58 protein-coding genes (2 of these 58 cut by a window edge) are annotated in these 57,476 nt (G+C 58.4%); 8 read left to right on the top strand and 50 right to left on the bottom strand.

The window, feature by feature from the left end:
• The 20 genes from GYN01_RS21190 to GYN01_RS21285 all read right to left on the bottom strand — a co-directional run.
• Positions 1 to 1,386 carry the 5' portion of a chemotaxis protein CheA gene (locus GYN01_RS21190; protein ID WP_203307744.1) on the bottom strand. Its footprint begins 774 nt before the window's first position, so only the first 1,386 of its 2,160 coding nucleotides appear in the window; the start codon lies at positions 1,384 to 1,386; the stop codon falls past the left edge of the window.
• An 11-nt stretch (positions 1,387 to 1,397) separates the two neighbouring features.
• Positions 1,398 to 2,186 (bottom strand): protein phosphatase CheZ, encoded by a 789-nt coding sequence (locus tag GYN01_RS21195; protein ID WP_048366260.1) that lies wholly within the window; start codon positions 2,184 to 2,186, stop codon positions 1,398 to 1,400.
• Between the two features lie 21 nt (positions 2,187 to 2,207).
• Positions 2,208 to 2,582, bottom strand: coding sequence for a chemotaxis response regulator CheY (locus GYN01_RS21200; protein ID WP_162207815.1), 375 nt, complete (start codon positions 2,580 to 2,582; stop codon positions 2,208 to 2,210).
• 204 nt (positions 2,583 to 2,786) lie between these two features.
• Positions 2,787 to 3,527, bottom strand: coding sequence for an RNA polymerase sigma factor FliA (gene fliA / locus GYN01_RS21205; protein ID WP_048366258.1), 741 nt, complete (start codon positions 3,525 to 3,527; stop codon positions 2,787 to 2,789).
• Positions 3,524 to 4,357, bottom strand: a complete 834-nt coding sequence (gene fleN / locus GYN01_RS21210; protein WP_048366257.1) for a flagellar synthesis regulator FleN — start codon at positions 4,355 to 4,357, stop codon at positions 3,524 to 3,526. The genes fliA and fleN overlap by 4 nt, the downstream gene beginning before the upstream one ends.
• 120 nt (positions 4,358 to 4,477) lie before the next feature.
• A complete protein-coding gene (gene flhF, locus GYN01_RS21215) occupies positions 4,478 to 5,791 on the bottom strand; it encodes a flagellar biosynthesis GTPase FlhF (RefSeq protein WP_203307745.1) in 1,314 nt (437 codons plus the stop codon).
• A 10-nt stretch (positions 5,792 to 5,801) separates the two neighbouring features.
• The gene (gene flhA, locus GYN01_RS21220) at positions 5,802 to 7,931 is read right to left on the bottom strand and encodes a flagellar biosynthesis protein FlhA (protein WP_048366317.1); all 2,130 of its coding nucleotides are present in this window, start codon (positions 7,929 to 7,931) and stop codon (positions 5,802 to 5,804) included.
• A gap of 162 nt (positions 7,932 to 8,093) precedes the next feature.
• Positions 8,094 to 8,663 carry a hypothetical protein gene (locus tag GYN01_RS21225; RefSeq protein ID WP_203307746.1) on the bottom strand — a complete coding sequence of 190 codons (570 nt, stop codon included), beginning with the start codon at positions 8,661 to 8,663 and terminating at the stop codon, positions 8,094 to 8,096.
• A 104-nt stretch (positions 8,664 to 8,767) separates the two neighbouring features.
• Positions 8,768 to 9,904, bottom strand: a complete 1,137-nt coding sequence (flhB, locus tag GYN01_RS21230) for a flagellar biosynthesis protein FlhB (protein ID WP_048366254.1) — start codon at positions 9,902 to 9,904, stop codon at positions 8,768 to 8,770.
• A gap of 2 nt (positions 9,905 to 9,906) precedes the next feature.
• On the bottom strand, positions 9,907 to 10,689 hold the full coding sequence (gene fliR / locus GYN01_RS21235) for a flagellar biosynthetic protein FliR (protein WP_048366253.1): 783 nt from the start codon (positions 10,687 to 10,689) through the stop codon (positions 9,907 to 9,909).
• On the bottom strand, positions 10,690 to 10,959 hold the full coding sequence (gene fliQ, locus GYN01_RS21240; RefSeq protein WP_047275932.1) for a flagellar biosynthesis protein FliQ: 270 nt from the start codon (positions 10,957 to 10,959) through the stop codon (positions 10,690 to 10,692).
• A 23-nt stretch (positions 10,960 to 10,982) separates the two neighbouring features.
• Entirely contained in the window at positions 10,983 to 11,726 is a 744-nt protein-coding gene (fliP, locus tag GYN01_RS21245; protein WP_048366252.1) for a flagellar type III secretion system pore protein FliP, read from the bottom strand.
• The gene (gene fliO, locus GYN01_RS21250; protein WP_203307747.1) at positions 11,726 to 12,166 is read right to left on the bottom strand and encodes a flagellar biosynthetic protein FliO; all 441 of its coding nucleotides are present in this window, start codon (positions 12,164 to 12,166) and stop codon (positions 11,726 to 11,728) included. Before fliO ends, fliP begins: the two co-directional genes overlap by 1 nt.
• Complete coding sequence (gene fliN / locus GYN01_RS21255) at positions 12,167 to 12,634, bottom strand: flagellar motor switch protein FliN (protein ID WP_048366250.1); 468 nt, start codon at positions 12,632 to 12,634, stop codon at positions 12,167 to 12,169.
• A 56-nt stretch (positions 12,635 to 12,690) separates the two neighbouring features.
• Entirely contained in the window at positions 12,691 to 13,659 is a 969-nt protein-coding gene (fliM, locus tag GYN01_RS21260) for a flagellar motor switch protein FliM (RefSeq protein ID WP_048366249.1), read from the bottom strand.
• A 9-nt stretch (positions 13,660 to 13,668) separates the two neighbouring features.
• Positions 13,669 to 14,160 (bottom strand): flagellar basal body-associated protein FliL, encoded by a 492-nt coding sequence (gene fliL, locus GYN01_RS21265; protein WP_048402406.1) that lies wholly within the window; start codon positions 14,158 to 14,160, stop codon positions 13,669 to 13,671.
• A gap of 247 nt (positions 14,161 to 14,407) precedes the next feature.
• Complete coding sequence (locus GYN01_RS21270; protein ID WP_203307748.1) at positions 14,408 to 15,742, bottom strand: flagellar hook-length control protein FliK; 1,335 nt, start codon at positions 15,740 to 15,742, stop codon at positions 14,408 to 14,410.
• 77 nt (positions 15,743 to 15,819) lie between these two features.
• Entirely contained in the window at positions 15,820 to 16,182 is a 363-nt protein-coding gene (locus GYN01_RS21275) for an Hpt domain-containing protein (RefSeq protein WP_048402403.1), read from the bottom strand.
• A gap of 31 nt (positions 16,183 to 16,213) precedes the next feature.
• Positions 16,214 to 17,929, bottom strand: a complete 1,716-nt coding sequence (locus GYN01_RS21280; RefSeq protein ID WP_420850459.1) for an ATP-binding SpoIIE family protein phosphatase — start codon at positions 17,927 to 17,929, stop codon at positions 16,214 to 16,216.
• Positions 17,926 to 18,231, bottom strand: a complete 306-nt coding sequence (locus GYN01_RS21285) for an STAS domain-containing protein (RefSeq protein ID WP_048366243.1) — start codon at positions 18,229 to 18,231, stop codon at positions 17,926 to 17,928. The genes GYN01_RS21280 and GYN01_RS21285 overlap by 4 nt, the downstream gene beginning before the upstream one ends.
• 334 nt (positions 18,232 to 18,565) lie before the next feature.
• Here GYN01_RS21285 and gntB point away from each other — a divergent pair, with 334 nt between their 5' ends.
• On the top strand, positions 18,566 to 19,525 hold the full coding sequence (gntB, locus tag GYN01_RS21290; protein WP_203307749.1) for a guanitoxin biosynthesis L-arginine gamma (S) hydroxylase: 960 nt from the start codon (positions 18,566 to 18,568) through the stop codon (positions 19,523 to 19,525).
• Between the two features lie 2 nt (positions 19,526 to 19,527).
• Positions 19,528 to 20,436 (top strand): DMT family transporter, encoded by a 909-nt coding sequence (locus tag GYN01_RS21295; RefSeq protein ID WP_203307750.1) that lies wholly within the window; start codon positions 19,528 to 19,530, stop codon positions 20,434 to 20,436.
• On the opposite strand, the gene fliJ is transcribed toward GYN01_RS21295, so the two are convergent.
• From fliJ to GYN01_RS21410, 23 genes are all read right to left on the bottom strand, one after another.
• Positions 20,430 to 20,879, bottom strand: coding sequence for a flagellar export protein FliJ (gene fliJ / locus GYN01_RS21300; protein ID WP_048366241.1), 450 nt, complete (start codon positions 20,877 to 20,879; stop codon positions 20,430 to 20,432). The two genes, GYN01_RS21295 and fliJ, sit on opposite strands and share 7 nt — an antisense overlap.
• 6 nt (positions 20,880 to 20,885) lie before the next feature.
• Complete coding sequence (gene fliI / locus GYN01_RS21305; RefSeq protein ID WP_203307751.1) at positions 20,886 to 22,244, bottom strand: flagellar protein export ATPase FliI; 1,359 nt, start codon at positions 22,242 to 22,244, stop codon at positions 20,886 to 20,888.
• Positions 22,234 to 23,007 carry a flagellar assembly protein FliH gene (fliH, locus tag GYN01_RS21310; protein ID WP_048366239.1) on the bottom strand — a complete coding sequence of 258 codons (774 nt, stop codon included), beginning with the start codon at positions 23,005 to 23,007 and terminating at the stop codon, positions 22,234 to 22,236. The genes fliI and fliH overlap by 11 nt, the downstream gene beginning before the upstream one ends.
• The gene (gene fliG, locus GYN01_RS21315) at positions 23,008 to 24,030 is read right to left on the bottom strand and encodes a flagellar motor switch protein FliG (protein ID WP_048366238.1); all 1,023 of its coding nucleotides are present in this window, start codon (positions 24,028 to 24,030) and stop codon (positions 23,008 to 23,010) included.
• Positions 24,023 to 25,807, bottom strand: a complete 1,785-nt coding sequence (fliF, locus tag GYN01_RS21320) for a flagellar basal-body MS-ring/collar protein FliF (protein ID WP_048366237.1) — start codon at positions 25,805 to 25,807, stop codon at positions 24,023 to 24,025. The genes fliG and fliF overlap by 8 nt, the downstream gene beginning before the upstream one ends.
• A gap of 15 nt (positions 25,808 to 25,822) precedes the next feature.
• Positions 25,823 to 26,152, bottom strand: coding sequence for a flagellar hook-basal body complex protein FliE (fliE, locus tag GYN01_RS21325; RefSeq protein WP_048366236.1), 330 nt, complete (start codon positions 26,150 to 26,152; stop codon positions 25,823 to 25,825).
• Between the two features lie 200 nt (positions 26,153 to 26,352).
• Complete coding sequence (locus tag GYN01_RS21330) at positions 26,353 to 27,756, bottom strand: sigma-54-dependent transcriptional regulator (RefSeq protein WP_048366316.1); 1,404 nt, start codon at positions 27,754 to 27,756, stop codon at positions 26,353 to 26,355.
• Between the two features lie 5 nt (positions 27,757 to 27,761).
• Positions 27,762 to 28,946 (bottom strand): sensor histidine kinase, encoded by a 1,185-nt coding sequence (locus GYN01_RS21335; protein WP_048366235.1) that lies wholly within the window; start codon positions 28,944 to 28,946, stop codon positions 27,762 to 27,764.
• Between the two features lie 160 nt (positions 28,947 to 29,106).
• Positions 29,107 to 30,582 (bottom strand): sigma-54 dependent transcriptional regulator, encoded by a 1,476-nt coding sequence (locus GYN01_RS21340; RefSeq protein ID WP_048402401.1) that lies wholly within the window; start codon positions 30,580 to 30,582, stop codon positions 29,107 to 29,109.
• A 178-nt stretch (positions 30,583 to 30,760) separates the two neighbouring features.
• Positions 30,761 to 31,054 (bottom strand): flagellar protein FliT, encoded by a 294-nt coding sequence (gene fliT, locus GYN01_RS21345; protein WP_048366233.1) that lies wholly within the window; start codon positions 31,052 to 31,054, stop codon positions 30,761 to 30,763.
• 27 nt (positions 31,055 to 31,081) lie between these two features.
• The gene (gene fliS, locus GYN01_RS21350; RefSeq protein WP_048402400.1) at positions 31,082 to 31,471 is read right to left on the bottom strand and encodes a flagellar export chaperone FliS; all 390 of its coding nucleotides are present in this window, start codon (positions 31,469 to 31,471) and stop codon (positions 31,082 to 31,084) included.
• Between the two features lie 138 nt (positions 31,472 to 31,609).
• On the bottom strand, positions 31,610 to 32,971 hold the full coding sequence (gene fliD / locus GYN01_RS21355; RefSeq protein ID WP_048402399.1) for a flagellar filament capping protein FliD: 1,362 nt from the start codon (positions 32,969 to 32,971) through the stop codon (positions 31,610 to 31,612).
• Positions 32,972 to 33,053: 82 nt separating this feature from the next.
• Positions 33,054 to 33,398: a flagellar protein FlaG gene (locus tag GYN01_RS21360; RefSeq protein ID WP_203307752.1), complete on the bottom strand. Its 345-nt coding sequence runs from the start codon at positions 33,396 to 33,398 to the stop codon at positions 33,054 to 33,056.
• Between the two features lie 71 nt (positions 33,399 to 33,469).
• A complete protein-coding gene (locus GYN01_RS21365) occupies positions 33,470 to 35,215 on the bottom strand; it encodes a flagellin N-terminal helical domain-containing protein (protein ID WP_203307753.1) in 1,746 nt (581 codons plus the stop codon).
• A 232-nt stretch (positions 35,216 to 35,447) separates the two neighbouring features.
• Positions 35,448 to 36,374 (bottom strand): ketoacyl-ACP synthase III, encoded by a 927-nt coding sequence (locus GYN01_RS21370; protein ID WP_048366228.1) that lies wholly within the window; start codon positions 36,372 to 36,374, stop codon positions 35,448 to 35,450.
• A 363-nt stretch (positions 36,375 to 36,737) separates the two neighbouring features.
• On the bottom strand, positions 36,738 to 38,315 hold the full coding sequence (locus GYN01_RS21375) for a flagellar hook-associated protein 3 (protein WP_048366227.1): 1,578 nt from the start codon (positions 38,313 to 38,315) through the stop codon (positions 36,738 to 36,740).
• A 14-nt stretch (positions 38,316 to 38,329) separates the two neighbouring features.
• Complete coding sequence (gene flgK, locus GYN01_RS21380) at positions 38,330 to 40,375, bottom strand: flagellar hook-associated protein FlgK (protein WP_048402396.1); 2,046 nt, start codon at positions 40,373 to 40,375, stop codon at positions 38,330 to 38,332.
• 10 nt (positions 40,376 to 40,385) lie between these two features.
• Positions 40,386 to 41,654, bottom strand: coding sequence for a flagellar assembly peptidoglycan hydrolase FlgJ (gene flgJ, locus GYN01_RS21385; protein ID WP_048366225.1), 1,269 nt, complete (start codon positions 41,652 to 41,654; stop codon positions 40,386 to 40,388).
• 10 nt (positions 41,655 to 41,664) lie between these two features.
• Positions 41,665 to 42,774, bottom strand: a complete 1,110-nt coding sequence (locus GYN01_RS21390; RefSeq protein WP_048366224.1) for a flagellar basal body P-ring protein FlgI — start codon at positions 42,772 to 42,774, stop codon at positions 41,665 to 41,667.
• 44 nt (positions 42,775 to 42,818) lie between these two features.
• Positions 42,819 to 43,514, bottom strand: coding sequence for a flagellar basal body L-ring protein FlgH (gene flgH, locus GYN01_RS21395; protein ID WP_048366223.1), 696 nt, complete (start codon positions 43,512 to 43,514; stop codon positions 42,819 to 42,821).
• A gap of 49 nt (positions 43,515 to 43,563) precedes the next feature.
• Positions 43,564 to 44,349: a flagellar basal-body rod protein FlgG gene (gene flgG, locus GYN01_RS21400; protein WP_048366222.1), complete on the bottom strand. Its 786-nt coding sequence runs from the start codon at positions 44,347 to 44,349 to the stop codon at positions 43,564 to 43,566.
• Between the two features lie 44 nt (positions 44,350 to 44,393).
• A complete protein-coding gene (locus GYN01_RS21405) occupies positions 44,394 to 45,134 on the bottom strand; it encodes a flagellar basal body rod protein FlgF (RefSeq protein WP_048366221.1) in 741 nt (246 codons plus the stop codon).
• A gap of 235 nt (positions 45,135 to 45,369) precedes the next feature.
• On the bottom strand, positions 45,370 to 46,929 hold the full coding sequence (locus tag GYN01_RS21410; RefSeq protein WP_203307754.1) for a sigma-54-dependent transcriptional regulator: 1,560 nt from the start codon (positions 46,927 to 46,929) through the stop codon (positions 45,370 to 45,372).
• A gap of 343 nt (positions 46,930 to 47,272) precedes the next feature.
• On the opposite strand from GYN01_RS21410, the gene phhA reads away from it, so the two are divergent.
• From phhA to GYN01_RS21435, 6 genes are all read left to right on the top strand, one after another.
• Positions 47,273 to 48,064: a phenylalanine 4-monooxygenase gene (gene phhA, locus GYN01_RS21415; protein ID WP_048366219.1), complete on the top strand. Its 792-nt coding sequence runs from the start codon at positions 47,273 to 47,275 to the stop codon at positions 48,062 to 48,064.
• 64 nt (positions 48,065 to 48,128) lie between these two features.
• Positions 48,129 to 48,485, top strand: coding sequence for a 4a-hydroxytetrahydrobiopterin dehydratase (locus tag GYN01_RS21420; protein ID WP_048366218.1), 357 nt, complete (start codon positions 48,129 to 48,131; stop codon positions 48,483 to 48,485).
• Entirely contained in the window at positions 48,482 to 49,681 is a 1,200-nt protein-coding gene (locus GYN01_RS21425) for an amino acid aminotransferase (RefSeq protein WP_165599925.1), read from the top strand. Before GYN01_RS21420 ends, GYN01_RS21425 begins: the two co-directional genes overlap by 4 nt.
• A 192-nt stretch (positions 49,682 to 49,873) precedes the next feature.
• On the top strand, positions 49,874 to 50,005 hold the full coding sequence (locus GYN01_RS22525) for a hypothetical protein (protein ID WP_255163946.1): 132 nt from the start codon (positions 49,874 to 49,876) through the stop codon (positions 50,003 to 50,005).
• Positions 50,006 to 50,093: 88 nt separating this feature from the next.
• Positions 50,094 to 50,270 (top strand): hypothetical protein, encoded by a 177-nt coding sequence (locus tag GYN01_RS21430; protein WP_087148781.1) that lies wholly within the window; start codon positions 50,094 to 50,096, stop codon positions 50,268 to 50,270.
• An 18-nt stretch (positions 50,271 to 50,288) separates the two neighbouring features.
• Positions 50,289 to 51,467, top strand: coding sequence for an MFS transporter (locus GYN01_RS21435; protein ID WP_203307755.1), 1,179 nt, complete (start codon positions 50,289 to 50,291; stop codon positions 51,465 to 51,467).
• A 28-nt stretch (positions 51,468 to 51,495) separates the two neighbouring features.
• On the opposite strand, the gene arfB is transcribed toward GYN01_RS21435, so the two are convergent.
• The 7 genes from arfB to GYN01_RS21470 all read right to left on the bottom strand — a co-directional run.
• Positions 51,496 to 51,909: an alternative ribosome rescue aminoacyl-tRNA hydrolase ArfB gene (arfB, locus tag GYN01_RS21440; RefSeq protein ID WP_048366216.1), complete on the bottom strand. Its 414-nt coding sequence runs from the start codon at positions 51,907 to 51,909 to the stop codon at positions 51,496 to 51,498.
• Positions 51,910 to 52,000: 91 nt separating this feature from the next.
• Positions 52,001 to 53,422, bottom strand: a complete 1,422-nt coding sequence (locus tag GYN01_RS21445; protein WP_048366215.1) for an amino acid permease — start codon at positions 53,420 to 53,422, stop codon at positions 52,001 to 52,003.
• Positions 53,423 to 54,095: 673 nt separating this feature from the next.
• On the bottom strand, positions 54,096 to 55,292 hold the full coding sequence (gene rluB / locus GYN01_RS21450) for a 23S rRNA pseudouridine(2605) synthase RluB (RefSeq protein ID WP_048366214.1): 1,197 nt from the start codon (positions 55,290 to 55,292) through the stop codon (positions 54,096 to 54,098).
• A 144-nt stretch (positions 55,293 to 55,436) separates the two neighbouring features.
• A complete protein-coding gene (locus GYN01_RS21455) occupies positions 55,437 to 55,628 on the bottom strand; it encodes a DUF1289 domain-containing protein (protein WP_048402393.1) in 192 nt (63 codons plus the stop codon).
• A 74-nt stretch (positions 55,629 to 55,702) separates the two neighbouring features.
• Entirely contained in the window at positions 55,703 to 56,596 is an 894-nt protein-coding gene (gene scpB, locus GYN01_RS21460) for an SMC-Scp complex subunit ScpB (protein ID WP_048402392.1), read from the bottom strand.
• 12 nt (positions 56,597 to 56,608) lie between these two features.
• Positions 56,609 to 57,307 carry a segregation and condensation protein A gene (locus GYN01_RS21465; RefSeq protein ID WP_165599927.1) on the bottom strand — a complete coding sequence of 233 codons (699 nt, stop codon included), beginning with the start codon at positions 57,305 to 57,307 and terminating at the stop codon, positions 56,609 to 56,611.
• Between the two features lie 128 nt (positions 57,308 to 57,435).
• Positions 57,436 to 57,476, bottom strand: partial view of an L-threonylcarbamoyladenylate synthase gene (locus tag GYN01_RS21470; RefSeq protein WP_048402391.1) — the end only. 589 nt of this gene lie beyond the right edge of the window; 41 of the gene's 630 nt are visible here — the last part of the coding sequence; its start codon lies off the right edge, out of view; it ends in the stop codon at positions 57,436 to 57,438.

The following is a 57,476-nucleotide window of genomic DNA, read 5'->3' on the forward strand; positions in this document are numbered from 1 at the left end:
CGCTTCGCGTTCTTCAGGGGTTTCGCAGCCATGATCGACCGCGTTACGCACCAAGTGGACCAGCGGATCGGCCAGGGCCTCGACCAGGTTTTTGTCCAGGTCGGTTTCTTCGCCCACCAGCTCCAGGTTGATTTCTTTTTTCAGCTGACGCGCCAAGTCACGTACCAGTCGCGGGAAGCGACCGAAGACTTTTTTGATCGGCTGCATCCGGGTCTTCATCACCGCGGTTTGCAGGTCAGCGGTCACCACATCAAGGTTGGACACAGCCTTGGACATGGCTTCGTCATTGCTGTTGAGGCCCAGGCGCACCAAACGGTTACGCACCAGCACCAACTCGCCGACCATGTTCATGATGTCGTCCAGGCGCGCGGTATCGACCCGCACCGTGGTTTCAGCTTCAGAGGCCGCCGGTTTGTCCGGGTGCGCAGCCTGGGCACGCGCAGGTGCCACAGGGCGTGCGGGTTCAGGCTTTTTGGCTACCGCAGCTGCCGGGGCCGGGGCCGGTTTAGCCGCAACGGCTGGCGTCGCCACTTCAGAGAACTGGCCCTTGCCGTGCAACTCATCGAGCAGTGATTCGAACTCGTGATCGGTGATGTGATCCGGGCTGGCGGGTTTGGCCGCAGCGTCAGGCTCGGCGGCAGGCGCCTCTAGTGCTTGGGCACTGAACGATCCCTTGCCGTGCAACTGATCGAGCAACGCTTCAAATTCGTCATCAGTGATTTCATTGCTGGCCGGCGCCGCAGCAGCAGGCTCTGCGGCGGGCGCAGACGCAACGGCGTCGGGCGCAAAGCTGCCTTTGCCATGCAACTGATCGAGCAACGATTCGAACTCGGCATCGCTGATGTCTTCGCTGGCGGCGGGTGCATCGGCCGCGGCCTTGCCCGCATTGAGCGAGTCCAGCAACAGCTCGAATTCGTTATCCGTGATATCACCACCGTCGGCGGTCACAGCGGCTTGCACCACCGGCTCAGGTTCAGGCGCGGCGACCACGGCAGCGGCAGGTTCAGCCAGACGGGCCAATGCCGCCAGCAACTCAGGCGTGGCGGCGGTGACCGGTGCACGTTCGCGCACTTCGCTGAACATGCCGTTGACCGCGTCGAGCGCTTCCAGGATCACGTCCATCAGCTCCGAGTCGACGTGACGTTCACCCTTACGCAGGATGTCGAACACATTCTCGGCGATGTGACAGCACTCCACCAGCTCGTTGAGCTGGAGGAAGCCGGCGCCCCCTTTTACAGTGTGAAAACCGCGAAAAATTGCATTGAGCAGGTCCGCATCATCCGGTCGGCTTTCCAGCTCAACCAATTGTTCGGATAACTGCTCTAGAATTTCGCCGGCTTCAACCAGGAAATCCTGAAGGATTTCTTCATCGGCGCCGAAGCTCATGTACGTGCTCCTTAAAATCCAAGACTTGAAAGCAAATCGTCTACATCGTCCTGACCGGACACGACGTCATCACGCTTATCGGCATGAATCTGCGGACCTTCACCCTGGGCCAGGTTTTTTTGCGGATTATTTTCTGCCCGCAGTGCTTCGCGGTCATGTTCGATCCCCGCAAAACGGTCAACCTGACTGGCCATCAGCACCAGTTTGAGCAGATTGCTTTCAACTTCTGTCACCAGCTGCGTGACCCGCTTGATCACCTGACCGGTGAGGTCCTGGTAATCCTGGGCCAGCAAAATGTCATTGAGGTTGGCGGCGACCCTATGGCTTTCTTCTTCGCTGCGCGTCAGAAAACCGTCAACCCGACGGGCCAGCTCACGAAACTCCTCAGCACCGATTTCGCGACGCATAAAGCGCCCCCAATCTGCGCTCAGGGCTTTGGCTTCTGCCCCCAGGCCATTGACCAGTGGCGTACTGTTTTCCACCAGGTCCATGGTGCGGTTGGCCGCAGCTTCCGTTAAGCGCACAACATACGACAAACGTTCGGTCGCATCCGTGATCTGCGACACTTCTTCGGCTTGTGGCATGTGCGGGTCGATATGGAAATTGACAATCGCACTGTGCAACTCACGCGTCAGCTTGCCGACTTCTCGATACAAGCCACGATCGCGGGTCTGGTTCAATTCGTGAATCAGTTGCACCGCATCGCCAAACTGACCTTTTTCAAGGCTGTCGACCAACTCGCGGGCATGTTTTTTCAGGGTCAATTCAAAATCGCCCTGTGTAGATTCTTTATGCTCCATAGCGCCCCCGTGACGACCCCATTAGTGGCCGATACGCTCAAAGATCTTTTCGATCTTCTCTTTGAGAGCCAACGCCGTGAACGGCTTAACGACGTAGCCGTTAACCCCCGCCTGGGCGGCTTCGATGATTTGCTCGCGCTTGGCTTCTGCGGTCACCATCAACACAGGCAGGCTTCTAAGCTTTTCGTCCGCGCGCACGTGGCGCAACAGGTCGATGCCAGTCATGCCCGGCATGTTCCAGTCAGTGACCAGAAAGTCGATGCTGCCGGTGTTCAGGATCGGAATCGCCGTGATGCCGTCATCGGCTTCCACGGTGTTAGTGAACCCTAAGTCACGCAGCAGGTTTTTAATGATCCGCCGCATCGTTGAAAAATCATCAACGATGAGGATTTTCATATTCTTGTCCAATTCGACCTCCAAGCAGTCTTAAAACGCGCTCAGCACCTGAACGCGCCATTCAATCAATTCGGTTTGTGTTACACGCCATGAACCTGTAGGAGCGAGCGTGCGCGCGATAAAAACGATGCGGTGTATCCCTCAACACCCATCGCCCGCATCACGCGCACGCTCGCTCCTACAGTAATTAAGCTGCTACAGAAATCAGCGCGCTCGCCACTCGGCCAGTCGCCCGCGTAACCGCGCGGCGCACTGGCTGTGCAACTGACTGACGCGCGACTCACTGACGCCCAGCACCTCACCGATTTCCTTGAGGTTGAGCTCTTCGTCGTAGTACAGCGCCAACACCAATCGCTCACGTTCGGGCAAGTTCGCAATCGCCTCGGCCAACGCGGCCTGAAAGCGCTCGTCTTCCAGGTCTCGCGATGGCTCAAGGTGCGCACTGGCGCCGTCCTCGTGCAGCCCTTCATGCTCGCCATCCTGTAACAGGTCGTCAAAGCTGAAGAGCCGGCTGCCCAAGGTGTCATTCAAAATGGCGTAATAATCATCCAGGCTTAAATTGAGTTCGGCCGCAACTTCGTGATCTTTAGCGTCACAACCGGTTTTTGCTTCAATTGCCCGAATGGCGTCGCTGACCATACGTGTGTTGCGGTGCACCGAGCGGGGAGCCCAGTCGCCTTTTCGCACTTCATCCAGCATCGCGCCACGGATACGAATACCCGCGTAGGTTTCGAAACTCGCCCCTTTGCTCGCATCGTATTTGGTCGAGACTTCAAGCAGGCCGATCATCCCGGCCTGGATCAAGTCTTCTACCTGCACGCTGGCGGGCAATCGCGCCAGCAGGTGATACGCGATGCGTTTAACCAAAGGCGCGTAACGTTCGATCAGCTCATATTGGCTGTCACGCGACGACTTGCTGTACATGCGATAGCCGCTGGCTGTCATTGGGCCGTTCCCGCACTGGTTTGCTGCACCAGGCGCTCAACAAAGAACTCCAGGTGCCCACGTGGATTAGCTGGCAAAGGCCAGGTGTCAACTTTTTGTGCAATGGCCTTGAACGCCAGTGCGCATTTTGAACGCGGGAAGGCTTCGTAAACGGCACGCTGTTTTTGCACCGCTTTGCGCACGCATTCGTCGTACGGCACAGCGCCTACGTATTGCAGGGCGACGTCCAAAAAGCGGTCCGTGACTTTGGTCAATTTGGCGAACAGGTTGCGCCCCTCTTGCGGGCTTTGGGCCATGTTGGCCAGCACCCGGAAACGGTTCATGCCGTAATCACGGTTCAGCAGTTTGATCAGCGCGTAGGCGTCGGTGATCGAGGTGGGTTCGTCGCACACCACCAGCAGCACTTCCTGGGCGGCGCGCACAAAACTCACCACCGATTCGCCGATACCCGCGGCCGTGTCGATCACCAGCACATCAAGGTTGTCGCCAATTTCGCTGAACGCCTGAATCAGGCCCGCGTGTTGCGCCGCGCTCAGGTGAACCATGCTTTGAGTGCCCGAGGCCGCTGGCACGATTCGAATCCCGCCAGGGCCTTGCAGCAATACTTCGCGCAGCTCACACCGCCCCTCGACCACATCGGCCAGGGTGTATTTGGGCGTCAGGCCCAACAGAACGTCGACGTTCGCCAACCCCAGGTCAGCGTCCAGCAACATCACGCGCCTGCCCAACTCGGCAAGCGCCAGCGACAAGTTGACTGAAACGTTAGTTTTACCGACGCCACCCTTGCCGCCGGTCACTGCGATCACCTGTACGGGATGCATGCTGCCCATGATCTTTCTTTACCTTGTCTTACTTAGACGCGGCTACATACGCTGGCTGCGGGTTCCTCAACGGGAACAGGACTGTGCAGACCATCAATGTAGGTACATTGCAACGTAATCGTCACTACCTCAGCCAACCCGTTTGGAGGGGCTGTGGTAGATATCAGCGAACATATCGGCCATGGCCTCTTCGCTGGGTTCTTCCTGCATTTGTACACTGACCGCACGGCTCACCAATTGGTGACGACGCGGCAGATGGAGGTCATCGGGAATACGCGGACCGTCCGTGAGATAGGCCACTGGCAGCTCGTGACTGATGGCCAGACTCAATACTTCGCCAAGGCTTGCGGTTTCATCCAGTTTGGTCAGGATGCAACCGGCAAGCCCGCAACGTTTATAGCTGTGGTAAGCCGCCGTCAGCACTTGTTTCTGACTGGTGGTGGCCAAGACCAGGTAATTTTTGGCTTTGATGCCGCGCCCAGCCAGGCTTTCAAGTTGCAGGCGCAGGGCCGGATCGCTGGCTTGCAGGCCCGCCGTGTCAACCAGTACTACGCGTTTGCGCAACAGTGGCTCAAGGGTTTGGCCCAATGACTGACCCGGCGCTACATGCGTGACCGGCACATTGAGGATGCGGCCCAGGGTTTTGAGTTGCTCCTGAGCACCAATGCGAAAGCTGTCCATGCTCACCAGCGCAATGTTCTGCGCGCCGTACTTGAGCACGTAACGCGCGGCCAACTTGGCCAGCGTGGTGGTTTTACCCATGCCCGCCGGGCCGACCATCGCAATCACGCCGCCCTCTTCGAGCGGCTCGATTTCCGGGGTTGCGATCATGCGGGCCAGGTACGCCAACAACATGCGCCACGCCTGGCGCGGCTCTTCGATCTCGGCGACTTGCTCCAGCAAATCGCGCGACAGCGGACCCGACAAGCCAATGCGCTGCAAACGACGCCACAGGTTGGCTTGCGCCGGTTTGCTGCCTTGCAGCTGGTTCCATGCCAACGAGCCCAACTGCACTTCCAGCAGTTCGCGCAAACCATTGAGCTCAAAGCGCATGGTGTCGAAGGCACGCTGGTCCATGCTCGGCGCGGCGGGCGCAGCCGGACGTGGCGGTTCATCAAAGGTTGGCTCGATCAACGGCTCGGCGGCGGTCAGCGGCAACCCGGCAAACAACTGCCGGCTCACGTCAGTCTCGCCTTCACCGCGCAGGCTCAGTTCAGCCTGGGCCGAAACGATCCGCGACTGGGTCTTGCGCAGCTCTTCTTCAAGCTCAACGTTAGGCACACGCGGTGCCAGCGCGGACAACTTGTAGTCCAGCGCGGCGGTCAACTCAACACCACCGGCAATGCGGCGGTTACCAATAATGGCGGCATCAGCCCCCAGCTCATCACGAACCAGTTTCATGGCCTGACGCATATCGGCGGCGAAAAAACGCTTCACTTGCATAAACCAAACCTCAGCCGTTCGGGCCTACTGTCGCAACGATGGTGACTTGCTTGTTGTCAGGGATTTCCTGGTACGCCAGCACATGCAGGTTGGGCACGGCCAGGCGGCCGAACCGCGAAAGCATCGCGCGTATCGGACCGGCGACCAACAGGATCACCGGGTTGCCTTGCATCTCTTGGCGTTGGGCGGCATCGATCAAGGAACGCTGCAACTTTTCAGCCATGCTTGGCTCCAGCAGAACGCCCTCTTCCTGACCTTGTCCTGCCTTTTGCAGACTATTGAGCAATATCTGTTCCAACCTTGGCTCCAGCGTGATAACTGGCAGCTCAGACTCAACGCCTACAATGCTTTGGACGATGGCGCGGGACAAACCAACCCGCACGGCGGCCACCAAAGCGGCGGTATCTTGACTCTTGTGCGCATTGTTCGCGACGGCTTCGGCAATACTACGAATGTCGCGTACGGGCACCTGTTCAGCCAGCAGGGCCTGCAAGACCTTGAGCAGTTGCGACAGGGTCAACACACCCGGCACCAACTCTTCAGCCAGTTTTGGCGAGGCCTTGGCCAGCAACTGCATCAACTGCTGCACTTCTTCATGCCCGATCAGCTCATGGGAGTGCTTGTACAAAATTTGGTTCAGGTGCGTGGCGACCACGGTGCTGGCGTCCACCACGGTGTAGCCCAATGATTGCGCCTGACTGCGCTGGCTGACCTCGATCCACACCGCTTCCAGGCCAAAGGCCGGGTCTTTGGCGGTAATCCCGTTGAGGGTGCCGAACACCTGCCCCGGGTTGATCGCCAGCTCGCGGTCCGGGTAAATCTCGGCCTCGGCCAGAATCACTCCCATCAGGGTCAGGCGATAGGCGCTGGGCGCCAGATCGAGGTTGTCGCGAATGTGCACGGTGGGCATCAAAAAGCCCAAGTCCTGAGACAGCTTTTTACGCACGCCCTTGATCCGCGCCAGCAATTGCCCGCCTTGATTGCGGTCCACCAGCGGGATCAAGCGATAGCCCACTTCCAGGCCGATCATGTCGATGGGGGTCACGTCATCCCAACCCAGCTCTTTGGTGTCTTGTGCGCGGGCCGGTGAAGGCAGCAGCTCCTGTTGGCGCTGCACTTCTTGCAGGGCCTGGGTCTTGACCACGTTTTGCTTCTTCCACATTAAGTAGGCAGCGCCGCCCGCGACGGCGGCCAAACTCAGGAAGGCGAAGTGCGGCATGCCCGGCACGGCGCCCATCACCCCCATCAAACCGGCCGAGACTGCCAGCGCCTTGGGCGATGCAAACATCTGGCGGCTGATTTGCTTGCCCATCTCTTCGGAGCCAGAGGCACGGGTCACCATGATCGCGGCCGCGGTGGACAGCAGCAGGGAAGGCAATTGCGCCACCAAACCGTCACCGATCGTCAGCAAGGCATACACCTTGCCCGCTTCGCCGAACGTCATGCCGTGCTGGAACATGCCCACGGCCATGCCACCGATCAGGTTGATAAACAGAATCAACAGACCGGCGATGGCATCACCGCGTACAAATTTGCTGGCACCGTCCATCGAACCGTAGAACTCAGCCTCTTGGGCGACTTCCTGACGGCGCGACTTGGCCTGGTTCTGGTCGATCAAACCGGCGTTAAGGTCGGCGTCGATCGCCATCTGCTTGCCGGGCATGGCATCGAGGGTGAAACGTGCGCTCACCTCGGAGATACGCCCGGCCCCCTTGGTCACCACCACGAAGTTGATGATCATCAAAATCGCGAACACCACGATACCGACCACGTAGTTGCCGCCGATCACCACCTCACCGAACGCCTGAATCACCTTACCGGCGGCGCCGTGACCTTCTTGACCGTGAAGCATCACCACCCGCGTCGAAGCCACGTTGAGCGCCAGACGCATTAGCGTGGCGACCAGCAAAATGGTCGGGAACACCGCGAAATCCAGTGGGCGCAAGGCGTACACACAGACCAGCAACACCACAATCGACAGCGCAATATTGAAGGTAAAGAACACGTCCAGCAGGAACGCGGGGATCGGCAACATCATCATTGCCAGCATTACCAGCAACAACAGCGGCACACCCAACTGCCCCTGACCCAGACCGGCCAGACCGTTGCGTGCGGTGTTGATTAACTGAGAACGATCCAATGACATTGCAAGAAACCTTTAGCAAACTTTTGACGCCATATGCGCCGTGAAGCCTGCCTTTGCAAGAACCCTTCCAACTTTGGCAAATGGCCACATCAGATTCGAAAACCCACTCCCCAGCCCTCTGGGTGAGGGCTGGGGCGTTACGCAGGCCTAAACCGCTCAGTTCCAGCGCCACTCACCCAAATCAATCACCAGGCAGGCGCTGCTGCTAACGCCAAACACCACATCGATCTTGCGATTAGGCTCATAACCCTTCGAACCTCGACCCCCAATCAAAATATCGCCGCAACGCCCGTCTTGCGTATGCGGTCGATCTTTCCACACCGGCACACTCTCAAGCTTCAATTGACGCACCAGATTGCACAGAATGAAGCTGCGCGCGCACATCCCGTTAATGCCTTCGAAACTCAACGACTTACGCAGAAAGCTCAACAGGGTCTCGCGCTCTTTTTCACAGCGCTCCAGCACAGCGGCGTAGTAGTCTTCGCGCCCGTACCCTTGCGGCACCGTGGGCAATGAAATAACCGCCAGCAAATTTTTACCTTCGGTACTAAAACCCACCACATGCTGATCGGGCGCTTGATCCAGCCAGAAAATCGCAAAGGTGGCATCCAGCACAGGAAATGACGGAAACAAGCCCTCCAGCTCAGCCATAGCCAACCCGTGAGACCCGCTTAACGCATAGGTTTTGACTGAACCGTCAGGGATGAGGGTCAACTCGATAGGCATCGTGCATCTCCATTGCAAACGACGAAACGCCAGGGTGCGCTCAAGGTTCAGTTAAGCAGGTTTGCGCCAACCCGATACTGCCAAAGCTGACAGCCTGCGCCACGTTATTCGTCGCGACGTAAATCCGGCGGGATCGGCAGATCGCTCAGAGGATCAGGCCGCTTGCCTTTGCCCGCTTGGTGCTGGCGGATCTGATAGACGTAGGCCAAGACCTGCGCCACGGCCAAGTACAGGCCTGCGGGGATTTCCTGATCCAGCTCGGTGGAGTAGTAGATGGAGCGCGCCAACGCGGGCGACTCCAGCAGCAGGATGTCGTGCTTGGCGCCAATTTCACGGATCTTGAGCGCCAGAAAGTCGCTGCCCTTGGCCAGCAGCATGGGCGCAGCGCCCTTCTCCGGGTCGTATTTCAGAGCGACAGCAAAGTGGGTCGGGTTGGTGATGATGACGTCGGCATCCGGGATGGCGCTCATCATCCGGCGCTGACTCATCTCGCGCTGGGTCTGGCGGATTCGTTGCTTAACTTCCGGGCGACCTTCCTGATCCTTGTGCTCATCGCGCACCTCCTGCTTGGTCATCAGCAGTTTCTTGTGGCTTTCCCACAACTGCACCGGCACGTCCACGGCCGCAATCAGGATCAACCCGCAAGCCATCCACAAGGCACTCCACGCCACCACTTGCAAGCTGTGGATGACGGCCGATTCAAGGGGTTCACGGGAGATGCGTTGCAAGTCGTCGATGTCGGACTTGAGCACCAACAACGCCACAATCAAGATGATAAAAAACTTGGCCAACGCCTTGAGCAGCTCGACCAGCGCCTTGGCCGAGAACATGCGCTTGATGCCCGCCGCAGGATTCATGCGGCTGAATTTCGGGGCCAGGCTGCCCGCCGCGAACAACCAGCCGCCCAGTGCAATAGGCCCGATCAACGCTGCAATCAACAAGGTAATAAGTACCGGCTGCAACGCCACCAGGGCGATCTTGCCTGAATGCAGGAGGAAGGCGCCCATCGAGTCAGTGTTGAGCAGCACTTCACGGCTGATGCTGAAGTTGTAGCGCATGATTTCCATCATGTCCTGCGCCAGCGCACCGCCGAAGATGATCAAGCCGATGGAGCCTGCGAGCATGATTGCCAGCGTATTGAGTTCTTTAGAGCGCGCGATCTCGCCCTTTTCCCTGGAGTCTTTTTTTCGTTTCTCCGTGGGGTCTTCTGTTTTATCGGCGCCACTCTCGCTTTCGGCCATCGCTAGCGCGCCTGTGCCAAGTCACGTAAAAACTGCAAGGCCTCGGTGGCCAGCGGTTGATACTGATTGAGAATGTCCGCCAGGCTGATCCACAGGATCACCATGCCCAGCACCAGGGTCAGCGGAAAACCGATGGCGAAAATGTTCAACTGCGGGGCCGCACGGGTCATCACGCCGAATGCGATGTTGACCACCAACAGCGCGGTGATCGCCGGCAGCACCAGCAGCAAGGCGGCACCCAGCACCCAACCGAGCTTGCCAACCACTTCCCAGAAGTGATGCGTCAGCAACCCGCCTCCCACTGGTAAGGTGGTGAAGCTTTCGGTGAGCACCTCAAACACCACCAGGTGCCCGTTCATGGACAGAAACAACAACGTCACCAGCATGGTGAAGAACTGCCCGATGACCGCTACGTTGACCCCGTTGGCCGGGTCGACCATGGAGGCGAAGCCCATGCCCATCTGGATCGCCACAATTTGCCCGGCCACCACAAACGCCTGAAAAAACAATTGCAGCGAAAACCCGAGCAAGGCGCCGATGATGATTTGCTCGGCAATCAACATCAACCCACTGAGGTCCAGCGGGTTTACCGTCGGCAGCGGCGGCAAGCTCGGCATGATGGCCAAAGTGATGGCTATCGACAAAAACAGCTTGATGCGCTTGGGCACCAGGGTGGTGCCGATGATCGGCATGGTGGTCAACACTGCGCCTACCCGAAACAGCGGCAGCATAAAGCTGGCGACCCAGGTACTGATCTGCGCGTCCGTCAGGGCAAGCAGCGACATTTAGCCGATCAACTGCGGAATGCTGCCGTACAACGACAGGATGTATTCCATAAAGGTCTGCACCAACCACGGCCCCGCCACAATCAAGGTGACCAGCATCACCAGCAAGCGTGGCAAAAAGCTCAAGGTTTGTTCGTTGATTTGGGTGGCGGCCTGAAACATGGCCACCATCAAACCCACCAACAAGCTGGGCACCACCAACACAGCCACCATCATGGTGGTCAGCCACAAAGCACTGCGAAACAGGTCAACCGCGACTTCTGGGGTCATTGCGCATTACTCCCGGGCATGACTCACACTCCGCCAAAACTGCTGGCCAGCGTACCGATAATCAACGCCCAGCCATCCACCAGCACAAACAGCATGATCTTGAACGGCAGCGAAATAATCAGCGGCGACAGCATCATCATCCCCATGGCCATCAGCACACTGGCCACCACCAGATCGATGATCAGGAACGGAATGAAGATCATAAAACCGATCTGAAACGCCGTTTTAAGCTCGGAGGTCACAAACGCCGGCACCAGAATGGTCAAAGGCGCCGCATCCGGGGTGGCGATGTCCGTGCGCTTGGACAAACGCATGAACAGCTCAAGGTCACTGGTGCGGGTTTGAGCCAGCATGAAGTCCTTGATCGGGCCTTCTGCCTTAAGGATCGCATCCTGCGCCGAGAGCTTTTCCGCCAGGTAAGGCTGCAAGGCGTTTTCGTTAATTTTGTCGAACACCGGGGCCATGATGAACATAGTCAAAAACAGCGCCATGCCCGTCAAAATCTGGTTTGACGGCGTTTGCTGCAAGCCCAGCGCCTGACGCAGGATGGAAAACACAATGATGATGCGCGTAAAGCTGGTCATCAGCATGACGAACGCCGGGATAAAGCTCAGCGCCGTCATGATCAGCAGAATTTGCAAGCTGACCGAATATTCCTGCTGCCCGTTGGCACCGGTGCCCAAGGTAATGGCCGGGATCGACAACGGGTCGGCGCCGAACGCCAACGGCGCGGCCAGCGCTAACAACAGCGCAATGACTAAACGCATTACGGCTTGTCCTTTTGATTACCCATCAGTTCCATCAGGCGCTTGGCAAACTCCGGCGTTGCAGGCTGCGAAGACGCCGGCAATTGCACCGGCTCCTTGAGCACATGCAGCGGCGTGATGCGCCCCGGCGTCAAGCCCAACAAAATTTGCTCATTGCCTACCTGCACCAGCACCAACCGGTCACGCGCGCCCAGCGCACGCGAGCTGATGAGTTCGATCACCTGCCCCTGACGCGGCCCGGCGTGCTGAACCCTGCGCAGCAGCCAGGCCAGACCAAAGATCAGCCCCAGCACCAGCAGCAAGCCCAACACCAGTTGCGTGAGCTGCCCGCCGATGCCACTGCCCACCACGGGCGCGACAGCAGCGGTGGCCGTTGCAGCCGGCTCGGCCGCCAGCACGCTTAAAGGGAACGCCAGTAAACCGCCGAGTAACCGCTTCACTTAGCGCAGCTTCTTGATGCGTTCGCTTGGGCTGATCACGTCAGTCAGGCGAATGCCGAACTTTTCGTTGACCACAACCACTTCACCGTGCGCAATCAGGGTGCCGTTGACCAGCACATCCAGCGGCTCGCCGGCCAGGCGGTCCAGCTCGATTACCGATCCCTGGTTGAGTTGCAGCAGGTTACGAATGTTGATGTCGGTGCTGCCCACTTCCATGGAGATCGAGACCGGAATATCCAGAATCACGTCCAGGTTGGGGCCGTCCAGCGTCACCGGGTCGTTATTGCGCGGCACGCTGCCAAATTCTTCCATCGGCAAGCGATTGGAAGCCGGGGCCTTGGCCGCATCTGCCGCCAGCAAGGCGTCGATGTCGTGCTGGCCCACTTCGCCAGTTTCTTCCAGCGCAGCCGCCCATTCATCGGCGAGCGCCTGGTCTTCGGCAGAAGTTATATCGTGTTCGTCAGCCATCATTTGTCCTCGGCGGGCAGTCAATCAGTTACATAGCGAATTCTTGAAGACGGCGCTTAACGCCGCTCGATAGGCTCAACCACTTGCAGGGCGAGATTGCCCTTGTGCGAGCCCAGTTTGACCTTGAACGAGGGCACGCCATTGGCACGCATCACCAGCTCGTCCTGTAATTCAATCGGGATCACGTCACCGGGCTGCATGTGCAAGATGTCACGCAGGCGCAATTGACGGCGCGCCACCGTGGCACTGAGCGGCACGCTGACATCCAGCACGTCTTCGCGCAGCGCCTTGCTCCAGCGCTCGTCCTGATCGTCGAGGTCGGACTGGAAACCGGCGTCGAGCATTTCACGCACCGGCTCGATCATTGAGTACGGCATGGTCACGTGCAGATCGCCGCCACCGCCGTCGAGTTCGATATGAAACGTGGAGACCACAATCGCCTCGCTCGGGCCGACGATATTGGCCATGGCCGGGTTCACTTCCGAGTTGATGTACTCGAAATTGACTTCCATGATCGCCTGCCAAGCCTCTTTCAAATCAATGAACGCTTGCTCCAGCACCATGCGCACCACCCGCAACTCGGTCGGGGTGAACTCACGGCCTTCGATCTTGGCGTGGCGGCCGTCGCCACCGAAGAAGTTGTCGACCAGCTTGAACACCAGTTTGGCGTCCAGGATAAACAGCGCGGTGCCGCGCAACGGCTTGATCTTGACCAGGTTGAGGCTGGTGGGCACGTACAGCGAATGCACGTATTCACCGAACTTCATTACCTGTACCCCGCCCACCGCCACGTCAGCGGAGCGGCGCAGCATGTTGAACATGCTGATGCGGGTGTAACGGGCGAAACGCTCGTTGATCATTTCGAGGGTCGGCATGCGCCCACGAACAATACGGTCCTGACTGGTCAGGTCGTAACTTTTGACACTGCCGGGTTCGGCAGCCATTTCGGTCTGTACCAGACCGTCATCAACGCCATGCAACAGCGCGTCGATCTCATCCTGGGACAGCAGGTCTTGCACGGCCATGTCGTGATCCTACTGCAATACGAAGTTAGTAAAGAGCACCTGATCGACGACCACTTTGCCGAGCTCTTTTTGCGCCACGGCCTGCACGCTGGCAGTCGCTTTTTGACGCAGCATTTCCTGGCCGACCGGCGTGGCGATGCTGTCGAAGGTCTCACCGGAAAACAGCATCACCAGGTTGTTACGGATCACCGGCATGTGCACTTTGAGTGCATCAAGATCGGCCTGGTTACGGGCCTGCATGGTCATGCTGACCTGCATGTAGCGCTGGCGGCCATTGGCGTTGTAATTGACCACAAACGCGGGCGCCATCGGCTCATAAATGGCCGCGACTTTCACATTAGGGTCGATCACGGCTTCAGGCTTGCTCTGCGCGCTGTGCATGAAATACCAGGTAGCACCCACCGACACGCCAATCGCCAGCAGCAGCGCTACCACGATCAGGATGATCAGCTTGAATTTGCCTTTCTGGGCGGGGTCTTTCACTGCGTCGCTCTTCGCCATGCCAATAATCCGTCACTATTCGATTTTCACAGGTGCACGGCAAGGCAAGAGCAAGTGTTATGCCAGAAGTGAGGGCATCGTTGAAATCGACCTTGCAGGTGCTGCTGCGGGACGAGGCGGCGATCGGGCGCGCAGCCGGCACAAACCCGGTGAGTAAGGTGCTTCAGGTCTGTGGGGGAATGAGAGTGCGAGCGCAACGCACCCGCTCGCAGCCTCGCACGACGCGTCAGCGACGACCTGACAAGGGTCAGGCGTAATAGTCGACGGCGCTGGAGCCCAAAATCACGCTGGGCGCAGCCGCTTCAACGCCTGCCACCGCCCCCTCGTCATCCGCCCCGCCGTCAAGTCGCCCGCCATTGCCCGTGCTGTTAGCGCGGCTTTGGTTCTGCTGTTCTTGACCTTGACCTTGCCAGTTGCGCGACTGATCTGACACGTTGACGTCGACCTGCCCCATCCCCTGCTGCGCAAACATCTCACGCAAACGGAACATTTGGCCTTCCAGGGCTTCACGTACGCCCGCATGCCCACTCATGAAGTTGACCTGTGCAGGCTGGTCAGCCGTCAGGTTGACCCGGATATCCAAACGCCCCAACTCGGCCGGCTCCAACTGGATGTCTGCCGACTTGAGGTTGGCGCTGGAGAGGTACATCACCCGATTGACCACTTCTTCAGACCAGCCGCTCTGGTGCATGGCCAAAGGCTGGTTGACCGGCAGTGCATTCGCCGTTTTGGGCACAGCCGCCTGGGTGAGCGCCGCCAGACGATTGGCGAAGTCATCGACCCGGGTGTCGCTCGACGCACTTTTGAGGTCTTTGAGGCCATCATCCACCAGCCCCTTGAAGGCTTTTTCGCCTCCCTCACCGCTGGAGTCCCCATCAGCCTTGGGCTCAATCAGCATGGCAATGCCGCTGGCCTGGGCCTGGGTTTGAGCCACAGGGCCAGTGGTTTCAGTGGGGGTGTTTTTGACGGGGGTCTGACTGCTGGCGGACACATGCCCACCCTGCTCCATCGCCAGGCGCACCGCTGGCAGGTCGTCAAGCGGGTCCGCCTGCGGATCGAAATGTTCGTCAGCCACCGGCTGCGGCTGAACGGCTTGGGCCGCATTCGCAGCCGCCGCGGCCAGCGGTGGGGTGTGTACCTCGGGCTGAACCGGTACGGCTTCGGGTTGCGGCTCAACCACCGGCACCGTCGGCACCACGGGCGGCGCTACCGCCAGCGGATCGCCAGACGCCGTATCGTCAGTCGGCTTGGCCGCCGTGTCGTCCTGATCGTCACCCGCAGCGTCTTTGCTCTTGCCGCCGGGCAAGGGTTTGCCGCTATCGGCAACAGCTGGCGCCTGGTCGCCCGCCTTGTCGTTGCGCACATCGGGCTTTGGCGCGGCATCCGCCGCCTTGTCCCGCGCAGGCTTGGCCACTTTATCAGCCGCACTCGCCGGGTCTTGCGACGCTTTGGCGTACACCTTCGAGAAGTTCTGAGCCCCGGCTTTAGCGGGCTCGGCAGCAGGCTGCGAAGCATTGGCGGCCGCCGCTTTGGACGCAGCAGCGGCAGGAGTCTGAAGAAGCGAGTTGGCGGCAAGAGGCATGTAAAGGTCTCCACTGTACGGCTGGCGTAGGTACAGGTCAGAGAACTAGAGCAAGGTTCGGGCCAGCTTTGGCAAAATCAATGAGAAACCACAAGAGGGCGGGGGCAGCGCTCGCGTTCTTGCACATACAGCCGCCTTACCATTTTGTACTCAGAGGTGACTTTCGAGACCAGTTCGTCTATCCCCACCAACGGACTTTTTTTTGCACGATCTTCAAGAATGCCGCACAACTGCGCCAAACGAATGGCACCCATGTTGCTGCTACTGCCTTTGAAGCTGTGCGCAACCGCCCCCAGGGCAGTCGCCTGTTGCGCACTGTTGAGTACCACAACGCACTTGTCCGAATCTGAAATAAAGGTATCCAACAGGTCCGCAAACCCACCTTCCATTACGTCACGCAGCGCATTCACTACCGCCTGGTCCATATGAATGTAGGACACTTGTTCACTCCTTGATCAAGAATGGGCCGGATTATGCCAGAGCCTCCCATGAAAACTCTACGTACGCAGTCCGGCCATCGTCAGCCCAGCGCGCAGAGGGGCACAGTTGGCGCACAAGACTCACGCCGCGCCCTGACAGGCGGCCTCGATCCAGTGGCCGCTCCAGTACCCGGCTTACGTCAAACCCCTCACCGCTGTCTTCAACCTGTAGCTGTAAGCGCCCCCCGTTGAGCATAGGTTCAACCCGCACATGCACCCGGACAAAACCCTCGGTAAGCGCCGCCAACCGCTGGTCACGGCACTGGTAGTAGCGGGAAAACCCTTGCGCATCGCGCTTGAGCCGTGAGTCCAGCCCCAATACGCCGTGCTCCAGCGCATTGGCATACAGCTCGGCCAATACCGCGTGGATTACCGCGCCCTGCGCACGCAGACCATGCACCTCCATGAGCAGTTGCAGCAGGTAAGGCAGCGGGTTGAACTGCTGTAACGAGGGGGCACGAAATTCAAAGCTCGCCGACCAGTCCAGCGGACTGCAACGCCCGCTGTCGGAGTACTGGGTGGCAGGCATTCCCAACGCTTGCGGCCGCTGCGAGGTGATGTGCACCATGCTCACGTCATCGCGCTTGCGGCCTTGAAAATCTCGCAGCGCCTGCACCACCTCATCAATCAGCCGCGCAGGCTCAGTGTTGCGGTCAAACACCCGCTGCAACCCCTCAACCCCGAACAACCGCTCCTGCTGATCGCTGGTATCTATCACCCCGTCAGACAGCAAAAACAGGTGATCGCCCGACACCATCGGCAACACCTCGGTGGTGTCGTCAAAAGCCTCGGCCTTTAACACACCCAACGGCAAGTGCCGCGACGGTAGGGGCGTACGCACCCCGCCCTTGCGGACATGAAGATAACCATCGGGCATGCCGCCATTCCACACTTCGACGATGCGCCGCTGAGCACTGACGCACACCAGGGCTGCGCAGCAAAACATGTCCACCGGCAGGATGCGCTTGAGCTTGGCATTCATCTCACGCAGCATTTCGGGCAGGCCATAGCCTTTGGCCGTCATGCTGTAAAACACTTCTGCCAAAGGCATGGCGCCAATCGCGGCGGGCAACCCGTGGCCGGTAAAGTCGCCGAGCAATACATGGGTGTCGCCAGTCGGCGTATACGCGGCGAGTAACAAGTCGCCATTGAACAACGCATACGGCGATTGCAAATACTGGATATTGGCCGCACTCAAACAGCCCGAGTGCGCCACCCGATCAAACACCGCCTTGGCCACCCGCTGCTCGTTAAGTAAATAACTGTTGTGTTGAGCAATCAGGTTGCGCTGCTGCAGTACCGTGTCTTGTAAACGCCGCAAGCGGTCCATAACGGTGATTTTGGCCGCCAACACCAAGGGGTTATAGGGTTTGATCAACACATCATCGCCCCCTGCCTCCAGCGCCCGCTTCAAGGCGTCGGCGTGTTCAAGCGAGGTCAGAAAAATAATCGGTACCAGCACCTCACCGGCCAGGGCTTTGATCTGGCGCGTCGCTTCAAAACCATCCATCACCGGCATCAAGGCGTCCATCAACACCAATTGCGGACGCAGCTCAATAAACAGCGCCACCGCTTCGGCGCCATTACCGGCCAACAGCACCTGATGGCCTTGTTTGCTCACGATACGCGACAGCAGCAAACGGTCGACCGCACTGTCTTCGGCGATCAACACCGTCAGCGTCTGAGCGTGCGGCAATGGCGTGTTCAACTGATGTCGAACAACTTATCGAAATTGGAGATGGCGAGAATTTTTCGCACATCACTATTGCAATTAACGACCCTCACATCGGACTCATCGCCACCGGCATATTCTCGTAACAGCAGCAGCATGCCCAGGGCGGAGCTGTCTACGTAGGTCGTCTCTTTTAGATCAACCACGAACAGCTCGGGCTTGGTCATAGGCTTTTCGTACGCGCCCCTGAAGTCCTGATGTTTGGCGAAATCAAAGCGGCCTTTAATACTAAGGGTCAGCGCAGTGCCTTCCGGCGACAGTTCAGATGTCACAGCCATAAGTACGCATCCTTCTCTGAGTTCGGGTGCTCAGACTATAGACCCGGATTTTGATTTCGCACCTGCCAACGCTGCACGCTCACCCCGAGCGGATCAAAAAAATCGCAGCCTTCGCAGAAGTAGTGCTCTAGCGAACGATGCAAACGTTAACTGCGCACAACTAACGCCGCCTACTAGAAGTTTAAAAAATTCTACATACAGGTCTCCCCCCTCACCCAATGATTGACCACTTGCATATGAATACTTATGTAATCCTTTTCCCAAACAGCACTTTATAACCATTTGCAAACCCACAATATCAATGCTAAACAAAACAGATCAAGAGGAAAAAACCATGTACCCACATAACTTTTCAAAATCCATAACCCAAGACATAAAAAAACTCTATAACTATGACAACCACCACGGCATCCTAGCAGGACTGTATGACTACTTAATTGTCATTTTCGCCATAGCACTGTCAGAATATTCCTACTATTTCTTCCCTATCACATGCCTGCTTATTGGCTCTAGACAAAGAGCACTTGCAACCTTACTTCACGAGGCCGCTCATGGCACACTGGCAAAAAACAGACAAACCAACAAGATACTTGGAACAGCATTCTCAGGACATCTAATATTCCAAGGCTGGGACTCATACAAAAGATCACACGTCATCAATCACCACCACCATCTTGGCGATTTAAAATACGACCCAGACTTTCAATATTATGTTTCGAGCGGAATATTCAAAAAGACAAGCAGCAAAGTATTTATCGTAAAATTCCTGATACAGCCTATGTTTTTTCTGAACTGCCTTCCCAATATTAAATACCTGCTCACTGAACGCCTATTAAAGACAAAAAACAAAAAAGAATGCATTTCAATACTTTCCGCTCACGTCGGACTATTCAGCTTAATGACACTATCTCTCGGCATAGAAGCTTATTTAATTTACTGGCTTATCCCGTACCTGACATTTTTCCAGTCGTTGACCTGGTTCATTGAACTATCCGAGCATTACCCCATGATCGCTCAAGCACAGTCCTCTCTATATGCAACACGTAATCGATTCAGCGGATTTATTGAGCACTTTTTAACGGGCATGCACAGTGAGAATTTTCATCTTGTCCACCACTTATTCCCAGGTCTACCGTTTTGGAATCTTAAAAAAGCCCACTGCATTCTGCTGGGTGACCCAGTGTACGCCTCACTTAATGCGCGATTTGGGGGAATCTTCACATCTTCCAATTACGCGCCAACATTATGGTCTGCCACACTCTCCTGCCATGACCATAAAAGTCTAGAGATCTAATCATGCCAAACTCTATTTCAGGCATTTGTTTTGCTGTCTGCGCGGCGGCACTCAATGCCACAATCGGCGCATTGAGCAAGTTATTAATAAGCGCCGGCTTAACCACCAGCGCAATTGCCTTTTATAAAACAGCCGTCGCGGTCATCGTGGTGTCGTTCGTTTTACTGTTACTTAAACACGCGCCGCGCTGGACGGGCTGTCGCGCACAGTGGTGGCAAGCAGCCGTGTGTTCAATGCTGGGCATTTTCATGTTGTTCTTCTTTGAAACCCGCGCCTATCAGCACACGGATGCGGCGACCGCGGTGGTGGTATTAATGGCGTCTGCGGCACTGTCAGCCATTGTGCTTGGCAGGTTTTTCTTGGGCGATTGCATTGATCGGAACATGCTGCTGGGCGCTGTTCTGGCGATCATTGGAATGGCTGTTATTTTCCAAAAGAACCTGACAACAGAGTTGAATAGTCTCGGGGTGTTGTACGCCGGATTAGCAGGACTGGGGTATGGCGCTTTTTCAGTGTGTATGAAGAAAATGAAGGCTAAAGGCGGACTCTTGTTTACCCGACAACTTTTACTGTTTGGCGCACTGTATTTAGCGGTACCCGCAATCAATGAACAGGCACTGTCGATCACGTTATCGGTGGACAGCGCGATTATTCTATTACTCTTGGCGATCTTTCCCACACTGCTCGGCTTTTTCTGCACCACCAAAGCCATTGAGTTACTCAAACCCAGTCAAGTGCAAACCATTGAACTGAGTGAACCTCTATTTGCCGGAGTGTTTGCCTTCATCGTTATGGGTGAAGTGCCCGCGATATCTACATTGTATGGCGGGGTTTTAATTGTGTTGGGGCTGCTTTTTTCCAATCACGTCATACCGCTGTCACGCAAACAGCGAACCCTGCCCTGTCAGTAACTGTCCCTGCGCGGTAATCGCTGGGACAGTTCGTCCATCAGCTTTTGTTCGCGCTTGTCTTCCAGTTGCCGGGCTTCGTCGGCGTAGCGCTGCACCAATTTGCGCAACCCTTCGACCCGGGCATAGGTCTGCTGCCAGGTTTCGCGGGCCTTGTTGAGGTTGTTTTCATGCCACACCAGGCTTTGCCGCTGTTGGGAGACGGCGGTTTCAAGCTGGTTGAGGAAGTACTGGTAGCTGCGCAACCATTGGCCAGACACGCCCTGACTGCCGCGACCAATCCATTGCGACTGGTATTCGGCGCGGAAGTTTTCCAGGTCACCCAGCTTGCTGTTGGCTAGGTTGACTTGCCCTTGAAAGTGGCCTAACCGTTGCGCCGCCGCTTTTTCGGCACTCTCGGCCATCTCGACCACGGGCGCCAGACGCGCCGCTCTGCCACTGGCCATAAAGGATTAACCGCCCGGCGCGGGGGCAAAGATGGAACCCAGATGACCGCCGCTTTCAGCCAGGCTGATGTTGTCGTTCAAGCCTTGGCGCAAGTACGCCACCATTGCCGGTTGCAGGGCAATCGCCGTGTCGGTTTCGCGATCCCCGCCCGGTACGTAGGCGCCCACGCTGATCAAGTCCCGCGCTTGCTGGAAGCGTGACCACAACTGTTTGAATTGCTGCGCACGGCGCATGTGTTCTTCAGTGACCACCGAGGGCATGACCCGGCTGATGGAGGCTTCGATGTCGATGGCCGGGTAATGGCCTTCTTCGGCCAAACGCCGCGACAGCACAATGTGGCCGTCGAGCACGCCCCGTGCCGAGTCGGCAATCGGGTCTTGCTGGTCGTCACCTTCACTCAGCACGGTATAGAACGCCGTGATCGAACCACCGCCCGCCTCTGCGTTACCGGCACGCTCCACCAGTTTTGGCAGTTTGGCGAACACGGAGGGCGGATAGCCCTTGGTCGCGGGCGGTTCACCAATGGCCAAGGCAATTTCCCGCTGCGCCTGGGCAAAGCGGGTCAGGGAGTCCATCAGCAACAGGACGTTCTTGCCCTTGTCGCGAAAGTATTCGGCAATGCGCGTGCAGTACATGGCGGCACGCATGCGCATCAGCGGTGCATCATCGGCCGGAGACGCCACCACCACTGAGCGCTTGAGGCCTTCTTCGCCAAGGATGTGCTCGATGAACTCCTTGACCTCACGGCCCCGCTCACCAATCAGCCCAACCACCACGATGTCGGCTTCGGTGAAGCGGGTCATCATGCCCAGCAACACACTCTTACCCACGCCCGTACCGGCAAACAGGCCCAAACGCTGACCGCGCCCGACCGTCAATAAACCGTTGATGCTGCGGATGCCTACGTCGAGCGGCACGCTGATGGGGTTACGCTTGAGCGGGTTGATGGTGGGGCCGTCCATCGGCACCCAGTCTTCGGCTTTCATCCCGCCTTTGCCGTCCAGCGTACGGCCCGCGCCGTCGAGTACGCGACCGAGCATGCTCATGCCCATCGGCAAACGCCCGGTATCGGCCAGCGGTACCACGCGGGCACCCGGCGCAATGCCTGCAACGCTGCCCACCGGCATGAGGAAGATTTTGCTGCCCGAAAAGCCCATCACCTCCGCTTCAACTTCGACGGGGTGAAAGCTGTCGTCGTTGATCACCAGGCAGCGGCTGCCCATCGCTGCACGCAAACCTTCGGCCTCCAGTGTGAGGCCGACCATGCGCAGCAAGCGGCCTTCCACAATCGGCTGACCGGGCAAAGTGATGGCAGGCGCGTAGCCGCTCAGGCGCTTGGCGAAACTGGTGCGTTTAAGGTGCATCTGGCTGGTCCAGGTCGACGTCGATGTCCGGCGCAGACGGGTGCAGCGCCTGTTCGTGAAGTTGGTCGAACAACTGGCTCATGGCCTGTTTGATACGGGTCTCGATGCTCGCATCAATCCGGCTGTGTTCGGTTTCGACGCGGCAGCCACCGGCTTGCAACGTGTCGTCTTCGAGAATCCGCCAACTGGCATCGTGGCGTTCGCGCAGCGCCTTTATCTGTTCGAAGTCTTGCGGATTGATGAACAACCGAATGTTTTCGGCGCCCATCGGCAACAGCTTCAAGCTCTCGCGCAGCACCTGCTCGATCTGGCTGGAATCGGTTTTCAGCTCACGCTGGATCACCAGCCGCGTCATGTGCTCAACCAACCCCACCATCGCCTTTTCAAGCTGCACATCCTGCCCGTCCAACGGCGCAAACAAGCTGCCCATCAAGCGTTCAAGGCTGCCGAGTTTGGCATTCAAGGCCGCGTCGGCTTCTTGGCGCACCTTGAGCTGGGTACTGTGGAAACCTTCTTTCTCACCCGTGGCGAAGCCTTCGTTGTAAGCCTCCTGACGGATGCTTTCGAGTTCTTCAAGGGTCAGCGGCTGGACTTCTTCCAGCGGGACTTCTTCGCTTTCGGGCGGCAGCTCTTCGACCGGCTCAGGCTCAGGCTCCGGTTCTTCACGAAACGGGTCAAAGCTGGGCAAGGACCACACGTCAAAACCGCCGACATCACGGGCGCGGATCACATCACTGGGCGACTCGCCCTTGGCATTGCTCACTTAGATCATCTCTTCGCCGCCCTTCCCGCCGAGAACAATTTCTCCGGCTTCGGCCATACGGCGAGCGATGGTGAGGATTTCTTTCTGCGCCGTTTCGACGTCGCTGACACGTACCGGGCCTTTGGCCTCCAGGTCGTCGCGCAGCAGTTCGGAGGCACGCTTGGACATGTTTTTGAAAATCTTGTCTTGAACGTTGTCGTCCGAGCCTTTGAGCGCCAACACCAGCACGTCCGAAGACACTTCGCGCAACAGTGCCTGAATGCCACGGTCGTCGACGTCGGCCAGGTTGTTGAACACGAACATGAGGTCTTCGATCTGACCGGACAGGTCTTCGTCGATTTCGCGGATCGAGTCCATCAACTGCCCTTCGGTCGAGCTGTCGAGGAAGTTCATGATATCGGCAGCACGCTTGATGCCGCCCAAGGTGGTACGGGCCGCGTTGGAGTTGCCGGAGAACTGTTTCTCAAGGATCTGGTTCAGCTCTTTGAGCGCTGCCGGCTGCACGGTGTTCAGCGACGAGACGCGCAGGATGATGTCCAGCCGCGCCTTGTGGTCAAAGTGCCCGAGCACTTCGCCCGCCTGATCAGGGTCGAGGTATGCCACCACGATGGCCTGGATTTGCGGGTGTTCGAAGCGGATGACATCCGCCACCGCACGCGGCTCCATCCATTTCAGGCTGTCCAGCCCGCTGGTGTTGCCACCCAACAGGATGCGGTCGATCAGGCCGTTGGCCTTGTCTTCGCCCAGTGCCTGGGTGAGCATTTTACGAATGTAGCCGTCTGAACCGACGCCCAGGCTGGTCTGGTCGCCGACAATTTCGACGAACTCGCTCATCACCTGTTCAACCTGCTCGCGGTGCACGTTGCGCATTTGCGCCATCGCCACACCCACGCGCTGCACTTCTTTGGGCCCCATGTGCCGCAGCACTTGGGCCGCGTCAGTTTCGCCAAGCGACAGCAGCAGGATCGCGGCTTTGTCGACCCGTGTCAGCTTGGGATTGGTGGCGGCTCGGTTGTCACTCATCAGCGTTGATCCACTCTTTCACGACCTGAGCCACGCGGCCCGGGTCTTCTGCTACCAGACTCTTGATTGCGTTCAACTGAGCGTCATAGCCTTCGCTTGGGCTCGGCAACAGAATGCTTTGCGGCCCGCCCAGGCTGACACGGTCGTTGGACAGCTCGCCGTCCAGCCCGCCAATGCCACCCAGCTCGGAATCACTGCCCAAGGCCAATTCTTTACTGCGCCCGTGACCGGTGATGTTGTTCAACACCGGACGCAACACGCCAAACACCAGCACCAGGATGAACAACACACCGAGCACTTGCTTGACGATGTCCCAGAACCACGGCTGCGAGTAGAACGGGATCTCGGCGATGACTTCGCCACGCTCGGCCGAGAACGGCACGTTGATCACGCTCACGCTGTCGCCACGGCTGGCATCAAAGCCCACGGCGTCTTGCACCAGACGGGTAAAGCGCGCCAGTTGATCTGTGCTCCACGGTTCACGGGTGATGTCCCCGTTGGCCGGGTTGACCTTGACCTGATCATCGACCACCACGGCAACCGACAGGCGATTGACTTTACCTTGCTGCTGCTTGGTGTGGCTGATGGAGCGGTCAAGCTCGAAGTTTTTGGTCGATTGCGAACGCTTGTCAGCCGGGTACGGCGCAAGCATCGGCTGGCCCGTGGCCGGGTCCATGATTTGCTGACCGTTGGCATCGAGCAGCGGCTGACCCGGCTGCACCATACCGGCGGCGGCTGTCGCCTGCCCGGTTTGCTGCGGGGCCGACGCAGGCGCAGGCGGCTGATTGCTCAGCGCACCCGGCACACCTTGCGGACCGTTGCTGGCGGTGCGCTGCTCGCTGGTGGATTGCTCGCTGCGCAAGGCCGGCTGGTCGGGGTTGAACTGTTCAGAGGTGGACTCTACCGCGCTGAAATCCACATCGGCCGACACTTCGGCTTTATAGCGGTCGTTGCCCAACACCGGTTGCAGAATGTTGTGCACGCGCTGTGTGAGCATGCTTTCCATGCGGCGGCTGTAATCAAACTGTTTACCGGCCATCGTCAGCTCAGAGTCCTGCGCCTGATCCGACAGCAAGTTACCTTTTTGGTCGACCACGGTGATTTGCGACTTGGTCAGTTCGGGAACGCTGGTGGCCACCAGATTGATAATGGCCAGTACTTGACCCGGCTCCAGTGAGCGGCCCGAATACAACTCCACCAACACCGAGGCGCTGGGTTTGCGCTCATCGCGCACAAACACCGAGCTTTTAGGAATGGCCAGGTGAACGCGTGCGCCCTTGACGTTATTGAGGCTGGAAATGGTGCGGGCCAATTCGCCTTCCAAGCCACGACGATAGCGCGTGGCCTCCATGAACTGGCTGGTCCCAAGCCCTTGGTCTTTGTCCAGAATCTCGAAACCGATGTTGCTGTCGGTCGGCGACACACCGGCGGCGGCCAGTTTGAGGCGCGCACGGGCCACGTCATCAGCCTTGACCAGCAATGCGCCGGAGTTGGGCTCAACGGTGTAAGGAATGTCGGCGCCGGCCAGGGTTTCCATGACCTGCTTGGCATCCATACCGGCCAGGCTGCCATACAGCGGCCGGTAATCGGGCTGTTGCGACCACAACACGACGGCAAAACCAATCGCCACGCTCGCCGCCAGACCGACCATAAGGCCAACCTGACGCAACATGGTCATCTCGGAAAGGTTTTCCAGAAAGGACAGCCCGAACAGTGGCGGCTTGCCATCTGTTGAGCCTGCCTTGGCCGGGACGTTATCAGCAACTGCTTCTGCCATGACCTAATATCGTCCTTAAACCGGCATCTGCATGATGTCTTGGTACGCCTGAACCAGCTTGTTGCGTACTTGGGTCAATGCCTGAAAAGAAACACTGGCTTTCTGCGATGCGATCATCACGTCAGTCAGGTCAACACCGCTTTTGCCGATTTCAAAGGCGTTCGACAACTGGCTCGACGCCTGTTGGGTATCGCTGACCTTATTGATCGCGTTGCCCAGCATGTCGGAGAAGCTGCTGGCGCCCACTTCAGCGGGCGCTTGCACCGCTGATTTCTGGGCCATAGCGTCCATTTGCATGGCCCGCATGTCCAACATCATTCGATTAAATTCAATACCTTGGCTCATGGACTACTCTCTCCGACGGCCCGCAATTTTTTGACACTCACACAGCATCTACTCAGGTGTTAGCAACAAGGGTGCCAGTTGTTTGTTGATCTGGAACAAATTGCGTAACAAAAGGTCCCAGCCAGACAAACGGGATGTTTATAAAAACACCCTTCCTGTAGGCGCTGCCGCAACCTGCGTCAGTGCCTGCAGGCATGGGGTCAGCTTGAGGCGAACAGGTACGCTTCAACGTCCATGCCCGCATCGCGCATTTGTGCCAGTTTGTAGCGCAACGTGCGCGGGCTGATGCCCAGGCGCTCGGCCGCTTCTTTGCGCCGTCCGCGCTCAGTGCGCAAGGTGTCAATGATCATCTGAAACTCACGGCGACGCAGGTCATCGCCCAGCGCGCCTGCGGACTCCCCTGCGGGCCCCGCCACGCTCTCGACGGGCGCCGACAAACTGGCGCTGCTGATAGCCGGCAACGGCGCGCACGCCACCGGGCCCGCCAGACAAAAATCCGCCGCCTCGATCAAGCCCCCGTGCTGCAAGATCAGGGCGCGCTGAATCGCGTTGTCCAGCTCTCGCACATTCCCAGGCCAGGCATAAGCGGTCAGGCACGCTTGTGCGGCGGGCGAAAAACGCACGGCCGTGTGTTTCATCTTGCTGATGTGCTTGGCCAGCAAGCGCTCGGCCAGCGGCAGAATGTCGGCGGTGCGCTCGCGCAACGGGCGCCAAGCCAACGGAAACACCGAAAGGCGATAGTACAAGTCTTCGCGAAAGCGCCCCGCCGCCACTTCGCCCGCCAAATCGCGGTTAGTGGTGGCCACCACGCGGATATCCAGGGCAATCGGCTTACGGCCACCCACGCGCTCCACTTCACGCTCTTGCAGCACCCGCAACAACTTGGCCTGCAAGCCCAACGGCATTTCGGAAATCTCGTCGAGCAGCAACGTGCCACCATCGGCCTGCTCAAACTTGCCCGCTTGCGCCGCAATCGCGCCGGTGAATGAGCCTTTTTCATGACCGAACAACGTGGCTTCCAGCATGTTGTCCGGGATCGCCGCGCAGTTGATGGCGACAAAGGGCTGACGGGTCCGATGCGAATGTTGATGGATATAGCGCGCCAGCACTTCTTTACCCGTGCCGGACTCGCCCGAGATCAACACCGTGGAATCACTGCGCGCTACCCGCGCCGCCAGTTCCAGCAACTGCGCGCTGGCAGGCTCGATGGCCACCGGGCCTTCGGCTTCTGCTACACCAAGACAACCCAGCGCATGGCGCGCCACCAGATCAAGCAAAGCCTTGGGTTCAAACGGCTTGACCAGATAATCCGCTGCGCCTTGGCGCATGGCATCCACCGCCCGCTCCACCGCACCGTGCGCGGTCATGAGCAGCACCGGCAGTTGCGGTTGCCGCGCACGCAGCAGACCCAGCAACTGGTGCCCGTCCATGCCCGGCATGTTCACGTCGCTGACCACCAGGCTAAAGGGTTCGGCCGCCACCGCCTCCAGCGCCTCTTCAGCCGAGCCAACTGCATGAAAACCATGCCCCGCCAATAACAAGGTGTCGGCCAGGGCTTCGCGCAGGGAGCGGTCATCTTCAACCAGCAGCACTTTGATTCGCATTACCATCAGTTCGCCTCCGCCGCGCCAGGAATCAGCGGCAGGCTGAGCAACGCGCAGGTGCCGCGACCCAGCCGTGAATGGAATTGCAGCTCGCCCTGATGCGCCCGCACCACCGCCTTGACCACGGCCAGCCCCAACCCGGTGCCTGTAGCTTTAGTGGTGAAAAACGGCTCACCCAAACGTTCCAGCACCCGAGGCTCGATGCCACTGGCGCTGTCACTTACACACAGGCGCAAGGTGTTATCGCGCGCGTACACATGCACCTTGAGGCGCACCTGAGGCGTACCGGCCTGTAACGCGTTTTCAATCAGATTCAGCAGCGCGCCCACCAGCGTGTCGCGATTGCACAGCACTTCACCGGCGTGGATATCGCACTGCCAGCGCATCGCAATACCTTCGACATGGGTCTGCGCAGCAGCTTGCAGCGATTGCATCAGCGCCTTGGGCGTGACCCGATCGGTCAACGGCAACTCGCCGCGTGCAAACACCAGCATGTCGCGCACCTGGTGCTCCAGCTCGTGCAGGCGTTCTTTAAGGCGACCGGCAAAACGCTGCTGTGTTTCGACCGGCAGCACCTGTTCAGTCAAATGACTGGCGTAAATCAACGCGGCCGACAATGGCGTGCGGATCTGGTGCGCCAACGAGGCCACCATGCGCCCCAGCGACGACAAACGCTCGTGCCGTGCCAACTGATCTTGCAGGCGCCGGGTTTCTGTCAGGTCGTTAAGCAACACCAACTGCCCAGGTTCAGCATCCAGCGAGCGGGTGGAAATCGACAAGCGCCGACCATCAATCAACGAAATCTCGTGCCCATCGTCTTCACGCGGAGCAAAGCAGCGGGAGATGACGTGACGCCACAGCTCGCCCACCAGCGGCAGGCCGAGCAATTCACTGGCCGCCGGGTTGGCCTCGCGCACACGGCCGCGATCATCAATCACGATGACCCCGCCCGGTAACAGATCAAGGAGGTTTTGCAGCCGGTTGGCCAGGCGCTCTTTTTCCGCCAGCTCGGCCATCCGCTGCGCGCTGACCACCGCCAACTCGCCTTTAAGCTCGGTAACCCGTGCTTCAAGCAGGCTGTAGGAATCGGTCAACTGAGTCGACATCTGGTTGAACAGCGAGAACGCTTGCTCAAGCCCTTCCCGACTGGCTTGCTCCACCGAATTGACCGGCGCAGCAACAAGGGACATGGCCTGCCCTGCGAGATCAGGGAGGGAGGACTGCTGGGCGGACTGGGGCATGGTACGTTCTCGCGTGGCTGACCGTCATTAAACGGTTCGTTAGCAGAGACTTAGCAATACCCGTGCCTAAAAAAAATCACTTTAAAATCAGCAGGTTAAAAAACAGGCGTCAATCCTCCGCCTGTTCTTCCCCTTCGCGACGGCTCATGCCGTACTTGCGCATCTTTTCGACCAGCGTGGTGCGGCGGATACGCAGCCGCTCTGCGGCGCGCGCCACAATGCCATTGGCGTCGTCCAGCGCCTGCTGAATCAGGCCCTGTTCCAGACCACCGAGGTAGTCTTTGAGGTCCAGACCTTCGGGCGGCAGCATGGCGGTGGTGGTGAAATCCGGCGTGGCGTTATTAATGGCCACGCGCTCTTCCATGTCACTGCGCAAGCTGTCGACCAACTGCTCGTCTTCGTCATCGACGTAACGAAACTTCTTCGGCAGCTCGGCCACACCGATCACCCCGTACGGGTGCATGATGGCCATGCGCTCCACCAGGTTGGCCAGCTCACGCACGTTGCCCGGCCAGCCGTGACGGCACAACGACATGATGGCGGCAGAGTTGAAACGGATAGAGCCGCGCTTTTCGTGCTCCATGCGCGAAATGAGCTCGTTCATCAGCAGCGGAATGTCTTCGACACGCTCGCGCAACGGGGCCATTTCAATCGGGAACACATTGAGGCGGTAGTACAAGTCTTCGCGGAAGGCGCCGACTTCAATCATGCTTTCGAGGTTTTTGTGGGTGGCGGCAATGATGCGCACGTCAGCGCATTGGGTTTTGTTGCTGCCCACACGCTCAAAGGTGCGTTCCTGCAATACCCGCAGCAGTTTGACCTGCATCGGTAGCGGCATGTCGCCGATTTCGTCGAGGAACAGCGTACCGCCATTGGCCAGTTCAAAACGCCCGGCACGGCTGGTGATAGCACCGGTGAAGGCGCCCTTTTCGTGACCGAACAGCTCGCTTTCGAGCAGTTCTGCCGGAATCGCCCCACAGTTAACGGGCACAAAGGGCGCGTCGCGGCGCTTGGAATGGTAATGCAGGTTGCGCGCGACCACTTCTTTGCCGGTACCGGACTCGCCCAGGATCAACACACTGGCGTCAGTGTCAGCCACTTGCTGCATCATTTGGCGCACATGCTGAATCGCGCGGCTGGTGCCGACCAGGCTGCGGAACAGATTGGGTTCACGATGACGACCGCGCTCGCGGGCCTGGTCGTACATCTCGCGATAGACCTGGGCACGGTGCAGCGAATCAAGCAATTTGCTGTAGCTGGGGGGCATTTCGAGGCTGGACAACACACGACGGCGCTGGTCTTCCGGCAGGTCTGCCGAAGAAATATCGCCCAAAAGTAGAACGGGAAGGAACTCATCCCATGTGGCCAGGGTCTTAAGCAAGCTCGAGGTACCGCCTGCGCTGCTCACGTCACCGACGAGCACGCAGAGGACTTCGCGGCTGGAGGCCAGGGAACCGACCGCCTGCTGCCAGTCGTTGCTCGCGCTGGCTAAATTTTCTTCGCCCAGAAAATTTAAAATCACCGCCAAATCGCGGCGGCGAACGCTATCGTCATCGATCAGCAGAATCTTGGTTTCACGCCACATGCAATAGCAACTTCCCTAGTCAACTCAATGCCCTGATGGTGGGGCAAGCTAGACGCCTTGACCCGTTTGGATATCTAAGACGACTGAAATCAGAAAACAGCACTAGTTAAGTCAAAAAACTGTACACAGTCAATTTTATGGCGCGGCAAAACGCACTTAACCACAAAATTTTTAGGTCTTAACCAAACAGATGGTAAACCTTTGAAGCATTTTTTGCTTGGTTGATCTGTGCCATCTGGTCCACCACGAGCTGGCGTTCCCCGGTGGCAGCCTCCAGCAACATGCGATACACCACCAACAAGCCCTCAAGATTTTCGCGCAGCGTGGCTTCGTCGACCGGCTTTTCGGCTAGCACATTCTCAACGCAAACCCGACAGGCGGTATCCAGTTCGCCGATAGCGTCCCAGTTGCGCTCAGCCAGCGCATCGATCAGCGCCTCACGGGTTTCTTGAATTCGTTGCAATTGGCTCATGGCGCAATCCTCAGGGCGGCGGGCAGCTTATTGCGGCGCGATCGCATCCCAACCACTTTTTACGGTGATCAGCAGGCGGGCGACTTCGTCGATCAGTTCCGGGTCGTTTGCCGCATTGGCCTGGGTCAAGCGTACGGTCATGTACTCGTACAAGCTGTCCAGTTGCTGCATCGCGTCCTTGTCCTCGGCTTTCTCTTCATCCAGGCCCTGACGCAGACCCGTAATGATGTCGATGGCCTTGGTGATCAGCAGTGCTTTTTGCGGCAGGTCGTTGCGACTCATCGCGCCTTTGGCTTGTGCCATGCGATCAAGCGCCCCCTCCATCAGCATCTGAATCAGACGATGCGGGCTGGCTTCGGAGATCTGGGCGTGGGAATTAACCTTCTGATACTGACGAAGGGCTCTCATCGGGTTCATGTTTTAACCTCGTAACAGGGGGCAGCCGAAAATAGGTGAGTCTTGATAGGTATGTCGACTGCATCAGCAAAAACTTTAAGAACAACACGCCTGGCTGACCCGATAAGGGTCAGCCTGACCGTGAAGGCTTACCCGTGATCAGCTGGATTTGGGGTTATTGAGCGCATTCAAGGTGGTCATGATGCTGGAGCTGCCGGCGTTGATCTTGGCGATCATGGTGTCCATCGCCGTGTACTTGGCGCTCAAGGCTGTTTGCATGCTGTCCATGCGTCGATCCAGATCCAATTTTTGCTTGGTCAAATCGGTCAACTTGGTGTTGATGTCGTTGCTGCGCGTGGCCAGCAGGCCCGTCGAGCCAACGTAGGACTCTGTACTCTTGTTCATCCGCGAAATCAGGCCGTCTTTGCCCAAAAACACCTTGGACACATCACCCGAGTTCTTCTCCATTGCCTTGTTCCAGGCTTTGTCCTCCAGGCTCAGCAAACCTGTTTTCTGGTCTGTGGTAATGCCCATTTGCGACAAAGCCATGACATTGAACGAGCCGCTGCCCTGCACCAACTCACCGCGCATGCTGTTGACCAATTGACGCATGGAGGCATCACCGGTCAAGGCACCTGCGGTGGTGGTCGACGCATCGCCTGTGGCCGTGACTTTGGTCTGCGCGTTAATCGTGGTCATCAACGCGTTGTAGGCCGAGACAAACGACTGCACCGAGGTTTTCAGGGTGTCGTTGTTCACGCCCACGTTAATGGTGATCGGGTCTTTGTCGACGCGATTAAGCTCAAGCGTCACACCACTGATCGCTGCGGTGACCTTGTTGCTCTTGGACTCCATTTCGAAGCCATCAATCTTGAACTTGGCATTCTGCGGCGGATCACCGGCGGTAAAGCCTTTGGCCAACTCTGACTCACCACTCAGGGTGATGTCCGAACCTTCACCAGTGTCGGTCGAGGTAATGACCAGGCGCGCACCTTTGGCATCGCTCAACACGTTGGCGCTGATGCCTTTGGATTCCAGCTGCGTGTTAATGGCCTCACGCGCTTCCTGCATGGTCGCCCCGGCCGGGATCGACACGTTGTAATCCTTGCCCGACTGGGAAATGGTCAACGTGGTCGCCGAATCGCTCGGGTTGACCTTGGCCGAACTGCCGCCTGCAAACACCGCAGAGCTGACTTTGGCTGCCGTGGCCAGCTGCGTGACTTCCAGCTGGTATTTACCGGTCGACGCCGCATCATCAATGGTGACCTTGGCGGTTTTCTCTTCAGACGAGGTACCGGTCAAACCACTGAAACTGGTCGCGGTGTTGAGCTTGGTCAGCGCAGCACGGTAGGTTTCCAGCGCGACTTTTACCGTCCCCACAGCCGACAGCTGCGTGGTGGCCGTGGTTTGCTGCTTGAGGATTTGCGAGTCTTTGGGTGCGCGTTCCGCCGCCACCAGCGCTTTCACAATACCTTGAGTGTCAAAGCCCGACCCAATGCCGGTAATCGTTGAACTAGCCATCTGTTTTCTCCTTTTCCGCTGGCTGCCGCTTTATTGGCGCACAACGCCGAGTCCGCAGACAGCTTCACAATTCATGCCACCTTCAGGCATTGGTACGAAACAACAGACTGTTAGCGTCTGTCAGGCTCTGCGCCAGTTTCAATGCCGTTTCAGAAGGGAGCTGGCGAATCACCTCACCACTATCGGTGGCGATCACCTTGACCACAACCACGCCCGTGGTGTCATCAATCGAAAAATCCAGCTTGCGCTGAGTAGACTGTACGAATTCGCGTATATCGTTGACGGCCTTTTCAAGCTCTGCGCGCCCAGGTTGTTTACCTGGCTCGGCGTCAACGTCAGCCTTGGGGGGTGCAACGTGCGCAGGCGTCGGGCTGGACTGCCCTGCTGTGGCCGGATAGGCCGCATTCAGCTTGATGCTCATGTCCATGTCATCACCTCAACACTGAAAAAACGAAAGGGCACGTAAACGCGCCCTTCCGTTATCAACCAAGCGCTAGATTACTGAAGCAGCTTCAGTACAGCGGATGGCAGTTGGTTAGCCTGGGACAGGATTGCAGTCGAAGCCTGTTGCAGGGTTTGTTGCTTGGTCAGCTCAGCGGCTTCAGAAGCGAAGTCAGCATCTTGAACACGGCTACGGGCAGCCGTCGAGTTCTCGGTGATGCTTTGCAGGTTAGACACAGTGCTGGTGAAACGGTTTTGTACAGCACCCAGCTGCGAACGCTGAGTGTCGATCTGCTGAATCGCGCCGTCCAGAGCCTGGATGGTTTGCTGAGCCGATTCAGACTTCAGGATGCTCAGATCAGCAACCGAGGTGTCCATTTTCACAGCGGTAGTCGGTGCAGCAGCAGCAGCGGTCAGGCCCAGAGTGGCCAAGCCTTTGCCCGAGCTACCATCAGCAATGGTGATGTCTTTGGTGGAGAACAGCTTCAGGCTGTTGTCCGACTTATCAACGCTGGCAGTCACACCGGTGCTTGCGCTGTTGATGGACGACACGATGTCAGCCATGGTCGAGCCAGCGGTGAACTTGACTTCAGTACCGTTCAGGTTGATAGAGGTGTCCGAAGCCAGCTTGGCTTCAGTGGTACCCGCCGACAGACCCAACTTGGCCAGTGCGCCAGCGCCGCCTTCAGCAACCGGACCTGTACCGTTACCCAACTTAACAGCTTTACCGTCAGTCGACGTCAGTTCCAGACGGCCTTCGGACGATACAGCGGCGGTCACACCAAACTTGCTAGCCGTGTTTGCCGTGTTGATTTTGCCCGCGATAGCGGCCAGGTCTTCGCCTGCTGCGAATTTGACGTTGGTGCCATTGATGTTGATCGATGCAGCAGCATCCAGCTTGCCAGTCACGGCAGGAGTAGCCACCGTTGTTACGCCGCCCGAAGCCGTTGCAGCACCAAATACAGTGTTAGTACCGGTGATATCAATGGCGGAAGCAGAAGTCAGCGTCAGCGTGGTACCTGCTTTAGCAGCAGTTACGCCGGTGATGCCTGCACCTTGAATGGCCAGCAGTGCGGCGTCGATGTCGTCACCGACTTTAACGGTTACATCTTTACCATTGATCTGGAAGGTCTGGTCAGTACCCGTTGGAGTCGCGTAATTGGCACCGGTCTGAACAAAGTTGCTGGTGGTCATAACTGCTGGCTTGGCGCCTGGCAGTTCGATCGCTTTAGCTGTCACAGAGGCCGACAGCTGAGTGGTGTCACCCTTGACGCTGGCTTCGCTGTAAGTACCTTTCAGGCCAGTGGCGCTGATGTCGGTCATACCGAACGAGATAGTCTGGTTGGCGTCAGAACCGATCTGGAAGCCAACGTTCTGGAACGAACCGTCCAGCAGGTTACGACCACCGAAAGTAGTGGTTTGAGCGATACGGGTCAGCTCACCGGTTTTGGCTGTGAATTCTTGTTGCAGGGATGCACGGTCAGCGTCGCTTTTGTCACCGTTAGCGGACTGCAGAGCCAGTTCACGCAGACGTTGCAGAATGTTGGTCGACTCTTGCATTGCGCCTTCAGCAGTCTGAGCAATCGAGGTGCCGTTGTTGGCGTTCGCGATAGCAACAGTCATGCCTTTAACCTGGGAGGTCAGACGGTTGGCGATCTGCATGCCGGCAGCGTCGTCTTTGGCGCTGTTGATTTTCAGGCCGGAGGACAGACGGTTCATCGAGGTGCTCAAGGCATCGCCGGCTTTGTTCAGGTTCTTCTGAACGCTCAACGAAGTGATGTTGGTGTTTACTGACATGGACATGACGAATTCCTCGTGGATTGAGTACTGCGGCTTCCGGCCCTGGCAACCGCCGGGTGTGGCCTAGAGAACCTTCGTAATAGTTATCGTCGTGAAAGCAAGTTGCTTGAGGGCTTTTTTGAAATTTTTTACTGGCCGGGTGCCATCCCTTGCATTTCAGGGGTTTACACACCCCGTAGAATGCAAAACGCCCATGGCTTTAGGCCACGGGCGCTTGAGGATTGCGTGAAAAAGCTTACGGGCGATGGATGATCGCCGAACCCCACGACAGGCCCACACCGAAGCCGCTGAGTGCCACGCGCTTCCAGGTGGTGTCCAGCGCGTGTTTTTCGAGCAGCAATGGAATGCTCGACGACACGGTATTGCCGGTCTCGACCATGTCCTTGATGAACTTCTCAGGCTCGCCTTCAAAACGGCGCGCCACCGCGTCAACAATTGCCGCACTGCCCTGGTGAATGCAGAACGCGTCGATGTCTTCGGCTTTAAGGTCAGATTCGTCAATCAACTCGTGCAGGTGCGCAGGGACTTTGAGCAGCGCGAAGTTGAACACTTGACGACCGTTCATGAAGAACACCCCGTCGCTGACTTTCAAGTGCGGCGCACCCGAACCGTCGGTGCCGAACTTGGCTTTGCCCAACTGCCACAGCGCGTCTTCACCCATCCAGGTGGCCGTGGCGGCGTCACCAAACAACATGGTGGTGTTACGGTCTTCAGGGTCGACGATTTTGGAGTACGGATCAGCCGTGATCAGCAGGCCGTTTTTCAGGCCCGTGGCTTCCATAAAGCCTTTCATCGCGTAGAGGCCGTAAACGTAGCCCGAGCACCCCAGCGAAATATCGAACGCAGCCACGTGGGTCGGCAGGCCGAGTTTGTCTTGCACGATGGCCGAGGTATGAGGCAAGCCTTCTTCATCACCGTTTTGGGTGATGACGATCAGCGCGTCGATGGATTCGCGCTTGAGCTGCGGGTTGTTGGCGAACAGCGCGTTGACGGCTTCGACACACAGATCCGAGGTTTCCTGGTCAGCATCTTTGCGCGGCAGGAATGCCGAACCAATCTTGCCCAGAATAAATTCTTCGTCCTTGGAGAACTTCGCGCCTTGGGCGTAGTTGTCTACGCCGTTTGCCGGCACGTAACTGGCGATGCTTTTAATGCCAATCATTGTGGCTTCCCAATACTCAATAGCTGGAGATCACCCGCTCACGAACGAGGGGCGTTGACAATAAAAGGGCTTCGTCGCGCAAAAAAGCGGCGAAAGTGGATGCCTGAAAATACCCAAAACAGCCTGTAAAAGGCCCGGCATCCGCCCGTACGTTGCACACGATACAGTGAAGATGCGCATTATGACCCATAGGTCACTCTATTTTGTGTGGTTTATACAAAACGTTTCAAGCCGACTTTCAGATAAGCGGACACAAAGCTGCGTAGCGGCCTTGTGCAGGCGCTGAAAAACAGAGGGGGTCGTTGCGAGCGAAGCCCTGCACCAGCGCACCCGAAGGTGTCTGGCGCAGGGTCCAGAGCGGAATCAGATTTTGTTGAACAGGCTCAACTGGGAGATTTTCACGAACGCCAGCTGCGAGGCTTCGAGCATGGCCTTTTGGAAGGCCAGGTCAATAGATGCACCCGCCATGTCCGTGTTGCCGATGGCGGCCGTGGTGGAGTCGTTGGCCAGGCGCATGCTTTCGTTTTCGTTAGTCTGTACATCCACCGCTTTCAATCGCGCACCGATTGAACCGCGTGCGTTATCCACACCGGCCATGGCGTTTTTAAGGTTGCCCACCGACGCGTTGATAATGTCCGTCTGCTTTTGCTTGGCGGCCGGGTTTTCATCCGTCGGCGTAGCCAATGCCTGGCGCAGTTGACTGATGGTGTCCAGTGCACTCTGGCTCTGGTGGTTATTGCCCTTGACCACAAACTGGTCGCCCGCCTCGCGCGCGCCGGTGAAGTCAAACTTGACCCCCATCGCGGTAATCGAATCGCCGGTCATGGTGCCCTTGGCAATCGATTTGCTGTTGGCCGTCACTGGCTGGGCATAAATCTCGTACTCGGTGTCGCTGGTGAACTTGATCACTGCGCCACTGGCCGGGAAGCTGTCGCCATAAGCCTTGGCGTCATCCACGGTACTGCTGGTGATTTGCGACGTGGAGTTATTGCCAGGGCTGCGCGCTGCGCTGAACGAGTCCGGCTTGGCTTGCAGGGTAAAGATGTGACCCTTGACCGCATCGTCCTGATCCGCTGGCGCGATGTCCTTGAGGTTCAGGTTGATGTCAAACTGCACACCGCGCAGGCTGATGCTGTGCGCCCCCTCCTTGGTAGCATCGAAAGTGCCGGTGCCGGGCACTTCAGAGGTCACGTCTTTGCCGGTCCGGTCGCGCAGGATGTACTGCGTGCTGCTGGTGAACTCAAGCTCGTACGGCTGACCGTCAGCAAAGCTCTTGTTAAACACTGGGCTTGAGGTGATCAAACCTGCCGACACCGAAACCGTGCCATCAGCGGCCAAGGGCGGCTTGGTGGTGAGTTCGGCCTGGGTGCGACCGGTGTTGGTCGCGCCTTCGAAGATACTTTTTGCAGTGTCACTGCCCGCAATGGTCAGCGTGTCAGACACTTTGAGGTTCAGTTGCGTGTCATCGCCCTGATAAGTGTAAGTGCCGTCATTGTTACGCGCATACGGCGGGGTGTCGGTCTTGGAACCGGAGAACATGTAGTCGCCGTTGGCGTCTTTGCTGTTGAGCAGGCTGAACACCTGCTCTTCAATGTTGCCCAGCTCATTGGCAATGGAGGTGCGATCCGCATCACTGACCACGCCACCGCCTGCCTGCAATGCCAGCTCGTAGGCTTTCTGCATGGCGTTGTCGATGCTGGTCAACACTGATTCCTGGTTGGCCAGTGACGATTTAATGCCGTTCATGTTGGTGGTGTACTGCGCCAACATGTCTTTTTGCTGCTGCAATTGCAGCAAACGTGCGGCACCCACCGGGTCATCCGCGGCCGACTGAATGCGCACGCCGGAGTCGATTTGGGTTTGGGTCTTGATCACCGAAGCGAAGTTGTTCTGGTATTTGGACGCACTGGTCTCAAAGAACTGGGCAGTAGAAATACGCATCGTCGGCGACTCCCTTAAAGGCTGTTGATCAGCACGCTGAAAGTTTCTTGCGCCGCTTTGATAATTTGCGACGAAGCCGTGTAGTACTGCTGAAACTTGACCAGGTTGGACGCTTCTTCATCCAGGTTGACCTGAGACACCGAGCTGCGGCTGGCAGCCGCATAAGACAGCGCCGCGTTGGTGGCCGTGCCATCAACCGCCGCTTGACTGGCCTTGCCGCCGACCTTGGACACCAACTGGCTGTACGAGGTGGCCATGCTCACGCCACCGCCGCCGCTGTTTACGCCCACGGTCGGTTTGGTCTGCAAATCCAGCATCTTGTTGGCGTTGGTGTTGTCCGACTTGCCGTCTTTGTTGAACTTGATGTCGAACGTGTCGCCCTTGCCCGGCGAACCGCTGATGGTGGTATTGAAATCGACGGTTTTCTTCGAGCCGTCCGGGTTCAACACCGGCTGACCGGCAGCGTCCAGCACGGGCACGTTGATCGTGACCTTGTTGTCCTGCCCCGGCACCACGGTGCCCTTGCCGATTTCGTCGCCCTGCTCGTTCAGCACGCGATAACCCTGCACACCGTTGACCGCTTCGTCGAAGGCAATGCGCACGGGCATGGCACCCTCGATTTCACTTTGCGCCAGGCCCAGGCCCGCGCCGCCATAGATGTTGAGTGCTTGCGTCAGGTCCAGGCCATTGACCACGCCCGTGCCGCTGTTTGAGCCGCCCTTGCTCGCCACCAACGGCCCGGCAAACGCCAATTTGCTGGAGTCGCTCATCTGCACGCCGATGTTGGTCGCGCCGCTGCGGGTGGGGCTGACTTTGAAGCTGTCGCCCTTGTCCAGCGCACCGCCGTTGAGGCTCATGGTGAAGCCGTCAATCTGGGGCGCAGGCTTCTGATCCAGCTTGAACGACCCCATGTCGGTGCCATCGGAGCGCCGTACGCTGTAGTCATTGTTACTGCTGAACGTCACCTGATAGTCGTAGGTGGTCAACGCGCCACTGTCGGTGATCGTGACATCCAGATTGCCCGAGCCAGCGCTGTTGCCGGTGGCAGCCAGGCTGCGCTCGCTGATGGCTTTGGCACTGTTGATGTTGTTGAACAGCGAGGCGCCGAACTCGCCGTTGGCATCCAGGCCCTGTCCCAACTGCTTGTTGATGGCGTCTGCCACCACCAGAGCGGTGCGCCCCAGCTCATTGATCGCCGGTGCGAGCACCTCGTCACGGTAGCGAATCAGGCCGCCGATCTTGCCACCGGACAACGCAGAGGTGACGTCCGAGTTCGAAGACGGGGTGTTGATCTGGATCGTAAATTGGCTTTTATCGGTTTTACCCGGCACCGCCGACAAGGTGTTGCTGGTATTGCCCAGCACCAGTGCCTGACCGGTGCCCAGGGTGATGTCGTACACGTTGTCGTGTTCTTGAACCGTCACGCCGACCAGCTCATTAAGCGAGCGAACCGCCTCGTTGCGCGCATCCAGCAGGTCATTGGGGGTGTTACCCGACGTGGTCGCCTGGGCAATTTGCTTGTTCAGCGAGGCAATGGTGGCCGAGTGCTGGTTGACCATCGAGGTCAAGGTTTCAAGCTGGCTATTGACGCCTTCGTTTTGCTGATTGAGCTGGCTGGCAATCGAATTGAAACGGTTGCTCAAGGTTTTGGCGTTGCCCAGCAGCAAATCACGCGCGGACGCATCACCCGGCGCACCCGCCGAGGCTTGCAGCGAGGCGAAAAAGCTGCTCAGGGCCGCGGACACACCCGTGCTTTTATCCGACAGCAATTTGTCGATAGGGCCGATCTGATCGAGATAGGCTTGCGCGTCGCCATTGAGCGAGGTGGTGGTTTGCAACTGGGCGTCGAGGTAGGCGTTGTAAACACGGCGCACGTCCGCCAGCGTGGTGCCGGTGCCAATAAACACACCGCCCGATTGCTGCGAACCCGCCGTGCCCTGCACGATTTGCTGGCGCGAGTAACCCGCCGCGTTAGCGTTGGCAATGTTGTTGCCGACCGTGGCCAATGCCCCTTGGCTGGCGTTCAGCCCCGACATCCCGATGTTGATCAAACTCGCCATGGTTCAAACCTTATAAATGCGTGAGAGAACCTGTCGAGGCATAGCTCTGGTAGGTCTTCATCTGTTTGGCTATTTGCGAAATCTTGCTGGCGTACGCCGGATCGGTTGCGTAACCGGCCTTTTGCAGCTCGCGTACAAATTGTTCTGGTTTATCGGCCGCGTTCAGCACTTCTTTATAACGATTGTTGCTCTGCAACAGCGTCACCAAATCGTGGAAGCTGTCTTGATACGAATCGTAGGAACGGAAGTCCGCCGTCTCCTTGACCATCTGCCCGCCTTTGAACTCACTGGTGATGGCGCGCGCCTGAGCGCCCTGCCAACTGCCCGTGGCCTTGATGCCGAACAGGTTATGACTGCTGGTGCCATCTTGTTGACGCATGACCGACTTGCCCCAACCGGTTTCCAGTGCAGCTTGTGCCACCAGGTACAGCGGATCGACACCAATGCGGGCGGCCGCTTGCTGCGCCATCGGCAACATGGTGGCCACGAAGGCGTCTGGCGACTCGAAGGCTTTTTTCGCCGGTGCCAAGGGCGGCTGGGCCACGGCACGGCCGTAGACCTGCATCCGCCCTTGAGCACCCGCTGCACTGAGCATCGGCTGGCGACTGCCTTTAAGCACCGCGTCCATCGAGGCACTGGTGCGCCCCGGCACCGCATCGGTATTGAGCGTGGAGCGCGCCGGGTCGGCCGATGGCACGATGCCAGCCAGCAAGCGGTCCGTGAGCTTGGTCGGCAACGCCAGACGCCGCTGATTGAGCAGCGCCATGTCATTCTGATGCCCGCCCTGCGCGGCGCTCGGTGCCAGCGCCACACGCGAGGCCCACAGCGGTCGCTGACCGTTGGAGCGCACGAACGGGCTGTCTGCCGGAGTCACAGCGGCGGTCGGCGTGGCCGCTTTGGCCTCGGCCGTGAGCGCCGTGGCAGGCGGCGTATCGCCCGGCACGGCTGACTTGTTTTTCGACATTTGCCGCATCAATACGTCAGCCAGACCAATGCCTCCGCCCTGACGGGACAACGTCACCGACAGTTGCTGGTCGTACATTTCCTGATACTGCTTGGCGGCCGGGGTGTTGAGTGGATTGTCCTTACCCAGCACTTCGTTGGCGGAACGCATGGACTTGAGCATTTCGTTGAGGAACAACGACTCAAATTCCTGCGCAACCTTGCGCATATTGCCTTCGCTTTCGCGGTCGCCCACCTTCAAGTTATTCAGACGATTGAGGTCGGTATACGCGCCCGAATCGCTGCCACTGACCACACCACTCTTACGTATATCCATGACGCAGGCCTCAGATCACGATCAGGTCGGCTTGCAAGGCGCCGGCCTGTTTGAGTGCTTCAAGAATCGCCATCAAGTCACCTGGCGCTGCGCCTACCTGATTCACTGCACGCACGATTTCGTCCAGCGTGGTGCCCGGACCAAACTTGAACATCGGCTTGGCTTCTTGCTGAGCGTTAACCCGCGAACGCGGCACCACTGCCGTCTGGCCATTGGACAAAGGCCCCGGCTGGCTGACGATCGGGTCTTCGGTAATGGTCACGGTCAGGCTGCCGTGGGTCACGGCAGCAGGCGACACCTTGACGTTTTGCCCAATCACGATGGTGCCGGTGCGCGAGTTGATGATGACCTTGGCCACCGCCTGCCCCGGATCGACTTCGAGGTTTTCCAGAATCGACAGGTAATCGACCCGCTGGCTTGGGTCCAGTGGCGCGGTGACACGCACCGAACCGCCGTCAATGGCTTGCGCCACGCCAGGGCCGAGCAGGTCGTTGATTTTGTCGACCACACGCTTGGCAGTGGTGAAGTCCGAACGGTTGAGGTTCAGCGTGAGGCTGTTGCCCTGATTGAAGCCACTCGGTACCGCACGCTCAACCGAGGCACCACCGGGGATGCGACCGGCCGAGGGCACGTTAACGGTGATTTTGGAACCGTCGCGGCCTTCGGCATCAAAACCACCGACCACCAGGTTACCCTGCGCAATGGCGTAGACGTTGCCATCAATGCCTTTCAACGGGGTCAGTAACAGCGTGCCGCCGCGCAGGCTTTTGGAGTTACCAATGGAGGACACGGTGATGTCCACCACCTGACCCGGCTTGGCAAACGCTGGTAAATCGGCGCTGATCGACACCGCTGCCACGTTTTTCAACTGCACGTTGCCCGAGCCTGGCGGCACTTTGATGCCGAACTGCGAGAGCATGTTGTTGAACGTTTGCAGGGTGAACGGGGTTTGCGTGGTTTGGTCGCCCGTGCCGTTAAGCCCGACCACCAAGCCATAACCAATCAATTGGTTGGTCCGTACGCCCGAAATGCTGGCAATGTCTTTCAACCGCTCGGCGTGGGCGCCAAGGGTTGTGGACAGTAGCAGTACGGCTGCCAGCAGATGCTTGAGGTTGAACATGGTGGGGGCCATCACTTAAAGAGGAGCACTTAAAAAGGGTTCGCTTAGAACGGGAACAGCGGACTCAGGAAGAAACGGTCAAACCAGCCCGGTTGGCTCGCATCGGCAAACGAACCGGTGCCCGAGTAGGTGATGCGCGCATCTGCCACACGGGTCGAAGACACGGTGTTGTCGGTCGAAATATCGTCCGAGCGCACCAAACCGGCAATACGCACCAGCTCATCACCGGTGTTCAAGGTCATCCACTTCTCGCCGCGCACCGCGATGATGCCGTTGGGCAAGACATCGGCCACCGTCACGGTCACCGAGCCGGTCAAACTGTTGCCCTGCCCCGCTTTACTGTCGCCTTTGCTGGCGCGGCTGCCGCTGTAACCGGCATTCAAGCTCAAATCACCACTGCCCAGCGGGTTGTTGGTGGTCAGGCCGCTGCCGAACAACGACGTGAGGCCGATGCTGGTGTTGCTGTTCTTGCCGATCTGCGAGTTGGCGTTTTTGCTCGCCTGCGTCCTCTCATTCAGGGTGATGGTGATGATGTCACCCACCCGGAACGCCTTGCGGTCGCTGTACAGGTTCTGCTCAAAGCCTGCCTGATAGATCGAACCGTTATTGGCCGCCGCCGGCAACGGCGTGCGCGGCAACACCGGCGCGTAGTACGGATCGTTGGCCCGTGGTGGCGGGCTGACACAGCCCGCCAATACGGTGATACCGCCCAGTACCAGAACAGAAAACAAGCGTTTCATGACCTCTCCCGCAGTTGCAGGCGACCTTGGGGCCGCCTTGTCGACGTGATTACAGATTTTGCGTGACGAAGGACAGCATTTGGTCAGCGGTGGAGATGACTTTGGAGTTCATCTCGTAGGCACGCTGCGTGGTGATCATGTTGACCATTTCTTCCACGGTGCTGACGTTCGAGTTTTCGAGCATGCTTTGCATGGTCAGACCAAAGCCATTGAGGCCCGGCGTGCCGATTTGTGGCGCACCGCTGGACGCGGTTTCAAGGAACAGGTTACCGCCCTGCGCCTGCAAACCCGCCGGGTTGATGAAGTCAGCCGTCTGCAAGTTGCCGATGACCTGGGCCGCCGGGTTGCCGGCGATGGTCACCGACACAGTGCCGTCCTGCCCCACGGTGAAGGTCTGCGCATCCGCAGGCACCACAATGGCAGGTTCCAGGGCAAAGCCATTGGCGGTCACGATCTGGCCATTGGAGTCCAGGTGGAAAGTACCGTCACGGGTATAGGACGTGGTGCCGTCCGGCTGCATGATCTGGAAGAACCCACGGCCATTGATGGCCAGGTCCAGCGGCTGCTCGGTGGTTTGCAGGCTACCGGCCGCGAAGTTCTTTTGCGTGCCGACGATGCGCACACCCGTACCCACTTGCAGGCCCGATGGCAGCTCGCTGTCCTGAGTCGACTGGGCGCCTGGCTGGCGTTTGATCTGGTAGAGCAAGTCCTGGAACTCGGCACGATCACGTTTGAAACCGGTGGTCGACACGTTGGCCAAGTTGTTGGAAATGGTGGTCAGGTTGGTGTCTTGTGCAGCCAAACCTGTTTTTGCAACCCAGAGTGCCGGAAGCATGCAGTTCTCCTCGCGCGCCGGTTTTTCGGCGCCGCGTTAAATAATTAGCTGATGGACAGGACGCGCGTCATGGCCTGATCGTCTTCTTTGGCGGTGTTCATCATCTTGATGTGCAACTCGAACTGCTTGGCCAGGGCCAACACCGAGGTCATCTCGTCCACCGCGTTCACGTTGCTGGCTTCCAGAAAGCCCGAGACCACACGCACGTTGGCGTCGGCCACAGCCGGTTGGCCGTCTTTGGTGTGAATCAGACCGTCGAGGCCCTTGGTCATGTTCTTGAGGTCTGGCTGCACCATCTTGATCCGGTCAACTTCGGCCATCACCCGCGGGCCTTCGCCCATGGCGCGGATACTGATGGTGCCGTCTTCACCGACTTCGATCTGCTGCTGCGGCGGCACGGCAATCGGCCCGCCATTGCCCATGATCGGCATGCCGTTACCGGCCCGCAGAATGCCCAAGGCATCCACATTCATGCTCGCGGTGCGCACGTAAGCTTCGCTGCCGTCAGGCGCCTGCACCGCCAACCAACCATCGCCCTGCACGGCTACGTCCAGGTCACGACCGGTTTCGACCAACGCGCCAGCGGTGAAATCCGTGGCCGGGCGTTCCGACAGTGCAAAGGCACGCGCCGGAAAGCTGTCACCGAACACCGGCATCGAACGCGCCTGCTCCAGGTCACGCTGAAAACCATTGGTTGAGATGTTCGCCAGATTGTTGGCATGCGCCTTCTGCGCCAGTGCGTTCTGGCTGGCGCCGGTCATTGCCACATAAAGGTACTTGTCCACAGTCTTTCCTCTGCCTGACGGACGTTTGCCGCCCACCGCTGTACTGAAGTCCTCTAAGCAATTTGCGCACCAACTTTTTTTTGACGGCGAAAAACCCCGGCTTTGCGGGGTTTTGAGGCCCATCAGAGGAAACGTCGGACGGCGTAAAAGACGTAAAAACGGCGCGAACAGGCCGAAGGCGGCAAGGCGTGGCCTGTCAGGCGACTGGCCCGCCAGGCTCGCAGGCTGTTACGGATTAAGGTGTGGGCTTGAGAATGTCGTACTCGCGCAGCTTATTGGCGATGGTGGTGTGAGACACACCGAGCCGTTTGCCCAGCAATCGACTGCTCGGGTACTCGGCGTACAGTTGTTCGAGCACGGTTTTCTCGAAGCGGCCGACAATTTGGTCCAGTCCGCCGTCCATTGAAAACTCGCCCAAGGGCTGGCGCACACCATAATCGGGCAAGCGAATATGCTCAGCCTTGACCACCCCGCCCTCGCACAGCGACACCGCCTGAAACAGCACGTTTTCTAACTGGCGCACGTTGCCCGGCCAATGGTAATGACTCAAACGGTCCATCGCCGCAGGCGCCAGACGCGGCAGCGGGCAACCAATCTGGCGGCTGGCCTGATCCAGAAAGTGCTCCACCAACGGCGCCAATCCGTCCAGGCATTCACGCAGCGGCGGAATGTGCAGCGACAACACGTTCAAGCGATGGTAAAGATCCTGACGGAACTCACCCTTGGCACACAGCTCGGACAAATCCACCTGCGTGGCACACATCACACGCACATCGAGGTACACCTCTTCATCGCTGCCCACGCGACGAAAGCAGCCGTCCTGCAAAAAGCGCAGCAGTTTGACCTGCAAACGCGGACTCATCTCGCCCACGCCGTCGAGAAACAACGTGCCGCCAGCCGTCAGCTCCAACAACCCGAGCTTGCCCTCGGCCCGCGCCCCTTCGAAAGCCCCCGGCCCGTAACCAAAGAGCTCGGTTTCGGCCATCGACTCCGGCAAGCCTGCGCAATTGAGCGCCATTAAAGGCGACTGCCCGCGCGGGCTGGCGAGGTGGCAGGCGCGCGCCAGCAATTCTTTGCCGGTACCGGTTTCGCCTTCTATTAATAGAGGGGCGTCCAGCGGCGCCATACGCCGCGCTTCGCGCACCACGGCGGCCATCACTTTGGAGCTTTGGAAGATGCTGTCAAAACCGCGCAGCTCTTGCTTGCGCACGTTGTAGATTTGCTCGCCTACACGGTCGGCACGGTGCAATGTCAGTACCGCCCCCGCCATGGCCTCACTGTCATCGCTGTCCAGTTGCAGCGGCGCGATGTCGGCCAGAAACACGTGCCCTTTGATTTTGACCCGCATGCCGTTGATGCGCGATTTGTTGGCGCGCACCAACTCCGGCAAGTCAAAGTCTTCGGCGTAACGCGAGAGCGCGATGCCCGGCACTTCATCCACACGCACACCGAGCAATTGCGCCGCAGCGCGATTGGCCGCCACGATGGAGCCACCCATGTCGATGGACAGAACCGGAAATTCCAGCGCACCCAGCAAGGCGTTGAGTTCCATGTGCCGACGTTCGCTAGGCATTAAACCTACACGCTTGACACCGAACACCCCGGCGATGGTTTCAAACTTGGGGCGCAGGGCCTGGAACTGCAAATTGATCAGGTTGGGGCAATACAGATAGATCGCGTTGCCCTGATCGCCGCCCACCTCACCACGCTTGACGTTGATGCCATAGGCGACCAGCAGATTGAGAATGTCGCGCAGAATGCCAATCCGGTTTTGACAATGGACCTTGATACGCATGGGGAAAGGCTCAAAAAAGAATTAAACACCACACACCTCCCGCAGGAGCTGCCACAGACTGCGACCCGCTGACCGCTAAACGCTCGCAACCCGTGCCAGCGCTTGCAAAGTGCGAATATTTGGCGGGCCGCGCATTTCAACGTCACGTTTTTGTGACAGCTTGACCTTCGTCGACCGCAATACTCTCAGCATGGCCCGCAAGTCGTAACGAATAGTTTACGAATATGACGCATCATCCCAGCATTAGTGGCTTTAGGCTAGCTGCACGACGCAATCGCTTGAGGTATCACTTAGTCATCGCTACACACCGAATAATAAAAACGATTTCCTTGCGGAGAGTCCCATGAAGCAAACGAAATACGTCGCCCGCGAGCCTGATGCTGATGGCTTTATCGACTACACACCGGCCGAGCACGCGGTGTGGAACACGCTGATTACCCGCCAACTCAAGCTGCTGCAAGGGCGTGCCTGCCCTGAATACATGGAAGGTATCGACAAGCTGGGCCTGCCCCATGACCGCATTCCGCAGCTGGGCGAGATCAACAAAGTGCTGGCTGAAACCACCGGCTGGCAAGTGGCCCGCGTACCGGCACTGATCCCGTTTCAAACCTTCTTCGAATTGCTGGCCAATAAGCAGTTCCCGGTAGCGACCTTTATTCGCACGCCCGAAGAACTCGATTACCTGCAAGAGCCGGATATTTTCCATGAGATTTTCGGCCACTGCCCACTGCTGACCAACCCGTGGTTCGCTGAATTTACTCACACCTACGGCAAGCTCGGCCTGCAAGCCACCAAGGAACAGCGCGTGTATCTGGCCCGCCTGTACTGGATGACAATCGAGTTTGGGCTGGTCGACACCCCAGAAGGCCAGCGCATCTACGGCGGCGGTATTCTTTCATCGCCCAAAGAAACGGTTTACAGCCTGTCTTCAGAACCGGAACATCACGCCTTCGATCCACTGGAAGCCATGCGCACCCCGTACCGCATCGATATTTTGCAGCCGCTGTATTTTGTCCTGCCGGACTTGAAGCGACTGTTCGATTTGGCCCACGAAGACATCATGGGCATGGTCGAAACAGGCATGAAGATGGGCCTGCATGCGCCCAAGTTCCCGCCTAAACCCAAAGCGGCGTAACACGTCTTTTTTGAAACCTTCTTTCTTTTGTACCCATAAGAAAAACTGACTTCAGGAACACACCATGAACGCACTGAACCAAGCCCACTGCGAAGCCTGCCGCGCCGATGCCCCCCAGGTCAGCGACGAAGAACTGCCGGTGCTGATCAAACAGATCCCGGACTGGAACATCGAAGTGCGCGACGGCGTGATGCAGCTGGAAAAGGTCTTTTTGTTCAAAAACTTCAAATTTGCACTGGCGTTCACCAACGCCGTTGGCGAGATCGCTGAAGCCGAAGGCCATCACCCGGGCTTGCTCACCGAGTGGGGCAAAGTGACCGTTACCTGGTGGAGCCACTCCATCAAGGGCCTGCATCGCAATGACTTCATCATGGCCGCGCGCACTGACGACGTAGCCAAAACCGCCGAAGGTCGCAAGTGAAGCACTTCGCGGCCATTGGCCGGGTGCCGGGCGACCCGATTCTGGGCCTGATGGACGCCTACAATCAGGACACCAACCCGAACAAATTCGACCTGGGCGTGGGCGTCTATAAGGACGCCAAGGGCCTGACGCCGATCCTGCAATCGGTCAAACAGGCCGAACAGCGCCTGGTTGAGCAGCAGCAGACCAAAACCTACATCGGCGGTCATGGCGACAGCCGTTTTGGGCAACTGATCAGCGAACTGGTGCTGGGTGAGGCGTCGCCCTTGCTGGCCGACAAACGTGCGGGCGCTACACAGACGCCCGGCGGCACAGGTGCCTTGCGCTTAAGTGCCGACTTTATTGCACAGTGCCTGCCGGGGCGCGGCATTTGGCTGAGCGATCCTACCTGGCCGATCCACGAAACCATTTTCGCGGCAGCCGGTTTGAAGATCAGCCACTACCCGTACGTGGGCAGCGACAACACGCTCAACGTCGCCGCGATGCTGGCGGCCCTGGAACAAGCCCCCAAAGGCGATGTGGTGCTGCTGCATGCCTGCTGTCATAACCCGACCGGGTTTGACTTGTCACAGGAGGACTGGCACCAGGTGCTGGATGTGGTCAAGCGCCGCGAGCTGTTGCCGCTGATCGACTTTGCCTACCAGGGATTTGGTGACGGCCTGGAGCAGGATGCGTGGTCTACGCGCCTGTTTGCCAGCGAACTGCCCGAACTGCTGATCACCAGCTCCTGCTCAAAGAACTTCGGTCTGTACCGCGAACGTGTCGGGGCGTTGATCGTGTGCGCGAGCGACGCCGAAAAACTGACGGACATCCGCAGCCAACTGGCCTATCTGGCCCGTAACCTGTGGTCCAATCCGCCGGACCACGGCGCGGCTGTGGTGGCGACCATCCTGGGTGATGAGCAACTCAAGACGTTGTGGGCCGGCGAAGTGGAAGCCATGCGCAGCCGTATCGCGCAACTGCGCAGCGGTTTGGTCGAAGCGCTGACGCCGTTTGGTCTGGCCGAACACTTTGCCCACATCAACCAACAGCGCGGGATGTTCTCCTACACCGGCCTCAACGCCGAACAAGTGCAATTGCTGCGCGAGAAACATAGCGTGTACATGGTCGGCTCAGGCCGCGCCAACATGGCAGGCGTCGACGGCACCCGCCTGAGCCTGCTGGCCAAGGCGATTGCGCAGGTGTGTACGCACTAACGGTGGCAACGCCAGGCGCGGGCTTGCTCGCGCCTGCTTGCACGACAACAGCAACATGAAAAGTTCGCCACAAAGCCCCGCCAGACGTAAAAAAAGACAAATTGTCACACCCGGTCATGTATCCTGCCCAAGCTTTTTAAAAGCGCCGATGTACCCAGCGATTTAAAAACACACCTTGCGAGGAGCGCGACGATGCACGAAATCCCAAACCTCCCCTTCCCAAGCCTGCATGAAACTCAGCAGCCGACCCCGCAACACACCAGTGGCGAAAACCCCGCACTGGACGAGGCCCCTGAAAGCCTCAAGGCCGACAGCGAAGACTGACGGTTCGCACTCAGGCGGTGCGAAAAGCTTTCAGCTTTTCATACCGCCTGACACAATCGCCGCACCGTTCTCAACCCCGGATTCCCGCGTGACTGATTCTTTCAGCGACACCCAAGCCAGCGTACTGATCGGCACAGCCGAAAAAATGATCGAGCTGTGGGAGCGCCTGACCCCCGAAAAACAAGCCACCCTGCTCCAGCGTTTCGGCACCCAGGAAAACGCCCTGGCCGCCCTGATTGCAACCCGCCTGGTTGCACCGCTTTAATCCGCAGGACCTGCGCCCATGCCTGAAACACAACACCCCCTGGCAATCACGCTGCAAGTGATGTCCATCGTGCTGTTTACCTTCATTGGCTATCTGAACATCGGCATTGCGCTGGCGGTATTACCCGGCTACGTTCACAACCACCTGGGTTACGGCACCGTCATCGCCGGGCTGGTGATCAGCGTGCAATACCTGGCCACGCTGCTGAGTCGCCCGTACGCAAGTCGCATCATCGACAACTTGGGCAGCAAACGCGCGGTCATGTACGGCCTGGCCGGCTGCGGTCTGAGCGGCGTATTTATGCTGCTCTCCAGTTGGCTGTCGGCGATGCCCGCCCTGAGCCTTGCCAGCCTGCTGCTCGGGCGACTGGTGCTGGGCAGCGCCGAAAGCCTGGTCGGCTCAGGCTCAATTGGCTGGGGCATCGGCCGCGTAGGCGCGAACAACACCGCCAAAGTGATCTCGTGGAACGGCATCGCCAGTTACGGGGCAATCGCCATCGGCGCTCCGCTGGGCGTGCTGATGGTCAACCACTGGGGCATGTGGAGCATGGGTGCCAGCATCATTGCGCTGGCGGTGCTGGGCTTATTGTTGGCGTGGCCCAAGCTGGCGGCGCCGATCGTCAGTGGCGTGCGCCTGCCGTTTTTGCATGTTCTGGGCCGCGTCCTGCCCCACGGCACCGGGCTGGCGCTGGGTTCTATCGGGTTTGGCACCATCGCCACGTTCATCACCCTGTACTACGCTACCCAGCATTGGGAAAACGCCGTGCTGTGCCTCAGCCTGTTCGGCGCCAGTTTTATCGGTGCGCGGTTGCTGTTCGGCAACCTGATAAATCGCATCGGCGGCTTCCGTGTTGCAATTGCCTGCTTGAGCGTCGAAACCGTGGGGCTGCTGGGGTTATGGCTGGCACCCAACCCGCAACTGGCGCTGGCCGGTGCGGCGCTGAGCGGATTTGGCTTCTCGCTGGTCTTCCCGGCGCTGGGGGTTGAAGCGGTGAATCTGGTGCCTGCCTCAAGCCGCGGGGCCGCCGTGGGGGCGTATTCGTTGTTTATCGATTTATCGCTGGGTATCACCGGGCCACTGGTGGGCGCCGTGGCGGCAGGCTTTGGTTTTGCCTCGATCTTCTTGTTCGCCGCACTGGCCGCGTTTAGCGGGCTGATGCTGAGCGTGTACCTCTACCGCCAGGCCCGCGCAACCTAGGGTCTCTACGTCGACCCCGGCAACGGGATCAAAAATCCACTTTGCCGCGCCCTGCCTTGATGTTGCCGCGCTTGGTTTTGGATTCGAGCCGACGTTTTTTTGACCCCAGCGTCGGCTTGGTGGGACGGCGCTTTTTCTCGACCTTTGTCGCGCTCACAATCAACGCCAGCAAACGCTCCAGCGCATCGGCGCGGTTCTGCTCCTGGGTGCGGTATTGCTGCGCCTTGATGATCAATACGCCATCACTGGTAATGCGACTGTCACGCAGCGCCAGCAGCCGCTCTTTGTAAAACGGCGGCAACGACGAGTTGGGGATGTCAAAGCGCAAGTGCATGGCGCTTGAGACTTTGTTGACGTTCTGACCGCCCGCGCCTTGGGCGCGAATCGCCGTGAGTTCGATCTCGGCGTCGGGGATGTGCACGTTGTTGGAAATCACCAGCATTACAAAAGGGTCCGTTTTCAGGGCGTGCAGGATACCCCACAAACAACAAACCCGGCGCCATGGCCGGGTTGGTTGTTAGTCAGGGTAACGCTTACTTGCCGGCCGAGCCGTAAGCTGCGGTCGAAGCGTGCGCTTCGCGCCTGCCCTTGATCAAGAAGCACACCCACATGAAGGCCACCCACACCGGAATCGCGTACACCGACACGCGAATGCCCGGGATCATCAGCATGATGACCAGAATGAACGCCACAAACGCCAGACAGATGTAGTTGCCGTACGGGTACCACAACGCTTTGAACAGCGGGGTTTGTGCGGTTTTGTCCATGTGCTGACGGAACTTGAAGTGCGAGAAGCTGATCATCGCCCAGTTGATCACCAAGGTGGCCACCACCAGCGACATCAACAGTTCCAGCGCGTCGTGCGGCATCAAATAGTTGAGCAGCACAGCAATCACCGTCACCGCGGCCGAGGCCAGGATCGAGTTTACCGGCACGCCGCGCGTGTCGATTTTGGCCAGCACTTTGGGAGCATCGCCCTGCTGCGCCATGCCCAGCAACATGCGGCTGTTGCAGTAGGTGCCGCTGTTGTACACCGACAATGCCGCGGTCAAGACCACAAAGTTGAGGATGTGCGCAGCAGTGTTGCTGCCCAGCATGGAGAACACCTGCACAAACGGGCTGCTGCTGTAGCTGTCGCCACCGGCGTTGAGCGTTTCGAGCAACGCATCCCACGGCGTCAGGGACAACAGCACCACCAGAGCGCCGATGTAGAAAATCAGGATGCGGTAGATCACCTGATTGATCGCTTTAGGGATCACCGTGCGCGGCTTGTCGGCTTCTGCTGCGGTGAAACCGAGCATCTCCAGACCGCCAAACGAGAACATGATGAAGGCCATTGCCATCACCAGGCCGGTAATGCCATGCGGGAAGAAGCCCCCGTGCTCCCACAGGTTACTGACCGATGCTTGCGGGCCGCCACTGCCGCTGACCAGCAAGTAGCTGCCCAGGGCGATCATGCCCACGATGGCCACCACTTTAATGATCGCGAACCAGAACTCGGCCTCGCCAAACACTTTGACGTTGGTCAGGTTGATTACGTTGATCAGCACGAAGAACGCCGCCGCCGACGCCCAGGTCGGGATCTCGGGCCACCAGTAGTGCACGTATTTACCCACGGCCGTCAGTTCCGACATGCCGACCAGGATGTACAGCACCCAACAGTTCCAGCCCGACATGAAGCCGGCAAAGCCGCCCCAGTATTTGTGCGCGAAGTGGCTGAAGGAGCCGGCTACCGGCTCTTCAACGATCATTTCGCCGAGCTGGCGCATGATCATAAAGGCAATGAAGCCGCAGATTGCATAGCCCAGAATCATCGACGGGCCGGCAGATTTCAGTACCCCGGCCGAGCCGAGGAACAAGCCAGTACCGATCGCGCCACCCAGGGCAATCAGCTGGATATGGCGATTTTTCAGGCCGCGTTTAAGCTCGCCCGAATGCGAGGTTTGTCCACTCATTAAAAAGGGTTCCACACAAGGTTTGATGGCATTCAGTGCGTTTTCGCTTGAGCACCGGCAGTGATCGAAGGGTCTACAACACAAATCAAACCCCAGCGCAGACGCCAGGAATCCATGGTTGTTTCACGAGTCATGCGTCACCTGTTTGTTTTTATCTGTGACGGAATCGAACCCGCAAGGCTTATGGCATTGCGGAGTTAACAAGGCGGGTTAGCCTTGAGGTTTTGGCCAATCAGCACATCGCCGAGCGGCGCAAAAAGCGCGGTTACGCCATTGAGTCACAGTTAAAACGCCGCGCATTGTACACCCGCTCGTAGGCAAGATCCCATCACACAGCCGATAGCAAGACGAAACAAGCCGCAGTTCGGCCCGTAAACGTCACAAATCTGTAAAACGCGGAAAACTTTCTATACACAACCGTGCTTTCCTCGCTCCAAGGGGTAAAAGAGGCAGTATTCGTCACGATTTATTGACTAATCGTAAAGAATTATTTCCACCCTAAACACTGCATGCACGCGGGCGACTGATTGTCGCAGCCCTAATCCTTTGATTTTGAATGAGTATCTGTAGCCCCTGACAAGGTGCGCAGGCTGCGCTGACGACGCCATCAGGTTTTACACGCATAAAAAAACGCCAACCCGAGGGTTGGCGTTTTGTTTACCGCGCTACACGCTTACTGCGGCTTGCGACGACCGAAGCCTGGACGCTGACCGGAACCGGCCGGTGCGCCGCGGCGCTTGCCGGACGGTGCATCGTCAACCAGCTTGGGGCCTTGACGCGTCGGCTTGCCCGGGCGCTTGTTCATTTCGCTTGGACGCTCGGCAACCGGTGCACCACGACCTGCTGGCACACGGTCAGTACGGCCCGCTGGCTTGCGTGCCGGGCGCGCGGCTTCATCACGCGCCGGACGTGCTGGACGCTCACCTTCGATGTGCGGCTGGCGCGCTGGACGCGGTGCCAATGGCGCACCCTCGGCCGGACGCACAGTGCGTGCAACACGGTCGGCACGGGCCACAGGGCGCGAGGACTTACGCTGCAAACGCTCAAGCTTGTCTTTGTTCTTGGCATTCATCTCGGGCATGGCAACCGGCGTGAGGCCGACTTCAGCGCTGAGAATGTCCACCTCGTACTGACCCATTTCACGCCAGCGACCCATCGGCAGGTCAGAGTTGAGGAACACCGGGCCGAAACGCACGCGCTTCAGACGGCTGACCACCAAACCCTGAGATTCCCACAAGCGACGTACTTCACGGTTACGGCCTTCCATCACGACACAGTGGTACCAATGGTTAAAGCCTTCGCCGCCCGGCGCCTGTTTGATGTCGGTGAAACGCGCTGGGCCATCTTCCAGCACCACGCCCGCCTTGAGGCGCTCGATCATCTCGTCATCCACTTCGCCACGTACACGTACCGCGTATTCACGGTCCATTTCGTAGGAGGGGTGCATCAGACGGTTCGCCAGCTCACCGTCAGTGGTGAACATCAGCAAGCCGGTGGTGTTGATGTCGAGACGACCGATGTTGATCCAGCGACCTTCTTTAGGGCGCGGCAACTTGTCGAATACGGTTGGACGGCCTTCCGGGTCGTCACGGGTGCAGATTTCGCCGTCAGGCTTGTTGTACATGATCACGCGGCGCACCGATTCGGCGGCCTCTTCGCGCTTGATCACCTTGCCATCAATGGAGATGGCGTCGTGCAGGTCAACGCGCAGACCCAGGGTTGCATCCTTGCCATTGACCTTGATGCGGCCTTGGCTGATCCAACTTTCTACGTCGCGACGCGAGCCAACGCCAATGCGGGCGAGTACTTTTTGCAGTTTCTCGCCTGCTGGGCCAATTTCCTGGCTGTCTTTAGGGTCTAGATCTTTCATCTGGGCACCTCCCGGTGTGTCAATTCAGGCGAGCGCCTGAGCTGTTAAAAATGGGCCTTGTGACGCAGTTGCGCCGCAAAGGGTCGCGAATCATACGCTGATGTTGCGCATTTCGCATCAAAGGCGAGTCGTGTTCTGCCAGGCTTACTTCTTTTTCCGCCGACCGGTGGCGCCAAGTGTCAGCAAACGCAAGTCAGCTTGCGCCAGTACCGCACGCTTTTCACCTTTGTCGAGTGTCTTCCAGGCCTTGATTTCGCGCTTGGAACGTCCGCAGCCGAGGCAAACGTCATCGGCAAATTTACACACGCCAATACAGGGATCTTTGAGGGCACTCATGCTTTGAGACCTCCAGAAAAATACGCAAATACCGTAGGCGCTGGCGCAGGCTGCGCCAGCGCCTGTGGGCAACGTCAGTCTTCGCGCTCAAGTCGCTCTTGCTCGATGGCGTCAGCCAGGGCTTGCGCTTCCAACTCTTCATCGCTCATGGCAGGCGCCAGCTCAAGCGCCGCCACGGCTGCCAGCAGTTGGCTACGTGCCTGTTCGGCATCGGTCGCCGGCACCTCAGACGCGGGCGCCTCTTTAACCAAGTCTTCACGCAGCAAATCATCGAAGTCGGTTTTAAGACCTTCTTCCATCGAGTCCAGTTCCGTGAGCAAGCTACGGAAGCTGGTTTCGTCTTTCGGCTCCTCAGGCTCGGCGCTTTCATCCGCCAGCGCCTGAATGTGATCAGGCACCGGGGCATCGTCGAAGTCGAGAATCGGATCGGGCTCAAGCTCGCGCAGTTCAGCAAGCGGCGGCAGGTCGTCGAGGTTTTTGAGGTTGAAGTGATCGAGAAAACCTTTGGTGGTGGCAAACATTGCGGGTCGCCCTGGCACTTCGCGATAGCCGACGATGCGAATCCACTCGCGCTCCAGCAGGGTTTTAACAATATGGCTGTTGACCGCCACACCGCGCACATCTTCAATTTCGCCCCGGGTAATGGGCTGACGATAAGCAATCAGCGCCATGGTTTCGAGCATTGCCCGCGAGTAACGCTGCGGGCGCTCTTCCCACAAACGCCCCACCCACGGCGAAAACGCGTCGCGAATTTGCAGGCGATAGCCAGAGGCGACTTCTTTGAGTTCAAACGAACGGCCCTCGCAGGATTTGCGCAGCAACTCCAGGGCCTTCTTGAACACCGGAGGCTGCGGGCGTTCGCCCTCTTCAAACAGTTCAAACAACCGTTCAAGGCTTTGCGGCTTTCCCGAGGCCAACAGAAAGGCCTCAAGCAACGTGGCCAGCTCACGGGGATCGGTCAAATTCATGGTTTCAGCTCTTTATTCGGCTCGCGCCCGCACATGGATCGCCGCGTAGGGCTCGTTCTGTACCAACTCGATCAAGGACTCCTTGACCAGCTCAAGGATGGCCATAAAGGTTACCACCACCCCCAAACGCCCCTCTTCTGCGGTAAACAGCTCACTAAAGGGTACAAAACCGCCGCCTTTGAGGCGTTCCAGCACATCACTCATGCGCTCACGGGTGGACAGCGCTTCGCGGCTGACCTGGTGACTTTCGAACATGTCAGAGCGACGCAGCACTTCGGCCATCGACATCAGCAACTCTTCCAACGCCACATCCGGCACCAATTTGCGCGCACGGGCCTGGGGAGCGTCCAGCTTGGGCACGAACACGTCACGTCCGACCCGTTCGAGGCCGTCGATGCCTTCAGCCGCCGCCTTGAACCGCTCGTACTGCTGCAAGCGGCGAATCAGTTCAGCACGCGGATCGCCTTCGTCTTCTTCGATCTCGACCGAGCGCGGCAGCAGCATGCGCGACTTGATCTCGGCCAGCATGGCCGCCATCACCAGATACTCGGCCGCCAATTCAAGGCGCACCGTCTTCATCAACTCGACATAACCCATGTATTGGCGGGTAATTTCAGCCACCGGGATGTCAAGAATGTCGATATTTTGTTTGCGAATCAGGTACAGCAGCAAGTCGAGCGGGCCTTCGAACGCATCGAGAAATACCTCCAGCGCATCCGGCGGGATGTACAGGTCTTGCGGCATTTCGATGACGGCCTGGCCATACACCATCGCAAACGGCAGTTCTTGCTGGGCACCGGCCTGCGGGTCTACAGCGTCAATCACTTCTACGTCAGACATCAGGCCTCGACCATAAAGGGCGTCGGATCACCACAGCCCA

This window comes from Pseudomonas weihenstephanensis, assembly GCF_016812185.1.
Lineage (GTDB): Bacteria > Pseudomonadota > Gammaproteobacteria > Pseudomonadales > Pseudomonadaceae > Aquipseudomonas > Aquipseudomonas weihenstephanensis.

Bases quoted from the DNA above. Each gene is read 5' to 3' on its own strand.
- scpB (WP_048402392.1), bottom strand. From the start codon at position 56,596: ATGAATTTGACCGATCCCCGTGAGCTGGCCACGTTGCTTGAGGCCTTT.
- fliL (WP_048402406.1), bottom strand. From the start codon at position 14,160: ATGGCGAAGAGCGACGCAGTGAAAGACCCCGCCCAGAAAGGCAAATTC.
- fliS (WP_048402400.1), bottom strand. From the start codon at position 31,471: ATGAACCCGATGAGAGCCCTTCGTCAGTATCAGAAGGTTAATTCCCAC.
- arfB (WP_048366216.1), bottom strand. From the start codon at position 51,909: ATGCTGGTGATTTCCAACAACGTGCACATCCCCGACGCCGAGATCGAA.
- GYN01_RS21390 (WP_048366224.1), bottom strand. From the start codon at position 42,774: ATGTTCAACCTCAAGCATCTGCTGGCAGCCGTACTGCTACTGTCCACA.
- GYN01_RS21270 (WP_203307748.1), bottom strand. From the start codon at position 15,742: ATGCCTCTTGCCGCCAACTCGCTTCTTCAGACTCCTGCCGCTGCTGCG.
- flhB (WP_048366254.1), bottom strand. From the start codon at position 9,904: ATGGCCGAAAGCGAGAGTGGCGCCGATAAAACAGAAGACCCCACGGAG.
- GYN01_RS21335 (WP_048366235.1), bottom strand. From the start codon at position 28,946: ATGTCCCTTGTTGCTGCGCCGGTCAATTCGGTGGAGCAAGCCAGTCGG.
- GYN01_RS21330 (WP_048366316.1), bottom strand. From the start codon at position 27,756: ATGCGAATCAAAGTGCTGCTGGTTGAAGATGACCGCTCCCTGCGCGAA.
- fliI (WP_203307751.1), bottom strand. From the start codon at position 22,244: ATGCACCTTAAACGCACCAGTTTCGCCAAGCGCCTGAGCGGCTACGCG.
- GYN01_RS21370 (WP_048366228.1), bottom strand. From the start codon at position 36,374: ATGATTGGCATTAAAAGCATCGCCAGTTACGTGCCGGCAAACGGCGTA.
- GYN01_RS21295 (WP_203307750.1), top strand. From the start codon at position 19,528: ATGCCAAACTCTATTTCAGGCATTTGTTTTGCTGTCTGCGCGGCGGCA.
- fliR (WP_048366253.1), bottom strand. From the start codon at position 10,689: ATGTCGCTGCTTGCCCTGACGGACGCGCAGATCAGTACCTGGGTCGCC.
- GYN01_RS21200 (WP_162207815.1), bottom strand. From the start codon at position 2,582: ATGAAAATCCTCATCGTTGATGATTTTTCAACGATGCGGCGGATCATT.
- GYN01_RS21420 (WP_048366218.1), top strand. From the start codon at position 48,129: ATGAACGCACTGAACCAAGCCCACTGCGAAGCCTGCCGCGCCGATGCC.
- fliG (WP_048366238.1), bottom strand. From the start codon at position 24,030: ATGAGTGACAACCGAGCCGCCACCAATCCCAAGCTGACACGGGTCGAC.
- flhF (WP_203307745.1), bottom strand. From the start codon at position 5,791: ATGCAAGTGAAGCGTTTTTTCGCCGCCGATATGCGTCAGGCCATGAAA.
- GYN01_RS21225 (WP_203307746.1), bottom strand. From the start codon at position 8,663: ATGCCTATCGAGTTGACCCTCATCCCTGACGGTTCAGTCAAAACCTAT.
- fliE (WP_048366236.1), bottom strand. From the start codon at position 26,152: ATGAGCCAAGGTATTGAATTTAATCGAATGATGTTGGACATGCGGGCC.
- fliF (WP_048366237.1), bottom strand. From the start codon at position 25,807: ATGGCAGAAGCAGTTGCTGATAACGTCCCGGCCAAGGCAGGCTCAACA.
- fliN (WP_048366250.1), bottom strand. From the start codon at position 12,634: ATGGCTGACGAACACGATATAACTTCTGCCGAAGACCAGGCGCTCGCC.
- GYN01_RS21360 (WP_203307752.1), bottom strand. From the start codon at position 33,398: ATGGACATGAGCATCAAGCTGAATGCGGCCTATCCGGCCACAGCAGGG.
- fliJ (WP_048366241.1), bottom strand. From the start codon at position 20,879: ATGGCCAGTGGCAGAGCGGCGCGTCTGGCGCCCGTGGTCGAGATGGCC.
- fliQ (WP_047275932.1), bottom strand. From the start codon at position 10,959: ATGACCCCAGAAGTCGCGGTTGACCTGTTTCGCAGTGCTTTGTGGCTG.
- rluB (WP_048366214.1), bottom strand. From the start codon at position 55,292: ATGAAAGATCTAGACCCTAAAGACAGCCAGGAAATTGGCCCAGCAGGC.
- GYN01_RS21410 (WP_203307754.1), bottom strand. From the start codon at position 46,929: ATGCGTATCAAGGTCCATTGTCAAAACCGGATTGGCATTCTGCGCGAC.
- GYN01_RS21195 (WP_048366260.1), bottom strand. From the start codon at position 2,186: ATGGAGCATAAAGAATCTACACAGGGCGATTTTGAATTGACCCTGAAA.
- GYN01_RS21435 (WP_203307755.1), top strand. From the start codon at position 50,289: ATGCCTGAAACACAACACCCCCTGGCAATCACGCTGCAAGTGATGTCC.
- GYN01_RS21445 (WP_048366215.1), bottom strand. From the start codon at position 53,422: ATGAGTGGACAAACCTCGCATTCGGGCGAGCTTAAACGCGGCCTGAAA.
- GYN01_RS21285 (WP_048366243.1), bottom strand. From the start codon at position 18,231: ATGGCTGTGACATCTGAACTGTCGCCGGAAGGCACTGCGCTGACCCTT.
- fliT (WP_048366233.1), bottom strand. From the start codon at position 31,054: ATGAGCCAATTGCAACGAATTCAAGAAACCCGTGAGGCGCTGATCGAT.
- fliD (WP_048402399.1), bottom strand. From the start codon at position 32,971: ATGGCTAGTTCAACGATTACCGGCATTGGGTCGGGCTTTGACACTCAA.
- flgH (WP_048366223.1), bottom strand. From the start codon at position 43,514: ATGAAACGCTTGTTTTCTGTTCTGGTACTGGGCGGTATCACCGTATTG.
- flgK (WP_048402396.1), bottom strand. From the start codon at position 40,375: ATGGCGAGTTTGATCAACATCGGGATGTCGGGGCTGAACGCCAGCCAA.
- phhA (WP_048366219.1), top strand. From the start codon at position 47,273: ATGAAGCAAACGAAATACGTCGCCCGCGAGCCTGATGCTGATGGCTTT.
- fliM (WP_048366249.1), bottom strand. From the start codon at position 13,659: ATGGCCGTGCAAGACCTGCTGTCCCAGGATGAGATCGACGCGCTGTTG.
- fliA (WP_048366258.1), bottom strand. From the start codon at position 3,527: ATGACAGCCAGCGGCTATCGCATGTACAGCAAGTCGTCGCGTGACAGC.
- GYN01_RS21365 (WP_203307753.1), bottom strand. From the start codon at position 35,215: ATGTCCATGTCAGTAAACACCAACATCACTTCGTTGAGCGTTCAGAAG.
- fleN (WP_048366257.1), bottom strand. From the start codon at position 4,357: ATGGGCAGCATGCATCCCGTACAGGTGATCGCAGTGACCGGCGGCAAG.
- gntB (WP_203307749.1), top strand. From the start codon at position 18,566: ATGTACCCACATAACTTTTCAAAATCCATAACCCAAGACATAAAAAAA.
- GYN01_RS21455 (WP_048402393.1), bottom strand. From the start codon at position 55,628: ATGAGTGCCCTCAAAGATCCCTGTATTGGCGTGTGTAAATTTGCCGAT.
- flgG (WP_048366222.1), bottom strand. From the start codon at position 44,349: ATGCTTCCGGCACTCTGGGTTGCAAAAACAGGTTTGGCTGCACAAGAC.
- GYN01_RS21375 (WP_048366227.1), bottom strand. From the start codon at position 38,315: ATGCGTATTTCTACTGCCCAGTTCTTTGAGACCAGTGCGTCCAAATAC.
- fliP (WP_048366252.1), bottom strand. From the start codon at position 11,726: ATGCGTTTAGTCATTGCGCTGTTGTTAGCGCTGGCCGCGCCGTTGGCG.
- GYN01_RS21340 (WP_048402401.1), bottom strand. From the start codon at position 30,582: ATGTGGCGTGAAACCAAGATTCTGCTGATCGATGACGATAGCGTTCGC.
- GYN01_RS22525 (WP_255163946.1), top strand. From the start codon at position 49,874: ATGCACGAAATCCCAAACCTCCCCTTCCCAAGCCTGCATGAAACTCAG.
- flgJ (WP_048366225.1), bottom strand. From the start codon at position 41,654: ATGGATATACGTAAGAGTGGTGTGGTCAGTGGCAGCGATTCGGGCGCG.